Genomic DNA, 57,671 nt, shown 5'->3' with positions numbered 1-57,671 from the left:
CTTGAAATAAGATGACCAAGATGATTCACAACAACATAATAGTTAAATCTGAACCACGCTTCTTCTTCACTGTACAAAACAGGACTATCTTCAGCTAATAGCTCTGGAAGCCAACTGTAGGCTTCGGCCTTATTGCGTGAGATGCTGACACCTTCAAGATCGCGGACATAACATGTTTTAGGCCAACCTTCATCAAATTGTATCAACGAATTTTGAACATGTGCTTCCAGACTTACTCCAGTTTCAGCAAACAGCTTTAACATCGGCTTTAATGTAATGGATAGATACTGCTTCAACCACTCTTCATCATTGTAATTATGCTTTTTTATCAATTTTGCCAGTTCACTCTCTCTCCATCCCGAGAGCTCTTCCAGAAGTGACGCAGTTACATAAATTTCATCATCTCTCTCCTTCTTGAGCACATCAATTCCTTCACGAAAAAGTACAGCTGTATTTTGAATCAGTCGTTCATTCACCTCTTCTGAACTCTCTGGAATCGATAATGCACGGTAACCTAGTTCAACTAAAATCCGAAAAGAATCTGTTTCATAGCTTTCACGAATATGTGCTATAACTTTTGCAGCATCCATCGTCCGTTTCACCTGTTCTAAAGGATTCGTACGAATAAAGTTCGTGATTCGCACATGTAACGGCAATTTATAAAATGTATTCTGCGTTTTATTCCATACTGTACGAATCGAAGAAGTCGGATATGCAGGTTGACCGAGTTTCCCCAGGTTAATAACCATTCCGTTTGCAATAGCTATCTGCACCTCTTCAAACCCTAACAAATAACGTGCCTGCCATGGATGAAGGGGAAGAAGCTTATACTCTTCATATTGCTCTCCCAATCTCTGCTTCACTTCAAGCAGTTCATGTTTTGAAAGCGCGCCTTGAAAATGAAAATTATCTTCCAGTACAACGTCTTCAAGTAAGCATTTACTTGAAATGGCGAAGTAATAAAGAGGAAAAGCAGCACCTAGCTCTGGTCCAAACTCCGCTAAATCATCTTCTGAAAAGCCTTCTGAACTTTTAGGTGTTGGATGAAACGGGTGTCCTAATAGCAAAGATTGCTCAGAGTTAAGATAGACAGAACGTTCTTTTTGGGGATTTGTAAGCGCATGTTTAAGGTACATCCCTGTTTTTGTCATACTGTTTTCAATGTTTCTTTGAAGCGACTCTACTTTTTTCACTCTAAGTTGTCTATCTTTCTCAAGATGCGAAATCTCTTCTATTATTGTCTCAATAACTTCTTGTGCTGTTATTTCCTCAAAACCGGATTCTTCGGTTACATATTTGTAGAATACTTCTTCAAATGTATGATGACCAATTGGTGACCAATAAATAAATGAACCAGAAATCTTCTTGCCGCTTTTTTTCATTGAAATTGTAAATTGTTCATTTGATGTTCTCGGATCAAAGATGCGATTCTCTCTCAAATAAGCATTTAACAATCGTTCTACCGCTGACCGTTCAGCGAGCTGCCTACATTGTGTTTTCTTTTCAAGAACCTTATGTTTCAATGAAACATCACTGCCTTCCTATCTTTTGTTTACACGAAATGACATCACATGGGAAATAGTAAAACCTTGAAACAGACATAATACACTTCCAATAAATACCACACCCATAATGAAAAATGAGATTTCGGGTCTGAATACCCCTGTAATCAATGCCCCTGTCAAAGAGCCAAAAACCTGCCCGCATACTAATAGGCTATTGGTTGCGCCAATGCGAACACCACGATTGCCATCGGTAGATGATTGAATAATAACGAACATTACAGATTGAATAAGTGCACTAAATGATAAGCCTTGTAAAATACGGAAGGCGAACAGCGCTGGCATACTGACAGCAAATGCTTGTAATATCACACTAATTCCACAAACAACAGTTGCAATCATATAATTTCGTTCTACTTTAAAACGGTCATTTTGTTTTCCCCACCATGGAGAGCTCAACAGTGTAGCTGTCCATAATGCCGCTTGCAAAAAACCGATCCACGTTGCTGCATGATCCGGCTTTTTTGCAACACTTTCCACTAACGGTGCAAGTGGTGTCACAAGACCGAACACCGCTAAATTTGCGGCAAAACCTGCTAAAATAAACCCTCTTGTTCTTGGATGAGAGAACATGGAGGCAAATACTTGTGGAACACTGCTATGCACTTTATCTGAACGGATTTCTTCATATCTACACCTATTTCTCTCTATCAATAGAAACCAAGCAGCGCATGCACCAATCCCTGTTAATGCTCCCATCACTATTAAGATTGGACGAAAACCGTATAAATCAGCGAATATCCCGCCTAAAAGCGGACCAGACAACGAGCCGGCCGCCACCGCGCTTTGAAGGCTTCCAAGCGCTTTTCCGCGCTGTTCCTCTGGTGCTTCAGAACCGGCAAATGCACTAGAAGCCTCTACAACACCGCCAAATGCGCCTTGAAGAAGGCGTACCAATAAGAACTGCAGAGGACTGGTGACAACTGCCATTAAGAAGAGACATGCACTTAAACCAAACAGGGCTCGCACCACCATTAACTTACGACCAAAGCAGTCACCAATTTTCCCCCAAAAGGGGGAAGCGATGGCAGATGTAACGGCAGGTGCAGCAAGGACAATTCCACTCCAAAGCTGTTTCGACTGCATTGTTTTTGCACCAAGCTCCTCCATATAAAAGGGCAGGAAAGGGATCAGCAATGTAAGCCCAGCAATCGCTAAAAATTTCCCACTCCAAAGAATGGCGAAGTTTCGCTTCCATTGAATAGCTTGATTCATCTCTTCATCTTTTCCAAAGGTTGAAACGGATTATTAATCTTCCCGATACTGGAAGGCATGCTTCCTCCTCCTGAACCCTTCCTTCTTAATAAAGGATCAAGCAAACGCTTAATTGGCCACGTTTCATTCACAAAAAGGATGTTATAGATCACTTCCCGTTGTTTCAATTCAAAATCATGATCATGGATTGCCCTCCAGATGCTTTCTTTGACCATTTTCCAAAGAATGTCTTCTTCGAGCTGATAAACCGAACACAAGCTGTCGATTATTGCATAAATGTTCACTTCAACAGCCAGCGTCTGAAAATAAGATAAAAACTCTTCGGGATTTTGATTGATTAACGTGTTAGGTGTATCTTTTCTAATGATATAATCGGGATCTTCAAGGTTTGCTTTTTCCATCCACTCAGGATAAATCCGAACTGTATCATGATCACGCAGTAAAAATCCTATTAAATCACCGCCCTTTATCACTGCAATAACGTTTTGTCCATGCAACTCCGGCATAATACCATATAGTAAAAAACGGCAAGCAAACGTAGTGAATTCACTGCATAAAACTTTAAAAAGATTTGCCACGTTTTCTTGTGTAACTTCTTTTCTCTGCATGCCCAACCACTGTGAAAAGAGATGATCCTCTTTTCCAACTGCTAATGCCGCCATAGAGACAAGTGTATAATCTTGATCACTGACAAAGTCACTCGGATAGCTTCGAATTTGACACGTTAAATGACCAGGCTTATCTGCAAATAGATCTTGATCCTTCCCCTGAAAAGCCCACCAGTTCCCTTCATCACATATAAAAAGGCGATTCTTCAAATATCGGTCCTTTTCTTTGGCTCGCTCTAAAAGCACTTGCCCTTTCTCACCATTCATTAAGTAACGTGTTGGCATTAGTCTTAACGCCCCTAATGAAGAAATACCGATCGGAAGTTTTAAATGATAGTCTCCACCATTTACCGGCGCTAATGAACGAAGCGATGATGTGGCTGTATACGACCCAATCTGAACATCAAGAGGTATACATATTTTCCGGATCATTTCTTCTTGATAAAGCTTTGCAATAACATTTGTCTTTTGCCACGGGTGAACAGGCATAGCAAAATATTCTTCCATGGAAATACCTTCTTTTTGAAACGCTTCAGTCAACTGATACTTCTCTTGTTCGGTTAAAAGACCATCAAGTAAGGCTTCATTTGCTACCTTCCCTGCGCGAATATAATCTCGGCGGACAGCTAACCAACTTAGCTTCATTGGCTGCTGAAATTCGGGGCTATACAAACGATACTCTTCTTCTGTCCATCCCTCCTTTGCTTTTGAAGTCGGATGAAACGGACGATCGCGAAAGGCCGCAAGCCGCTCTGTTTCAATAAACGATCCTAGTTGATTGTCCTGAAATATTTCAGCTGATTCATAGGTCAATGCAGTTTGTTTTAGTGCAAGTGTTAGCTCGTTTAAAAATTGATGTAGGTTATCCTCTGAGTAGCCGTTCGTTTTCCCATATGCATCAATTAACAATCTGGCTGTTTGAAGTGGTTTAAGTACTTGTAATCTCTTACTATCCTTTCGTAAAAGATAGACATTTTCCCCACTTAAACGATAGGATTGCAAAACTGAAAAACGAACTGGAAATACGATTGATAGCTTCTCCGAAAGCGGAACTTCATAAAGTGACTCTCCCTCTTCTAAGCGCAGGTAATCTTTCGGATCTTCTACAATTCTCCCATTTTCATTTATTAAAAAAAGATTTTCTAGAAGAAAAGCATCCATTAAGTCTTTAATAAGATGATGTTCTGCTTCTTGGTAAGTATTTAGTTTATGTATCGATAGATTCTTAACGGTCAGCCCCAATCAAATCACTCCTTTTAATATAGATTTAACGCTGTACCGACCTGTTTCTCTACCGCTCGTTTATAGACTGCATACGCACTAGCAACATCTTCGATTGCCATTCCCATTGGATTTAGAATAATGATTTCGTCATCATGTTCACGTCCTACTTTTTCACCCGACACAATTTCACCTAATTCGGCATAAAGGCATTCTTTCGAAAATTCCCCTTCAACCACTAATTGATTGAGGACTTTCTTTTCACGATTGGCTTGTTCCCAGTCATCGACTATGACTTTATCGGCTTGTAAAAAGACATCCTTTTTCACATCCATAATTGAAATATTGCAAACAAATGCTCCTTTTTGAAGCCAACTATACTCAATATACGGCTTATCTGTCACAGTGCACGGTACAATTACTTCACCTTGCTTTACAGCACTATCAGCTGTTTCATGGATAACGAAACGAACGGATGGATACTGTTCTTTCCACCCTTCTGCAAAACTGGTTGCCGTTTGGCGGCAAAGATCAAACAAATGAACTTCTTTTATTTGAGTAAACTGTTCCAGCAATGATTGTACTTGCTTAGTAGCAATTAGACCGCAGCCAATGATTGTGACTGATTTAAATGCTTTTTTAGCTAGATGTTTTGTCGCAACAACCGTCACTGCTGCTGTTCGCATGCTGCTAATTAAGCTTGCTTCCATTACTGCAATCGGAAAATTTGTATTAGGATCATTTATAATGATAAGTCCACTCGCCCGTTCTATTCCTCTTACTGTTGGATTATCGTGCTTACTACCAATCCACTTGATCCCGGAGACCGGATCGTCTCCACCAACATAAGCAGGCATTGCAATAATGCGGTCGGCTATATGTCCCTCTTTTCCATATGCACGCAAATAGGGTTTTAACGGCTGGACAAAATCTTTTTTTCCATGAAGCCTTAGAGCATCTGTCAGTGCCTCCACATAAAGATCAGATCGATTTCCCCCGACTTTTTTAATATCTTCTTTACATAAATAAAGTAGTGTGGGCACCTTAATTTGTTCTTCTGTTTTCGTTACGAATTTTGTCTCAGTCTTCATCATTTTTCTCCTCTCAATTTCTCTATTTGAGATGTTAATTTCCCAAGCCATTCATCGTCATAAACTAAATCAAGGTATCGATCACCACGATCAGGAAATATGGTAACGACTCGTGAACCGTCTGGAAGTGAAGGTAGTAATTTATGCAATGCGGCTATGATCGAGCCTGAGGATCCCCCCGCAAAAATCCCTTCTGTCTCAAGAAGCATTCTGCAGCCAAGTGCAGATTCATAATCATTTACATGAACGACATCATCAATTTCTTCCTTATTTAGTATTTCAGGTACTCTACTTGCCCCTATACCAGGTAATTCCCGATTTGCTGGAGGTGAATTAAAAATAATTGAACCAACTGCATCTACAGCTATGACCTTCATATCTGGAAAACGTTCTCGTAGTTTTCGGCCAATACCCATTATGCTTCCCGATGTGCTGACAGGTGCAAGAAAATAATCAATTTTGCCCGGGAGCTGCTCTACTAATTCACTACCAGTGCCATAATAATGCGACTTCCAATTGTTTTCATTCGCATACTGATTGATCCATAATGCATTTTGATCTTTATCTGTAAGCTCATTTACTCGCTTAATACGTGTTTTTAAGTAGCCACCATGTTCATCCGGCTCCGTTACCATATCGATGTTTGCACCTAAACACTTCAATATTTTTAAGTTTGTGGGTGAAATTTTTGGGTCCACTACGCACGTTAACTTCAAGTTAAATAATGTAGTGATCATCGCTAGCGCAATTCCTAAATTTCCTGAGGTACTTTCAATCAAGTGAGTATCTGGTGTAATGGTGCCTTCTTTTAAACCGTGCTCAATAATAAATCTTGCCGGTCGGTCTTTCATACTTCCACCTGGATTCATATATTCAAGCTTTGCAAATATATCCACATCTTTACCAGGAAACAACCTTTTCAATGACACAACTGGAGTATCTCCAATGCATTCAGCAACCGATTGTTTAATTGTTCGATCTCTTAACTCACTACTTATTAATGTACTCATACTTATCCTCCCTTTAAGTCAGCATAGATGATAATGAGAATCACTCTCACTTAAAATGATAATTGATAATGATTGTCATTATCAATTGAACGAAAGGCCTTCTTTTAATTAAAACTTCAAATAATCTAAATTGTTATCTGAATCTTTGATACTAGCCCCTAAACTTTTGTACCTACCTCCACAATTTACTTGAATTAAAAAACACCGACAGATATATTCCCGTCGGTGCATGTTTACTGCTAAATTTTTGATAACATTCAATGGCAAAAGCACAATGCCTACAGTTGCTAGATCGATTATTTATTAATCGTTTTCAAACCTATTCCCGAAAAACAAAAAAAGGCTATAAAAGTTGATTAAACAACATTTATAGCCTTTTTCTTAACTTATCACTCGTTCAACTTTTAACCCATAACGTCCCAGGAGGGATTCGAACCCCCGACCCACAGCTTAGAAGGCTGTTGCTCTATCCAGCTGAGCTACTGAGACAAGTGCTTGATTCGGTCGAATTACATTCTAATACCAAAACCACATTACATATTATTATAACACATTCAATTAGTTCTTTGAAGGCTTTATTAAATTTATATCTATTTATACTATTCTCAACAATATCGTAATAGAAACATAACATTTTTAGAAGAAGCTGGTTCAAAACAAAAAGCGCCTGAACATTGTAAAACCAATGTTCAAGCGCTTTTCTGACCAGTCAATATTTCTCATTTCAAACCTATACGTCCCAGGAGGGATTCGAACCCCCGACCCACAGCTTAGAAGGCTGTTGCTCTATCCAGCTGAGCTACTGAGACAAGTCTTAGCAACATTTGGTATTGTTGCGACAAGTTCTATTATAGGCAGGACAAAATGGAAAGTCAACACTAATTTTAAATCTTTTTTATTTCGACTGATTCAACTACTTGGTGACCCATATTTTTAAAGGTGACGACTGGAGTTTCATCCCATTCGATAACCGCGTATGTAGGCTCATTTCCGCCTCTTGGCAACATCGTGCTACCTGGATTTACAAATAATATTCCATCTTTCATTTCAGCGCCGTATAAATGAGAATGACCGAATAATACTATATCGGCATTTTTTTCTTTTGCACGGTAATATAATTCCATTAATGAACTTTTTACATTGTGTTTATGCCCATGCACCGCAAGAATAGTCTTCCCATTGATTGATTTGACAACTTCATCAGGATATTTCGAATATATATCGCAATTTCCGCCAACTCGAATCATCGATGCCAAAGTTTCATCTTCATATGGCAATTCACTATCTCCGCAGTGAAAATGCGCATCTGCTGGCAATGAAGAAACGGCTTTAACCGTTTCTTTGTCCCCATGATTATCACTCATTACTATTAATTTCATTTTTCAAACCAACTTTCTGTATTAATTGTGGCAATTTCACGCGCAGTTTTGCAAGAGCATCTCCTCTATGCGAGATTAACCCTTTTTCTTCCGGTGATAGTTCTGCCATAGAACGTTTTTTACTTGGAACATAAAAAATCGGATCATAACCAAAACCGTTAGTTCCTTGTCGCTCATTTAAAATAATTCCTTCGCAACTTCCGGAAAACGTTTCGGTTTCAATACTTGGTCCCGCGATTGCTAAAACGCAGCGGAATCTTGCAGTACGTTCAACCTCAGTCAATCCAGCAAGCTCGCGTAACGCTTTATCGATGTTATCATCGTCAGTACTGCCATTTCCAGCATAACGCGCTGAATAGACGCCAGGAGCCCCTCCGAGTGCATCGATTTCAAGGCCGCTGTCATCGGCAATAACAGTTTTCCCAAGAAGCTTAGAAACTGTCTCGGCTTTTAAAATTGCATTTTCTTCAAAGGTCTTACCGGTTTCTTCTACTTCAATTTTTTGTTCAATATCATTTAGCGTTAATACTTTTATTCCAAGCGGAGTAAATAATGCTTCAAAGTCTTTCCCTTTTCCTGCATTATTTGTCGCGATTATCACTTCATTCATTCCATTTCACCTTCCTTTTTACCAACCAACTCTGCAATTGGTCCGAGTGCCTCTTTCTGATAACCGATCAGTTCTGCAATCCCTTTTTCTGCAAGCGATACAAGACCATCCATCTCTCCTTTTGTAAACGTTGCTTCCTCGCCAGTCCCTTGTAATTCAACAAATGCGCCCGCTCCTGTCATGACGACGTTCATATCGACTGCAGCTGAAGAATCTTCTACATAATCCAAGTCTAAGATCAGCTCGTCCTCCTGCGATTTTCCGACACTTGTTGCGGCGAGGTATTGTGTAATCGGGAATTTGGCCAACTCTTTTTCTTCATGCAGTTTTGCTGCTGCAATTGCCATCGCTACGAATGCACCGGTAATCGATGCAGTTCTCGTTCCTCCATCGGCTTGGATAACGTCGCAGTCAATCCATATCGTGCGTTCGCCGATTACTTCTAGGTCGATAACAGAACGCATAGCTCGTCCAATAAGACGTTGGATCTCCATTGTCCGGCCGCCTAGCTTGCCGCGGGTAGCTTCACGCTGCGTCCGTTGCCCTGTAGCACGCGGCAACATGGAATACTCTGCCGTTACCCACCCTTTACCGCTTCCCCGCAGGAAATGCGGCACACGGCTTTCTATCGTAGCCGTGCAAATCACTTTCGTGTTTCCAACAGTGATAAGTACTGATCCTTCTGGATGAATTAAGTAATCTGTTTCTATCGTAACCGGTCTAAGTTCCCCATTATTTCTTCCGTCATGTCTTGTCATTCGATAGCCTCCGTAAATAAAATAGTCTCTGCTTTATCATAACCTAATTCATGAATTCAAAAACCCGGACGTCCATAACGGACATCTCGGGTCTATGTTAACGTCAAATGTCGTACATCAGGATTTTCTATGAACAACCAATCACAAACAATGTCATGAAAAGCTGTTCGTAAACCTGTCGTATAAAAAATTGGATCGACAGGTTGCTTCGTTTCATTTAAAATATTTCTCTCTTTCAGTTCTCGTTCTATATCATGCACGGTTTCAACCGCCGAAGAAATAACTTTCACGTTCGCTGGAAGACTCTTTTTAATATGATGCTCAAGAAGTGGATAATGCGTACAACCTAAAATGGCTGCATCAAAATCTTTTCCAGCTAAATTACTCAACGTTCGGTCGACAATAGTACTTGCATAGTCAGATTTATATTGGCCGCTTTCTACAAGAGGCACAAACTCCGGACATGCTAGCGGGAAAACCGTTGCTGATGGGGATTGACGTGCAATTTCCATACTATAAGCACCGCTCTTAATCGTTCCGATCGTTCCAAGAACGGCAATTTTCCCTGTTGTTGAAGTCGTTACTGCTGCACGAGCGCCTGGAACAATTACACCGATAACCGGAAAATTGAATAATTCGCGAATGTCATCCAGTGCGACTGCTGTTGCAGTATTGCAAGCAATAACGAGCATTTTAATACCCATATTTGATAGTGCAGATACCATTTCAATCGTAAACTGCCGTACTTCTTCGGCAGGTCGCGGTCCATAAGGACAACGTTTATCATCTCCAATGTAGATGATTGATTCATTAGGCAATCTGCTTCTTAATTCTTTGACGACGGTAAGTCCGCCGACACCCGAATCGATAACTCCGATTGGTCCTTCCACTTTGATCCCTCAATCCCACTTCATCTCTTTGTGCAGTTTTGTTAACAGGTTAGAGAATTGTTTAACTTCATCTTCTTCAAAATTGGATAACACCGAATTTAAGTAATCGCGTCTTTTATCAATAACTTCTTCAATAACACGTTTCCCTTCATCTAAAAGATGAATTCTGACAACGCGACGATCCTTATCGTCACGTACTCGTTTCACAAGATTATTTTTTTCCATTCGATCGACAAGATCTGTCGTCGTGCTGAAAGCAAGATACATCTTATTAGACAAGTCGCCTATTGTCATATCTCCGTGTTCGAAAAGCCATTGCAACGCAATAAATTGCGGTGGTGTAATTGTATAGTTTTTTAAAATTTTACGGCCGCTATGTTTTATAATCGCTGCGATATATCTAAGTTCTTTTTCCATATGCGCTACTTCACTTACATCATGTTTCATTGATGTCATCCGATCTGTCAAGTTAACCAACTCCCTGATAACAATTACTACTTCTATTGTCGCCTTTTTCCCCCGGTATGGCAACTTATTTTAGCGCAAATGCAATTCGCCAAGCCTTAATAGCTCGATAATCGCCTGCGCTCTACCCGAAACCCCAAGCTTCTGAATGGTGTTGGAAATGTGATTTCGAACAGTCTTTTCGCTAATACCGAGCCGTCCTGCGATATCTTTTGTCGTGAAATCGTTGATGAGCAAGTTGAAAATCTCTCGCTCTCTGCCCGTTAGTAACGAGCGGTGTTTTGGTTCATCTGTCAAGACGCGCCCCTCCTATCCACTTTCACTTTAAAATATGTCAGCAAGGACAATGTCGTGACGGCTCTAACCCATTAACCGACAAAAAGCGACTTTTCTTTTTCAGTCCACGGTGTTCCTTTTCCGCTTTGACGGCTAATTTGGACTAATGTTCCGCGACCAGTAAATACAATTTCGCCATTTTCGTTTTTCGCCATGTAATGTAAATCGACAGAAGAATTCTTTATTATATTTGATTTGACGTAAATTGCTAGTTTTTCATTATATGTAATCGGTTTTAAATAATCGCATTGGACATCAGCTACGACAGGAATTTTATCGCCCTCCGGACTCAACCAATCACTCATCAGTCCAATATGTTTAAAATATTCGATCCGCGCAAACTCCATATACGAAATCGTCACGGCATTATTAACAATCCCATACAAATCAATATCTGAAAAACGGACTGTTAAAGGTGCCGAAAACTTAAATCCACTTGTCCAAGTATCAAAATCCTCGATATAATTAGCGTTCATCCCATAAACCCCACTTCAAACGTAATCTATTCTTTATTATTTCATAATAACAAATGACAAGCAAAAAAAATCCTACTGCGCAATTGTTAGCGTAGTAGGATTTCAATATTTCAGTCTACCATATGGTCGCTTCCGAAGAAGTTTTTGAACATTTGAACGGATGTTGCACGGTTCATTGCCGCGATTGAAGTTGTAAGCGGAATTCCTTTAGGACATGAAACTACGCAGTTTTGCGAGTTCCCGCATTCTGCAATTCCGCCATCAGACATCAATGCCGCTAGACGCTCGTCTTTGTTCATCGCACCTGTAGGATGCGTATTAAATAAACGAACTTGTGAAATAAGTGCAGGACCGATGAAGTTCGTTTGATCGTTCACGTTTGGACATGCTTCCAGACAAACTCCGCATGTCATGCATTTTGAAAGTTCATAAGCCCATTGGCGCTTGCGCTCAGGCATACGAGGTCCTTCTCCAAGATCATACGTACCATCAATCGGAACCCATGCTTTAATCTTCTTCAATGAATCAAACATGACGTTTCGGTCAACGACAAGGTCGCGAACGACTGGGAACGTTTTCATAGGTTCAAGTTTGATCGGCTGTTCGAACTGATCAACTAAAGCTGTGCACGATTGACGTGGACGACCGTTGATGACCATTGAACAAGCTCCGCAGACTTCTTCAAGACAAACCATTTCCCAGCTGACAGGCGTAGTTTCTTTGCCGTCAGCATTAACCGGATTACGTTGGATTTCCATTAAACCGGAAATGACGTTCATGTTTGGTCTATATTCGATTTCAAAGCTTTCCCAATAAGGTTCTGATTCGGCTGTGTCTTGACGAAGAATTTCAAATCGAACAGTTTTTTGCGTTACCTGCTCAGTACGTTCTTGTACGGCAGTATTTTGTTCGCTCATTATGTCAATCTCCTTTCGCCGCAGAATAATCGCGTTTACGTGGCGGGATTAAGGATACGTCAATATCTTCATAGTGAATAATAGGTGCTGACTCTCCATCAAATTTCGCCATCGTCGTTTTCATGAAGTTCTTGTCGTCACGTTCAGGGAAATCCGGTTTATAGTGCGCACCGCGACTTTCATTACGTTGAAGTGCCCCGATTGTGATGACTCGTGCTAAGTATAGCATGTTTTTAAGCTGACGAGTAAATGTTGCACCTTGGTTTGACCAAAGTTGAGTATCCGTCATATTGATATTTTCATATCTTTCAAGTAGCTCGAGAATTTTAGCATCTGTTTCTTTTAAACGGTCATTGTAACGAACGACTGTTACGTTATTCGTCATCCACTCGCCAAGCTCTTTGTGGAGAACGTAAGCGTTTTCTGTACCGTCCATTTTAAGTGTGTCGTCCCACTTTTGTTGCTCTTCTTTAACAGCCAAATCAAATACTGACGAAGGAATTTCTTCAGCAGTTTTCTTGAGGCCTTTCATATATTTCACAGCATTAGGTCCCGCAACCATTCCACCGTAAATAGCGGATAGAAGTGAGTTTGCACCTAGACGGTTTGCACCGTGTTGCGAATAGTCACATTCGCCGGCAGCGAATAATCCTGGAATATTCGTATGCTGATCATAGTCAACCCATAGTCCGCCCATTGAATAGTGGACAGCCGGGAATATTTTCATAGGAACTTTGCGTGGATCGTCACCCGTAAATTTCTCATAGATTTCAATGATTCCACCAAGCTTTATGTCGAGCTCTTTCGGATCTTTATGCGAAAGATCTAGGTAAACCATGTTCTCTCCATTAATTCCTAGTTTTTGATTGACGCACACATCAAAGATTTCACGTGTTGCGACATCACGAGGTACAAGGTTACCGTACGCTGGGTATTTCTCTTCCAAGAAGTACCAAGGTTTGCCGTCTTTGTATGTCCAAACACGTCCGCCTTCTCCGCGCGCGGATTCACTCATTAAACGAAGCTTGTCGTCTCCAGGAATCGCTGTAGGGTGAATTTGAATAAACTCGCCGTTTGCGTAATATGCGCCTTGTTGATAAACAATAGATGCCGCTGAACCTGTATTAATAACGGAGTTCGTTGATTTTCCGAAGATAATCCCCGGTCCGCCAGTTGCCATAATTACAGAATCGCCTTTAAATGCATGGATTTCCATCGTGTGCATATTTTGTGCTTTAATCCCGCGACATACGCCTTCATCGTCAAGAATTACACCGAGGAATTCCCAGTTTTCATACTTTTGTACAAGTCCTTCGACTTCGAAACGTCGAACTTGTTCATCTAATGCATATAAAAGTTGTTGTCCAGTTGTTGCGCCTGCGAAAGCAGTACGGTGATGAAGTGTTCCTCCGAAACGTCTGAAATCTAGTAATCCTTCAGAAGTACGGTTGAACATTACGCCCATCCGGTCCATTAAGTGAATAATTCCCGGTGCTGCGTCTGTCATCGCCTTTACAGGTGGTTGGTTAGCTAAAAAGTCTCCCCCGTACACAGTGTCGTCGAAATGGATTGCAGGTGAATCACCTTCCCCTTTCGTGTTAACCGCGCCGTTAATGCCGCCTTGAGCACATACGGAGTGGGAACGTTTAACCGGAACAAGTGAAAACAGGTCAACCGCAACGCCTTCTTCTGCTGCTTTGATGACTGCCATCAAGCCTGCAAGACCTCCGCCGACAACAATCATTCTGCCTTTTGCCATTAATGTTTCACTCCTCAAAATAATCTCTTAAAATCTTTAATAAACTTTTAAATTAAATGAATGCGAGCAGTGCTTGTACACCGATTACAGAAAGGATTAAGAACACTCCAATTGTAATGTACCCCACAATTTGCTGCGATCGCGGTGATTGTGCAATTCCCCAAGTAACTAGGAAACCCCATAAACCGTTCGAAAGATGGAATGTCGCTGCGATTACACCTGCAATATAAAATGCAAGCATAAACGGACTAGATAAAATGTCATTCATCATATCGTAGTTTACCTCTGCGCCAAGTGCTTTCGCAATTCTAGTTTCCCAGATGTGCCATGCGATGAACACGACCAAGAAAACTCCCGTCACACGTTGCCAGAAGAACATCCAGTTACGGAATGTGCCATACTTCTTGACGTTGCTTTTAAATGTGAATGATATGTAGACACCGTAAAACGCATGAAGCATCAATGGGATATAAATGATGAACCATTCAAGAAAGAGCACAAATGGCAAATTCCCCATAAAATCTGAAGCCGCGTTAAACGCATCAGGGCCGCGAGTTGCAAAATGGTTAATAACCAAGTGTTGAACTAGAAAAAGTCCAACTGGAATAATTCCAAGCAACGAATGTAAACGGCGAATGTAAAAATCCGATTCTCTCAACAAATCTTTTACCCTCCCTTATTACTGAGGACTTCGGTTTGCGGTCGTCACTAAAAGTTCATGAAGAACCGTTGACCGAATTCCTCTTCATGTTACAATAATATGACATGTCTATTGTACTCCTCCAGTTTGAAGAGGTCAAGATGTGCCTTTAGTCACAATAATTCGCTTCTCTAGTTATCTACCATTTTTTGGAAGGATTGCATTTGAAAATGAAAACTAACCTTAGCGGTACACCGACTCGATTCGGCTATGAACTTATTCGGGATCATGTTTTGCCAAGCATTCTAGGTAATCATGAAGCTGAAATACTATATTGGGCAGGAAAAGAAATTGCGCGAAAGTTTCCGATATTTACCACCGAAGAACTCCCTTCCTTTTTTGTAGAAGCCGGATGGGGAACCTTAACGCTCGAAAAACTTTCAAAACACGAAGCCTTTTATAAACTAACAAACGACTCCTATTCATTGAAAATACAAGAACGGACATTTCATCTAGAATCTGGTTTTATTGCTGAACAGTATCAGAAAGTCAACGGAGTTCTCACCGAATGTTTCGCCGAACAAAACCATAAAGACGAATTCGTCCAATTTCACGTGAAGTGGGACTTGAAAACGAAAGTGTGAAAAAAGGAAGCATCTTTGATAGGATGCTTCCTTTTATTCATTCAGTATACTTTTGCAAGACTGAATCCTTCATGTAAAACAGCGACTGCTTTTTCCATGTCCGATCCAGGAATAACGACGGAAACTTTAATTTCGGATGTGCTGACCATTTTTATTGGAATTGAAGCATTTCGAAGAATATCGAACATCTTTGCCGCAACACCCGGATTGGATACCATTCCGCTTCCTACAATCGATACTTTCGCCAAACCGACTTCAAAATCAGCGCGGCGATAACCGAGTTCATTTTTGTTCATTTCCAATACATTTACTGCCTCTGCAAAATCTTCGTTTTTAATCGAAAAGGATACTGAAGGTTGCTCGCCTTCCATAATTGTTTGTACGATAATGTCGACATTAATATGATTTTCCGCAAGCTTCGTAAAGACATTTGCAAGCGATCCATTATACGGAATATCGTACATTACTGTAATGCGAACAATTTCTTTTTCAAAGGCGACACCACGCACGATAAGATTGTTTTCCAATTCGATTTCCTCCCTGATCAGAGTTCCAGCCCCGTCCATATGAGCTGGCCGTACTCGAAGTGTTAAATTATGATTTTTTGCGAACTCAATCGCCCTAGGATGAAGCACGCCTGCACCTAAATTTGCGAGTTCAAGCATTTCATCGTATGAAATTTCAAGAAGTTTTCGTGCATCGTCAATGACTCTTGGATCCGTCGTAAAGACCCCTTCAACATCTGTGTAAATATCACAACAAGATGCTTCGAGCGCAATTGCTACCGCTACCGCACTCGTGTCAGAGCCTCCCCGACCAAGCGTTGTCAATTCTCCTTGTTGGTCAATTCCTTGAAAGCCCGTTATGACAGCCACTCCGCCCGCTTCAAGTATTTTCAAGACTTTCTCTGGGTTTACATTTTCAATTCGCGCATTTCCATGAACAGACTCAGTTTGCATACCAGCTTGCCAACCGGTAAATGAGTTCGCAGGAATTCCTTTTGCTGAAATCGCCATTGCTAGCAAAGAGGCAGTCACTTGCTCGCCCGTCGATATCAACATATCGAGTTCACGGCGCTCTGCATTTGCGTTTATGCCATTCGCTAATGCTAGTAACTCATCCGTCGTTTTTCCCATTGCGGAAACGACCACCGCGACTTGTTTGCCTCGACGAACTTCATCAACAATCAACGAAGCCGCTCGCTCAATTCTTTCTTCATTTGCGACCGATGTTCCACCAAATTTCATAACTATACGTTCCAAAATTCCACCGACTTTCTCCTGTACGCAAAAACAGCCCCCATATGTATATGAGAGCTGGTCCGATTTGAGATTCGCTAAAGAAGCGTCTCCTTCGGGATAGCTCTCCAGGTAATAGTTCCTGACAAATTTCCGCTTCTTCAACGAAAATCCAGTAGGCGAATGCTGACAGGCAATCACTCACTTCGGCAAATACACCTTTCTACCCCACTCATCAGGCTGTCACCTTCATGGAATATACTCTTTGCATCCGCGCCTCTATCCTCACTAAGAGGGTTATTCATTTGTGAATAAACTTCAACTAGTGAAAAAAATTCAGTGCATTCACTTTATCACACTATTTATCACTTTGCAATTCTTCTTGAAAGTAGGTTTCAATTGATTCAGCTAAGTTCTTCGGCATCCCGGCTTCTCGAAGTTCTGCAGAAGAAGCTTCACGAATTTTCTTCACCGATCCAAAATGCTTAAGTAATTGCGTTTTTCTTTTTGGACCAATGCCAGGAATTTCATCGAGTACCGATGTAATTGAATTCGCGCCTCGTCGTTGCCGGTGAAAGGTAATAGCGAATCTATGCACTTCGTCTTGTATTCGCTGCAACAGATAAAATGCTTCGCTCGTACTTTTCAATGGGATGACTTCAATCGGATTTCCATATAGAAGTTGTGAAGTTTGGTGCTTATCGTCTTTTGCCAGTCCGGCAATAGGAATCGATAAATCAAGTTCATCCTCAAGTACGCCGCGCGCAGCCTCCATATGCCCTTTCCCGCCATCAATGACGATTAAATCCGGTAATGGCAATTCTTCTTTTAACACTCGAATATAGCGACGCCGAATGACTTCTCTCATCGCTGCATAATCATCATGCATCGCCGCAGTTTTTGTTTTATATTTCCGATAATCTTTTCTGTTCGGTTTCCCGTCCACAAATGAAACCATGGCAGAAACTGGATCTGCTCCGTATGTGTGCGAGTTGTCAAAAGCCTCGATTCGTAAAGGAACTGCAATGTTCATAGCTTCTCCGAGATCTTCACAGGCTCCGATTGTACGCGATTCTTGGCGCTCAATAAGTTGGAACTTTTCGGATAAAGATATTTTCGCATTTTTAGTCGCAAGATCAACCAGGCTTTTCTTCTTTCCTCGTTGTGGAATGTAGACATTAATGTCTAGTAATTGACGTACAATATCCGCATCAACCTTCGATGGAAGCAAGATTTCTCTCGGCTTTATATGATTCGATTTGGAATAAAACTGGCCAATAAATGTCAGCATTTCTTCCTCTGGATCTTGATAGATCGGGAAAATCGACACATCGCGCTCGATCAACTTTCCTTGTCGGACAAAGAAAACTTGAACACACATCCAACCTTTATCGACATGGTATCCAAAAATATCACGGTCTGTGAAATCGTTCATCGTCATCGTTTGTTTTTCCATGACCATTTCGATGTTCGTAATTTGATCTCGGTATTCTTTTGCTCGTTCAAATTCGAGTGATTCTGCCGCTGCATTCATTTTTACCGTTAATTCTTTTTTCACTTCTTTATATCCACCGTTTAAAAACCGGGTTATATTCAAAATCATTTCTTTATAGGTTTCTTCTTCAACTTCATTGATACAAGGGGCAAGGCATTGTCCGAGATGGTAGTACAAACATGCTCGATTCGGCAAAACTTCACATTTTCGATAAGGATAAATTCGATCGAGCAGTTTTTTTGTCTCGGTTGCCGCGAAAGCGTTCGGATACGGTCCAAAATACTTTCCTTTGCCTTTTTTAACGCGTCTTGTAATCACTAATTTTGGATGCCGTTCTGCCGTAATTTTCAAATACGGATATGATTTATCGTCTTTTAACATGACGTTATATTTAGGGTCATATTGCTTGATTAGATTTAATTCGAGAATAAGCGCTTCGATGTCTGATGATGTGATGATTGTTTCAAAATCGACAATTTCAGCGACAAGTCGTTGCGTTTTTCCATCGTGACTTCCTGTAAAGTAGCTTCGGACCCGTTGTTTCAATACTTTTGCTTTCCCAACATAAATAACTGTTCCTTGGCGATCTTTCATTAAATAACAGCCAGGGTGGTCAGGGAGAATCGCTAATTTTTCTTTTAAATAGTCTTTCATCTATATTTCACCTACTAAAAAACTGGGCACCTAAAGAGGAACCCAGTTTTGAATACTTTCTTGTTACGCGTGTTTTTCGATGAGTTGTGCAAGTGCTTCTTTTGGTTGGAAGCCGACAACTTTGTCAACAACTTCTCCGTCTTTGAATAAAAGAAGTGTCGGGATTGACATGATGCCATATTGACTTGCAGTCCCTTGGTTTTCATCTACGTCTACTTTTACAATCTTCGCTTTACCTTCAATTTCACCGTCAAGTTCTTCAAGAACTGGAGCAATCATTTTACATGGTCCGCACCAAGGTGCCCAGAAATCTACGAGTACTACGCCTTCTTCAATGTTTTGAGCGAAATCATTATCGCTTGCATTAATAATAGCCATTTAAAAAATTCCTCCTTTTATCTACAACTTCTCACTAATTGTAACATGCGACAAAATTAGACTCGACAGATATGCCTATAAGATAAAAAAACCGAGCACTTGAATAATGAATCCAAGCGCCCGGTCTAACTACAATAATTTAGTTAGCTAACTTTTTTCGCTTTTAACTTCTTTACTTCCTCAATCATCAACGGAATAACTTCGAATAGGTCTCCGACAATTCCGTAATCTGCAACTTTGAAGATTTCAGCTTCTGGATCTTTGTTGATCGCAACGATAATTTTGGAGTTGGACATACCAGCCATATGTTGGATGGCGCCTGAAATTCCTACACCGATGTAAAGGTCAGGCGTTATGACTTTACCTGTTTGACCAATTTGCAATGAATAGTCACAGTAATCCGCGTCGCATGCTCCGCGTGATGCACCAATTGCTCCGCCTAGTAAGTTTGCAAGTTCTTGAAGCGGTTCAAAACCTTCGGCGCTGCGCACGCCGCGGCCGCCCGCGACAACTACTTTAGCTTCGGACATATCTACGCCTTCAGTTGATTTACGAACGACTTCTGCAATAATTGTTCGCAAGTCTTTGATGTCTGCCTCTACAGAAGAAACATCGCCTGTGCGGCTTTCATCTTTTTCAAGCGTTGAAATGTTGTTTGGACGGATTGTCACGAATAACAAGCCTTCTTTAGATTTCACTTTTTCAAATGCTTTACCTGAATAGATCGGGCGGATAAAGACTGCATCGTCATCTTCGCCTTCTATAGCCGTAACATCTGAAATTAGTCCCGATGATAGTTTACTAGCGATTTTAGGAGAAAGATCTTTCCCTAATGCTGTATGACCAAAGACAATTGCCTCTGGACTTTCTTGCTCATAGACCGCCATAAAACCTTGGCTATACCCGTCTGATGTATATTGTTTCAAATTCGCATGTTCCACCGTCACAATTCGGTCTGCACCATATTGAATCATTTCCGACGCGAAGGATTGGACTGAATCGCCTAGCAATACACCGACGACTTCCCCTCCGCCAGAAATCTGTTTTGCAGCTGCAACCGCTTCCAAAGACACATTACGTAGAGCACCTTCGCGTGTTTCCCCTAGAACTAATACTTTTTTAGACATTTCCTTGTCCCTCCCAATTACGTTATCTCTATCCGATTAAATTACTTTAGCTTCATTTTTAAGCAAATCTACTAGTTCTTTCACTTGATCTGCAATTTCACCTTCCAGAACACGCCCTGCAGCTTTTGCAGCTGGCAAGAAGATTTCAATCGTTTCCGTTTTTGCTTCAACGTCATCTTCATCAAGGTCCAAATCATCAAGTTCAAGTTCTTCAAGCGGTTTTCTTTTCGCTTTCATAATGCCAGGAAGTGATGGGTAACGAGGTTCGTTCAACCCTTGCTGCGCGGTTACTAGGAGTGGCAGAGACGTTTCGATCATCTCCGAATCCCCTTCAACATCACGAACAATTTTCACGTCAGTTCCGTCAATTTCTAGTTTCGTAATCGTAGTTACATAGTTGATGTTCAACAATTCAGCAACGCGCGGTCCAATTTGTCCAGAACCACCGTCAATTGCGACATTTCCTGCGAGAATCAAATCTGGATCTTTATCCTTTAAGTATTCGCCAATGATTTTCGCAGCTGAAAATTCATCCATTTCATCTAAGTCATCTTCAGTGTTAATGAGAACTGCTTTGTCGGCGCCCATTGCCAATGCTGTACGAAGTTGTTTTTCAGCATCTTCATTTCCGATAGTCAATACCGTCACTTCGCCGCCGTGCTCATCGCGGACTGTAATGGCTTCTTCAATTGCGTACTCATCATATGGATTTATGATGAATTCCGCACCGTCGTCTGCAATTTCACCATTTTTGATTGTAATTCTTTCCTCAGTATCGAATGTGCGCTTAACTAATACATAAATGTTCATGTGTAACTACCCCCTCAGCTTTTTTCATCATTTCCCTGTAAAAACAGGTTCGCGTTTTTCCAAGAATGCTTGAATCCCTTCTTTGGCATCTTCAGTTACAAATACTTCACCAAATGATTCCGCTTCCGCTTTTACACCAGCATAGTACGACTCCGGTTTAGAAAACTGCAACATCTCCAATGCCGCTTTCACTGCGACCGGACTTTTCTTCGCAATTTTTCCTGCGAGCTCCATCGTCTTGGCTAGCAGTTCATCTTCCGGATAAGCCTGATTCGCTAAACCGAATTGAACGGCTTCTTTGCCCGTAATCGGCTCGCTCGTCAGCAGCATTTCCGCTGCTTTAGGCATGCCGACATATCGCGGCAAACGCTGTGATCCAGCAAACCCTGGAATCAGACCAAGTTGCAATTCCGGCAACCCGAGTTTTGCGGTTTCCGAGACAATTCGCATATGGCACCCCATCGCCAATTCCAGTCCTCCGCCTAATGCTGCGCCATGAATGGTTGCGATTACTGGTTTGTGGAAGCGCTCTAAACGCTCAAATACTGCTTGGCCGCTTGCGGCGAGTTTAGAGAATTCTTCACCAGAGGTAACTTCAGTAAATTCCTTAATATCCGCTCCGGCAGAGAAGAATCTTCCTTCCCCATGCAACACAATGACCCTCACCGAATCATCATCTTGCACCTGATCCAAAAGCGAATCCACTTCTAAAATCAAAGCGCGAGATAATGCATTTGCTGGCGGTCTATTAATTGTTGCAACAGCTACGCCATTTTCAACTTTTACCGATAGAAACTCCATTTCTCCCATTCCCCTTTACTAAATGATGATTTAAGCTTTCATCCCGTTTAAAAGAAGTCTATGTACTTCTGGGGATAGTTTCATTAAATCATACTTTTGATCATTCATCACCCAAGAAGTAATTGTTTCGTCAATTGTGCCAAATACCATTTGACGTCCCAGCCTTACATCAAGCGTACTGGACAACTCGCCATTTTTAATGCCTTCCAATAAAATGACATCTAACAAATCCAGGTAGTCCTTCAATACTTCACTAATTCGAAGACGAAGTTTCTTACCTGATTGTCTGAGTTCTAATTGCGTAACAATTGCCAGGTGGCGATCTTCGTGAAGAACGCGGAAATGGTTTGTGATCATTTTCAGCAAGCGTTCAGAAGTGTCCAAGTCTTTATCTAACACTTCTTGTAAATTCGTTGTAAAAATCGCCATTTTTTCTCTAAATACGGAAATCAAAATATCTTCTTTGTTTTTAAAGTAAAGATAAATCGTGCCGTCCGCAACGCCCGCTTCTTTTGCGATTTTTGAAACTTGCGCTTGATGGTAACCGTTTTCAGCTATTACAATAACAGCGGCATCAATAATTTGTTTATATTTTGGACGATCGCGTTTCACTATTTTTCATCACCACCAAAAAAAGAGAATATGAATGATGATTCATTCATATTCTCATATTAATATTTATTTTCTGTTTAGTCAAGCTTTACATCAGGAGCTAATCAACTCTTCACCCAATTTACTCTTTTCTTCTTCAATAAGTGTTCTTCTCAATATTTTACCAACCGCAGTTTTCGGCAACTCTTTACGGAATTCATAGGACCGCGGAACTTTGAATGCTGCAAGTTGTGAACGACAGTAATTGTCTAATTCCTCTTCGGTCACGGAAGCCCCTTCTTTCAACACAATATAGGCTTTTACGGTTTCTCCCCTATATGGATCAGGAATACCCGCGACGACACATTCCAATATCGCATCATGTTCATACAATATTTCTTCTATTTCTCTCGGATAAATATTAAAACCGCCTGCGATTATCATATCCTTTTTTCGGTCAACAATATAGAAATATCCTTCTTCATCCATATACCCTAAATCGCCCGTTAAAAACCATCCATCGCGGAACGTACTTTCCGTGTCTTCGGGTTTGTTCCAGTAACCTCTCATGACTTGAGGACCCTTTACCGCAATTTCCCCTATTTCACCCGGAGCTAATGGTTCATTAGACTCTGGCCCCAGTATACATGAGTCTGTGTCCGGCCACGGAACACCTACTGAACCCTTTATTCGTTCATCTTTCCCTGCCCACACGAAATTCGCATGCGATACCGGGGATGTTTCGGTTAGGCCATATCCTTCAACGAGTTTACCGCCTGTAACTTTTTCAAACTTGGCTTGCACATCAACCGGTAGTGCCGCCGATCCACTAATACAAGCTTTAATGGATGACAAATCATATTTTGCAATATCAGGATGGTTTAATAATCCAATATAAATCGTCGGAGCGCCCGGGAATAATGTTGGTTTTAGCTTGTCAATCGTTTTCAATGCCGAATCAATATCGAACTTTGGCAATAAGACCATTTTATTAGATAGCATAACGGTTAAAACCAACACTGTCGTCATGCCGTACACGTGGAAAAAAGGTAGAATTCCCATGACAGTTTCTTCGCCTTCTTCGGTATTATAAAGCCATGCTTGGCACATCGTCGCATTCGAGATTAAATTCTTATGCGTTAGCATGACTCCCTTCGGCGGGCCTGTTGTTCCGCCCGTGTATTGAAGAAGAGCGACATCTTCATTGAAATTAAATGTTGTTCGAATTGGATTCGGCTTCGCGATTTTCATGATTTCTGTATATAAGTGATTAATACCGCGATGTTCGACTTTCACTAAAAGCCCGTATTCCCTTTTTTGGATAAACGGATAAATCAGGTTTTTAGGGAATGGCAAATAGTCTTTTATCCCCGTTACGATTACATGTTCCAATGAAGTTTCTTTCACTATATTTGAAACTCTCGGATACAGAATATCTAATGCGATAATCGCCTTAGCGCCCGAGTCAACCATTTGGTATTTAAGTTCACGTTCCGTATAAAGCGGATTGGTCTGAACAATTACCCCTCCGCAATAAAGGATGCCGAAATAGGCGATTGCATTTTGCGGGCAGTTAGGCAACATGATTGCTACCCGATCTCCCTTTTCAATTCCGATAGAACGCAAATAATTAGCAAACTTTAAAGCAGAATCATAGAATTCTTTGTATGAAATGTCTTTACCTAAAAAATGAATTGCAGTTTTGTCTGGATTCTTCGTGCCTGCCCTAGTCAAAAACTCCTGAAGCGGAATCTTTTCATATTCTAGCGTTTTCGGTATTTCTGGAGGGTATAAATCCAACCAAGGCTTTGTCGACATTGTATGACCCCTTTCATTTTCTATTTTAGAATATTCCTACACTTTCCATTATAGACGTTAATGAAAGTGCTTACAAATACATTATTCACTGCATAGTAAAAAATGCCTTGACCTAAATTCATGGTCAAGGCATTATATTATTTAGCCAGCCAGTAAATCCCGACAATTACAAATAAAACACAAGCAACGATTAATATTTTTGATAGTTTTTCCATGTTTTCTTGGCTCCTATGAAATACTTGCTCCAATAACAAACGATAGTCCAACAGAAATTGTCAAGGATATGAATCCGACCGATCGATTATCAGCTTCAATTTCTTTATCTACATTGAACTTCGGTGTTAAGAATTCAAATAATATATATGCGAATACGAGTAATGTAAAACCGAAAAATCCCCAACCAATCATTTCAACAAGCGAGTTATGCCTTGAAATGGAGTAATGGAAAATATTGGCAACCCCGAAAATCTTTCCTCCGGTCGCAAGTGCGACCGCAATATTTCCTTTTTTTATTTGTTCCCAGTTATTATATTTAGTTACAAGTTCAAATAAAACCATCGTTACAATAATACAAAGAACGACAACACTGAAATACCCAGCCGTTTCAACGAGTGGATTGCTCCAGAACCCGGATTTTTGCATGAATTATGGCTCCTTTATAAATGCTTTCTCTCGTATACGGATACAGAGTGAAAAGGTTTCGTTTTTAATTTATTATTTTAATTCCACGACGGTAACACCGAAACCGCCTTCACCAGCTTCGCCGAATCGATAACTTTTAACGCGGGAATGCGTTTTTAAATATTGTTGAACCCCTTGCCTTAGAGCACCTGTTCCTTTACCGTGGATAATTGAAACTTGATGATAATTTGCTAATAATGCGTCGTCAATATATTTTTCAGTTTTATAAATGGCATCTTCATAACGCTCACCGCGCAAATCCAGTTCGAGTTTTACAGCACTTCGTCCTCGTATAGTTGAAGTAGCGACAGGTTGTTTTTCTTTTTTTGGTTTGACATATTCAAGACCTGATTCTTTAATATTCATTTTCAAAATACCGATTTGAACGATCCATTCCGTATTTGAAATTTTTTCAAGAAGCGTGCCTTTTTGACCGTATTGCAGGACTTGAACTTCATCTCCGACTTTAAGCGGCCTTTCCATTGTTTTCGGTTGGATTTTCACATTCTTTTCTTGTGATGGCGTTGCGTCTTCCAGTCGTTTTCGGGCATCGATAAATTCATGTTCTTTTATGCTAGCCTGTGCGTTCAATTGCATAGCGCGTAAATCAGAAATGACGGCCTCTGCTTCGCGTTTAGCGTCTTCAACCAATTTCCTGGCTTTTTCTTTCGCCTTTTCCTCGAGTTTTGCTTTCATTTGTTCAAAACTCGCTAACTCTTCTTCGAGTTCTTTTTTCAATCGTTCTGTTTCAAGTAAGATTTCATGCGTTTCATCTGCATCTTTTTCTGACCTGATACGGCTGTCTTCGAGAGAGGCTATCATGGATTCGACTTCACCACGGTTAGTTCCCGTAAATGATTTAGCTCGTTCAATTATATGTTCGCTTAATCCGAGCCGCTGGGATATTTCGAACGCGTTGCTTCGTCCTGGAACGCCTATTAAAAGCCGATATGTCGGACTTAATGTATCGATATCGAACTCCACACTTGCGTTAGCGATGCCGGGACGGTTATACCCATATGCTTTCAACTCGGGATAATGCGTTGTAGCCATCACGCGAGCGCCGCTGCCGTGAACTTCGTCTAATATAGAAATCGCTAGGGCGGCACCTTCTTGCGGATCTGTTCCGGAACCAAGCTCGTCAAATAAAATCAGTGAACGATCATCGTATTTCTTCAAAATATCGACGATGTTGACCATTCTTGAGGAGAAAGTACTCAGACTTTGTTCAATAGATTGTTCATCTCCGATATCTGCATACACGGAATCGAATACTGCCACTTCTGAGCCATCTAACGCTGGAATAGGCAACCCCGATTGCGCCATCAATGTGCATAAGCCCACGGTTTTTAATGTGACTGTTTTTCCACCCGTGTTTGGCCCTGTAATGACGATTGTCGTAATGTCCGTACCGAACTCGATATTATTCGCGACAGCTTCGTCAACCGGAATAAGTGGATGAGTGGCTAGCGCTAGTCGAATTCTTCCTTCGTTATTCACTTCAGGTTTTGTGTATTTATTGGCCGTACCGTACTTCGCTTTTGCTAGAATGACATCTATTTCGGACAGGATTGCGACGAGTAGAAATAAATCATGCGCAACTTCTTGTACGAGTTCTGATAACTCGGTTAAAATCTTTTCAATTTCTTCTTGTTCTTGCATCTTCAGGTTCCTGATTTCATTATTCGCCTGCACGACTGCATCCGGCTCTATAAAGAGTGTTTGTCCAGATGAAGACATGTCATGAATGACGCCGCCGTAATGCGAACGGTATTCAGATTTTACCGGAATCACGAAACGGTCATTACGAATGGTGACGATTGCATCCGAAAGCATTTTCGCTGCATTTTTTCCACGCGTATAGCTTTCAAGTCGCTCGCGAACCCGGCTTTCTTGAGTGCGTAGTCCTTGTCGAATGGATCGTAGCTTACTTGAGGCACTATCGATAACATGACCATTATCATCAATCGCATGGTTGATACTATGTTCCAACGACGTCACAATCGGCATCGCTTCTTTTTTCTCTAGAAAATGCGGAATGTCAATATCTTCATCCGCATCGACAGACTCTATGAATTGGCGAAGTATTCGACTTGCACGAATCGTGTTCGAGATTTCCATCAATTCATAGGCGCTCAGCATCCCGCCCATTTGCGCGCGTTTTGCATGAGGTCTTATGTCTTTAATGCCGCCCATCGGAACATTTCCGCGCACGCGTAAAATTGCCAGTCCTTCGTCAGTTTCTTCTAACAACTTAACTACTTCTTCGTAGTTGCTCACTGGTGTCAATTTTTCAATATTAGAACGTCCAGCAGCAGAGGTGCAGTGTTCAGCCACTAATGCCCGTATTTTATCGAACTCGAGTGTTTTTAAGACACGGCTTTCCAATGTCTTACACTTCCCTTCACTTTTCAATTATTTCAGAAATGAATTTCTCCAATGGCCAAGTATTTACTACTGTTTCTTTTTTCAGCCATGCTTTCTGTCCGTAATTAACGCCCGTTTCCATAAACCTTAGCGTATCTATCGCATGAGCGTCCGTGTTAATAGCAATTTTCACGCCGGTTTCTTGCGCTTGAATAAGATATTCGATAGCCAAATCAAGTCTGTGCGGATTTGCATTTAATTCCAAAATCTTATTATACTTTTTGGCCCATTTAATAAGTTGGGGAACGTCTGGATTATACCCGTCTCGTTGACCGATAATACGGCCGGTCGGGTGCGCAATCATATTGACGTGCGGATTTTTCATCGCCGCGTGAAGACGCTCCATGATTTGTTCTTGGGGTTGGTTGAAGCTTGAATGGATTGACGCTATCACAAAATCTAGTTCGCTTAATAATCCATCGTCAAAATCAAGCGTCGCATCCGGCAATATATCCATTTCAGTGCCGCAAAAGATTTCTATGTCGTCGTATTCTTCATTTAACGAGCGGATTTCATCGATTTGTTCTCGAACTCGTTCGGGAGTCAGGCCGTTTGCAACTCGTAAAAATTGAGTATGATCTGTAATAACGATGTGAGAATAGCCGATTGCACGACTCGCCTCGACCATTTCGCGTATGGAATGCGCACCGTCTGACCAAGTCGTATGCATATGCAAATCCGATCGAATATCTTCAATGTGAACGAGGCCCGGTATTTCATCCACTCGATCCAACTCTTTACCATTTTGTCTTAGCGTTGGCGGAATGAATGGCAAGCCGAAATGATTGAAGAATTGCTCCTCAGTTTCAAACGTGGCTACATTACCTTCTTCGTCTTCAACACCATATTCACTAATCTTAAGCCCTTTTGATTTAGCCAGTTGACGAAGGGCTACGTTATGGTCTTTAGACCCTGTGAAATGATGGATGGCCGTAGCGAATTGTTCATCTTTCATAAAACGAAAATCCGCATCTATCGGATCGTCCATATCTATAGTAACGGAAAGCTTGGCATCTCCTGCTGCAATCTTCTCTAGAATAGGCAAAGATGCTAGCAATTTTTCGCGAACAACAGAAGGCTCATCAGTCACAAGAATAAAATCGACATCGCTGCTTTCTTCTTCAGTTCTGCGATAACTGCCCGCAACAGAGAATCGTGTAATCTCTGGGATTTCTTTAATTCTCGCTTCTACGAGGTGAACGACTTTTTCCATTTTCCAATGCGGAAATTTACCTTGTCGCGTTCCAAAGGCTTCAATTGCAGCCAAGATATTTTCTTCAGTTTTTTTACCGAAACCTGGAACTTTTCGTACAGTACCTTCAAGACATGCCTCATGAAGTGATTCGATTGACTCAATCCCAATGGTTTCCCGTAATTTCGCGATTCTCTTCCCGCCAAGACCTGGAATTTTCAAAAGCGGGACAAGTCCTTTCGGAACGGTTTCTTCTAATTCATTTAAAAGATCAGATTCACCTTTTTCCATTAAATCAGTGATGACTGCCCCGGTTCCTTTCCCTATGCCTTTTAACTTTAATATATCGTCCATTTCGGATAAGCTTCGAGAGTCAAGTTCAAGCACATTGGCAGCTCGTCTAAAAGCGCCTACTTTAAAATGGTTTTCACCTAGTAATTCCATGTACATGGCAATTTTTTCAAATGTTTGTATGATTTTCTTTTTATTCACATGAATTCCTCCCGTTCCCGAAAAAACTTCCCTCCTATTTTGAAGGGGGAAGTTTTAACTTTTATAAATATACCACCATTTTTTCACGGTTTCTGAAAACCATGGCGTATGTTCAAACATCGCATCTGCAAGAATTGATTTATCAATAATAACTTGGACAAATTCAACTGGAATCATAATAGCTAAGTAAAGTACTAGGAAGATGAGTATATAAAACTCGATAAATCCTAATACTGCACCTGAAAGTCTTGCAATAAAACCAAGCACAGGCAGGAACTTTAAAAAGTCGAACATCGATGCTATGAGCTGCAAGCCGAATTTCACGACTATAAAAATGAGTACGAATGCAAGTAAGTTATAAAATGTTTCATCTAAATCAAGCTCGCCCACAACGAATGATAACTTTGAATCTGCAGTAACGCCTGGATACGGAATCCATAAAACAAACTTTTCGGCAAGTTGTTTATAATATAGAAATGCTATGACTAAGGCTGCGATAAAACCTGTCATATGTATTAATTGGACGATTAAGCCCCGACGGAATCCTGTAATAAGACCCGCTAAAAGGAGAAAAATAATTAGTAAATCTAGCATGTAGCAGTCAACCCTTCAACTTTTTCAATTGGATTTCCATTTGTTCAACTTGCTCTTTTAATTTAAGATAATCATGTACACTATTAACAGCAGCTAATACCGCAATCTTTGTACTATCAAGATTTGGATTATGCGAACTGATTTCCCTCATTTTATCATCAACGATTGAGGCGACTTGACGCATATGGAAACTTGTTTCCTTACCGACCATTTTGTAAGTTTGACCATAAATATCGACGTCAATCCGTGTTTTTTCTTTATCTGCCAAGGACTGGACACCCCCTGTGAAACTCTGTTTCTAATCATACCATGAAATGCATTTGTTTGTGAATTAAGTCGACGAAAGGAAGTAGAAAATATATGGGTAATCAAGTAATTCAAATTAGCAATGAAGAAATGAAAAATATCATGAATCATTATGCAACATCAAAGATTACTAGAAATGCACCAGGCGTTATCTTTGCGGCGAAAATATCTGATACAGCAATCACCGCCTATAAATCTGGGAAAGTATTATTTCAAGGCGCGGGTGCTGATCGAGAGGCGGCACGGTGGGGCCCCGTGAGCCCCGGGGGGCCCCTCCCCGCTACAAAAAAAACAACAGCATCGATTTCCAAGGGAGATAAGTTACCTGCTAATTTTGCCGAACTTTCTGTTCTCGGATCCGATGAAACAGGAACAGGCGATTTTTTCGGACCTGTTACAGTAGCCGCTTGCTTCGTTCGCGCTGACCAAATTGAACTCGTGCGTGAACTCGGTGTAAAAGATTCCAAACAACTGACTGATGACGCCATGCGAAGAATCGCTCCCGATTTACAAGCGACACTGATTCATAGCGTTCTTACCTTGGGCAATGTGAAATACAACGAGGTCCAACAACAAGGAAATTCGCAAGGGAAAATTAAAGCGCTCCTCCATAATCAGGCGCTAAAACATGTCCTCCGTAAAATGAATGGAGAAAAACCTGATTATATTCTAATCGACCAATTTGCCCAACGCGGCGTTTATTATAATCATTTGAAATTAGAACCTGAAATCATTCGTGAAAATGTGTTGTTGTCGACAAAAGCAGAAGGGCTTCACTTATCGGTCGCTGCTGCATCTATCATCGCGCGTGTTGCGTTTCTAGAGGAAATGGATCGACTGAGTGCGCTAGCGGGCATTACCTTGCCAAAAGGCGCCGGCCCGCGGGTTGATGAAGTGGCTGCTCGAATTTTATTGAAAAGCGGGACTGAAGCTTTGAAAAGCATGACAAAATGGCATTTTTCAAACGCAAGAAAAGCGCAACAAATTGCAAATAAGAAAAGATTGTAACTATATTTCTGTGTAGCCGAACTAATCAGAAAGGAGGTTTGATTAGTGAAAAACATAATTTATCTGGTTGCACTTGTTTTTGTATTAGTAGCATGCGGTACGAGCAACAACGGTAGTGGTTCGGCTATTAAGGATTCCCTGCCGCCGCCGGAAAATCAAGTTGAAGAAGGAGATTTTGTTTATCGTTTATTCACTGAGAAAGATGTTTATGATGAGTTTGGCGATTTAGCAATTTTTGCTGAATTAACGTATGTTGGCGATGAAGAATCTATCGACATTTTTCATGGCGGCTCTGCTTTCCACTTTCCGTTTGTAGAAAGAACTAGGGAATTTGATGTCGGTTATGCCATGAATGAACCACTTCTGACAACAACGCTCATAAAAGATGAGCCCTTACGTGAAAAATACGCTTTTGCGGGTGGATACAGTGATGAAGATACAGAAGAATTTCAGCAGTTTGTCGAAACGATCATTGAAAAAGGTTTCCCAGAGGGCGAGTATATCATGAATGGATCCGCCCAGTTTTATCTAAATGATCCAGCATTTACAACGAATGACAAGAAATATAATATGAATGCCTCGATTGGTTTTACAGTTGTGAAAGGTGTGAAATAATGAAATTCGCTTCGGGCATTTACCGAAGCGAATTTCATTTTCACTTATTTTCCTCTAACCAAACAGTAAGCACGTCTTCTTTAAAATTTTTAATGACAAACCATCTTTCTTCTTCCTCTGACATAATGCCGTAAGCTTTCCCGATTGTTCCTCCTTGCAGTTTCCAAATGGTGTTATGGTCTTTATCCACTCGACTAAAGTCCCCATCTTTCCATCTACTGACAATTGGCAGAAGTACGTCTTTTCGTGGATAGTCATTAGCATCAATAATTTCGTATATAATATCAATATGTTCTTGAATCATAGGAATGGCCCCCCATTTTTCACCGGCCTGGATTTTCTGGTGTGTCATTTGATGCATGACAGCCATGATTTCTGATTGAGTAGACGAATGAGTAATAAGCAATTCAGTTTGAGCACCAGAAATCTTTTTCGAATGAACCGAATTCCCTTTTGAAATATCCTCCTCACTTGCTACAACTTTTTCATCTTTGATATCTTTGTTGAAATACCAATTTCCCCCTAAACTTAATCCCCCGAGAATGAGTATAACTGCGAATGAAATTAAAAATTTTTTAATGGTTATCTTCCTCCAATAAAATATATAGCGCTTGTTATTTCAATCCAAGTATTGCCAATTATAAACTAATATATGAACATTTGAAATACTTTTCACACTCTCTATTCTTCACCAATACTCCATTTCCTTTAAATAAAGCTATATTATTGAATTAAATCTACTCAAACATCAAAAAAGCAGCCACGGCTATCTGGCAGCTTTTTTCACTTAAAATTACATTAAGAAAAAAATATAAATTCCGGCAAAATTTGCAAGGATATGGGTGGCACTAATCTTTTTCCATTACTCCTCAATACCATACCATCCCCCATATCGTATCTAAGTCTGTCTAAACGTTATTATGTTACAATCGAAAAATAACCATTATGAAAGAGGTGAACAAAATGTGCCGAAACATTAAGACATTGTATAACTTTGACCCGTCAGCTACCGATGATGAGATATACGCGGCATCCCTCCAATATGTGCGAAAGGTTTCGGGTTTCAACAAGCCATCGAAAGCAAATGAGGAAGCTTTTAATCAAGCCGTTGAGGATATCGCCTTTTCCACGCAACAATTACTAAAAAAATTGGTCACAAATGCCACCCCGCGTAATCGAGAAATTGAAGCCGAACGTGCTCGAGCTAGGAACGAAAAGAGATTTGGAGTAAAGTGAAATTCTGATTCACATCTAGGATATTCTTAAATAATCAAGTATGCCCATCGCGCTCACTTGCATATCTAATTCGATTAAACTATAACCCTCATGATCATCAGGCACATTTTTTTCTCTTAGATGATTTCGTACACTTTCCAATAATCGACCGGCAAGGATTTCATGATTATTGCTTTCTTCACTAATCGATTCGGCTTCTTCCATAAAAATATCGAGCCATTTAGCTACTTGGCGAAGGGACATGTTCGGGTTACTCGTCATGCCAAAGTGGCCAAAGTAAATATAATCGAGATCAAGCATAAGCATTCGTTCAATTTCCTGTTGCATTGCGTCAGGGTCAAATTGATTTGGCGAAGTCGAAGGTAAATACAAATCGACACCATCGCGAATCAATTGTTCGTAACGAATGCCGACAGTATCCCCGGTAAACATGCCATTGCTGACTGGATCATAAATACTGAAATGGTGTTTTGCATGGCCTGGCGTGTCCAAGAAACTCAGCGTACAAGCCGGGCCAATTTCCAATTTATCACCGTCATCTTTAATAAGTAGGCGCTCTTCAGGTATCGCAACAACTGGGTCGAATAATTCCGAAAACCTTTCCCCGTATACCATCTTTGCTCCAGCTACCAATCTAGCAGGATTCGCCAAGTGCCTCGCTCCCCTTGGATGGACAACAACTTTAGCATTCGGACATTGCTCAAGAAGCAAGCCTGCCCCGCCTGCGTGATCCAGATGGATATGCGTCACGATAATATATTTCACTTGATCCAACGAAAACCCAAGTTTTCCCAACCCCTTCTTCACATGCTTCACCGATGGGCTCGGGCCTGTATCCACAAGCGTCAACGCCTCTTCATCAATCACATAAGTTCCCGTCCGTTCAGGTACGCCTAAGTCAAAACCATCAATCAAAAAGATTCTTTCATTTAATCGAATTGGCTCTTTATTATTCATAAATAAAACCTCCCATGATAATTGCAACATTATTCCAAAGAGTTCCATTATATTGTAGCAGACTTTTCCAAAAACATCTTATAGAATTTCATATTCCGAGAAAATGGAAAAATAAAAAAGGGCTTTCCTTTTAATCGAATTTATTTTTAAAAGGAATACGAAGGTTTTATGTTGAAATGAATCTATAGATTGCGGAATGTTTTATTTAAACTAATTTATAGAATTATGTAGAACTTACCAAAAGATGGGTGGGAATTTATATGAATAGATGTATTCTGCTAATGCTATTTTGTTTTATCTTTATTTTATCTGCTTGTTCTCAAAATGAAGAAGATACACAGGAATATTCAGGGATCATTAGTGATGGAAAAGCTTTTGGTTATGAGTACACCATAACAAAAGATCAAAATAAATTTTCTTGGAAGGTTGGCTACAATGGAGATATATTTATTATCGAAGAGATAGCTGCCTCTGAAGACGATTTAGTATATTATATGAATGCTGTAAATGATAGCAATTTGGCATTAGCAAAACTAATTTTATCGCTATCATACTTTCTAATTGTTACACTAACAACGCTTTTTCTCTATAAGAAAAATAGAAAAATGCTTAAAGATGGGTCTGTAATTATAACTATAGTAGCAGGTATTGCAATATATATTGCCTTCAAAGCATCAATTGATTTAAGTAGTTCATTAAAAGTTGCAAAATACTACTATTTAACAATCACTAATTAAATTGATAGGTGCTTTAGTAAAGTATATATACGTCAAAAACGCTCAAAATGGTGGCGACCCCCAAAAGTTAGAGTTTTTATTATGCAGTATGTCACGTAAAGCAACCTGCGCAGACAACGCTTCGATGGAGAATTTCTTTGGCATTTTAAAGCAAGAAATGTATTATGGGGAAAAACTAGTAAACTCATTAACTTTATACACTTTAATCCTAGCTCACGCATCAAGCGATACACTTTTTTATGATTAATACAATATCCCAGTTTCTGTAACTCCTTCGTTATCCGTTTATAGCCATAGCGTTCATGAAATGCCTGAAATAGGTGGGTAATGCGTTCTTTTAAATCGATATCTGGATCTATTTTCCCGAAGTTTTTGACATGATAGTGATAGGTTGCTTCAGGGATTCCCACAACCAAGAAAATATCCTTCAATCGGAATCCTTCTTCTTTAAGATCGAATGCCAATTTTGTTTGTGCTTTTCGTGGAAGACATTCGGATTTTCCCGAAAAGCTTTCAGCTTTTTTAGGTACGTATTTTCTAGCCTTAGTAGTTCATTCTCGCGTTCCAGCTCTTCTTCACGTGTTAACTTTTTTTCTTCCTTTATCTTTTGTTTATTGGGTTTTTTAGACATAGAAGGTCGCCCCTTTTGTTTTGGATTCAGGCCTTCTACTCCTTTTTCATGAAATTCCTTCTTCCAGCGTGTGATTAAGGAAGGGTTGTTCAAATTATATTGAACAGCAGTTTCTAAATAAGAAGCACCTGTGTTTAACATAAATTGTATCGTACTTAGTTTAAATTGAACAGAATACTTCTTGATCGTCTTTCTTCGTTTTAACCCATCCATTCCTTGAGACTCATAGGCTTTTACCCATGCACGTATAGATGTTTGGCTGCCCATATTATATTTCTTTGCCAATGATTGATATCCAATATTGCCATCTAAATACTCAGTGACCAGCTTTATTTTAAATTCCTCATTATATTTGGCCATAAAAAATACCCCCGAAAGTTAGATTCATTACTCTAACTTTCGGGGGTCGGTACCAATTCTGAGCGTTTTTATTTGCCATTTATATTGTTAATTAGCTGTTGAAAAATATGGAACTATATCTTTGGTGTCTTTTTCCAAAAATATTTATCCTTGATAGCTATTTTTACCCGTTTCGACTAATTCCTTCAATCCCATGAACATCAAATTCCAACCATGTTCAGATCCATCGTGAGATTCCTTAAGCGCTTTTTCGATATCAGCTTTTGTCCAATTTTCCTCATGCGGAACGATGATTTCTTGTGTGAATATCATTTCGCAACCCTGTGGAAGTTCGTTCAGATTAATCGTAATCGTGTCTACTGTTTCGCTAAACTGAGGCATTTCAAACGTGAACACCAACTTTTTCGAAGGATTAATTTCAAGGTACTCCCCAATGGCCCGGTAGTCTTTTCCATCGCGGCGGTCAACAATTTCCCATGTTCCGCCTACTTCAGGATTGTTTTTTGCTACCTGGTTGGTTCCTTCTAATGTAAATAACCACTTTTTCATCATTTCAGGGTTCAGCCAGGCATCGAAAACTTTTTCTGATGCTACATCGACATTTCTTGTCATTCTTAGAGTGGTTTTTGAATAATTGCTCATAAAATCTCTCCCCGTATTTTAATGGACTTGATTTTTTAAAAATAAACCGATAATCAACTCATTCTGTCAAATAGAGCTCCTTATCCCTCTTCCCGTGCAAGACATAATAAAGAGGAATCACAAGTACAATGAGGGCAACCATCGACAAATACAAACCTCCATATCCAATTAAGGGAACAAAAAATCCGAGAATGAAAGGACCTAATCCGAGTCCCAGTTCAAGGAAAATGAAGTAGGTTGAGTTTGCCAATCCCATTCTATGCGGCGGTGTCAGTTTTATCGCAATTGCTTGCGTACTTGATTGAAAATTGCCGTACCCTAACCCAATAATCGCAGCAGCAGCTAAAAAGGTAATACTCGATTGGGCTTGACTTAGCACTAACATTCCTATTGCGAATAATATAAGTCCGGGGTAAACAACGCTATTTCCCCCTTTTAAATCCATCAACCTACCTGTAAATGGTCGAGAAATTAATATGATTATCGCGTAAACAAAGAAATAAAAGCCGCCAGCTTGCACTAGATTTATTTCCTTAGCATAGGCGGCAATAAACGAAAGAATCCCAGAATAAGCAAATGCCCCGGCCAACATGACAACCGCAATCGGTATAGCTTTCGGTTCGAAGTAATTGGAAAGCTTAAATCCTTTGTTATCCGAACTTGTTTTATACTTGATTTTTGGCGCTTTGATAGGAAGCCCTATGACAAAACTAACAATACCCATTGCTAATGTAAAAACAAAAATACTTGAATAACCAACATAGTTGATCAATGCAATCCCGATTAATGGCCCCACAGCTGTTGACAATACAGCACTTAAACTAAAATAACCGATTCCCTCACCGCTTCTGGTAGACGGAATTACGTGAGCCGCAATTGTTCCGGTTGCCGTTGTTGCAAACCCGATTCCTATCCCGTGAAGAAAACGAATAGCAATTAAACCGTAAACGTTGGTAGGAAGGAAATAAAATAATGTCACAATGATAAATAATAAGGTGCCGCCCAATAATATTTTTCGGCTTCCCAGTTTCTCCATTTGTTTACCGGCAAAAAATCGCCCTGTTAATGCACCTAATATAAAAATACTTGCAACTAGGCCTGCCATGCTTGAAGATGCATTGAATTCTTCCGTCGCATATGTAGCCATTGTGACTAATAATAAATACATAGACAACATCAAAAAGAAGTTCACAACTGATATTGATATAAATTCTTTTGTCCATAATTTTTCTTTATTCATGCGTCCCATCCTCGTTAGTATTGATTCTGTCCGAGATTTTCCTTAATACGTCAGCGACCAATACTTGATCGGCTTCCGGTATCTCTTCCAGTAGATAGCTTTGATACGCGCTTAACTTCTCCTGTACTTGCTCACAAACAGTTTGTCCGTTTTCAGATAATCGGATAAACCTAGTGCGTTTATCTATTCCAGGCTGCGCTTCAACATAATCAAGCTCCGTTAATCTTTGAACCATTTTGGTAATTGTTGGTCTCTCGACATTGATGTATGTGGAAATATCACTAATTGTTTGCGCTCCATTGCGTAAAATAAAATGCATGATCGCCCACTGAGAACTCGTGAGACTGAATGGTGCTAGCTGTGCATTTATTTGATTTAAGTACGGTCGATACAATGCTGAATATGCGTAAAAAAGTTGCTTATGCGGTTTCATGAAATTGCCTGCCTTCATTTAATTAGTTTGTGAAACTAATTAATAGTATACCTTTATTTTTATTCAAAAACAAAAAAAGGAACCCGAAGGTCCCTAAATTAAATTGTGGTTATGCAACTTCTTTTTCCTGCTTAATAATTGTATAAACAATTCCGCCAAAGATGAGAAGAATTCCAATAGCTTGTAAATTAGTAGGTTTAAAATCCAAAATAATCGTATCAAGAAGAATCGCAACAACAGGATCCACAAACACCAAAGCCGATATGACAACCGTAGATAATTTACGCAAGCTATTGAAAAATAAATAATAAACAAACCCAGTATGTATCAAACCTGTCCCAATAATGTATAACCAATTTGAATCAGTCAACCCAATAAAAACACTGAAGTTCATAAACGGGAATAACATGAGAATTCCGATTGATGTTTGCACAAACGTCATTGCGTATGCACTAAGCCGCGTAACCCCTTTTCCAAGCAACATCGTCATTGCAAAGCATATTGCAGAAAGTATTGCCCAACCGAAACCCGAACTAACGAAATCGGTTAACGAATTGAAGTTTTGGATGCCGATTATTAACACGCTTCCCAAGAAACAAGTTACTATCGCCAATATTGATGTCACTGTCATCTTCTCTTTTAAAAACAAACCGCCAATAATGATTACAAAGATCGGCGCTAAATTATAGAGAGTAATCGTTATTGTAATCGACATTACTTCAAATGCTTTAAACAAAAACACCCAATTCAAAACTAAAAAGACTCCGCAAACAATCGTTTGCACGACTTCCCGCTTTTGCCAAACTTCGACCTTATGCAGACCGGAGATTAGCCAAAAGCCGCCTAAAAAGACAGTGGCACAAATGCAGCGAATAAACACTAATTCTACTGCTGGAATCCCTGTTTTGATTGTAAAAAAACCGATTGAACCAAAAATCGCCATCGCTAATGTCATTTGCAACATTGGAATTCTATTCACGTATATCACTTCCCTTGCTATACTTTCTAATTTTAAATTGGGAAATTAATAAAAACACCAACATCTACTACAATAATCGAATTGTATAGATGTCGATGCTTTAAAACGTTTATTTATTAATGAAACACGATCGTTTTGTTGTTTTTAACGATAATTCGATTCTCAAGATGCCATTTTACAGCTTTCACAAGAACGCGTCGCTCGATTTGACGCCCTATCTTTTTCAAGTCGCTCACATGGTCACGATGATCCACCCGCTCTACATCCTGCTCAATAATCGGTCCCTCATCAAGATCGTTTGTAACATAATGAGACGTGGCGCCAATCAGTTTTACACCTCGATCATATGCACGTTCATATGGCCCTGCCCCGATAAATGCTGGAAGGAATGAATGGTGAATATTAATAATTCGATTCTCAAAACGACTGACAAAATCAGGCGTCAAAATTTGCATATAACGCGCAAGAATTAGTAAATCAACGTTATATACTTCCATTAACCGGATTTGCTCGGCTTCGACTTCTTTTCGAATCTCTTTGTTCGCCGGAATATAATGAAATGGAATTCCTAACGCCTCCACCATGTCTCTTGCTTCTTCATGATTACTAATGACAACGACAATATCCGTATCCAAGTCGCCATTTTGCCATTCCCACAAAAGTTCTACTAAACAATGCGGTTCCTTTGAGACAAATATAGCTGAACGTTGACGTTCAATCGCATAGTTAAATTGAAAATCCATTGAATGGTTGTTAGCAATCAATTCAAAGTCCTTCTCGATCTGTGCCGCTTTATCCAATAGATTCTCGCAATGAAACTCAATTCGAATGAAAAAGGTTCCATTCTCTGGATCACTAGAATACTGGCTGGATTCAACAATATTTGCATTATGATTATGTAAAAACGTCGACAAAACCGAAACAATTCCTGGTTTGTCCGGACATTTCACTACTAGCCGCCCTAGATTTTCAAGTTGATTATTTTGTTTCTCCGATTTTTTATTCACTTTTGTACTAATAGACATTGCAAGTACCCTCTATTCCTATAGATAATAACTTCCTATTATGCAACATTTCGGGTTACTTCTCAAACAATAACCCTGTTAATATTAAGCTTTCGATTCAATTGCCGATTGAATTAAAGCTTTAAATTTTTCTGATTGGATCTCGTCTAATTTTTTGATTCGAATATGACGCATTTGCTTCCCTGTTCCTTCCAATAGATTGTCTTCATCTATAAGGCTTGCGCCAAAATAGAATCCTAGATTAACGTGATTTTTGGATGGTTGCAGGTAACAAATATTTTTTTGTATGCTGTAAGAAGGCATGCCCCACTTAATGTCCTCTGTGAAGTCTTCGGATGTTTCTAAGATAACGTTACGCAGGCAAGTTGTTATCTCTTGGATATTCTCTGGTAAAGCATCAATGAACTGATCAACTTTTTCGCTTTTCTTAGGTTTCATTTCAATACACCTCTTATATTTTTTATATGAGTTAACATCTAACCTACAATCTTCAGAAGGTCTGCCAGCTCATGGATTTCATATGTTGGCTCAATTTCCGAATTGTTTTCCTTATGATTCGGATTAAACCAGCAAGTATCAATCCCGTAATTCATTCCCCCACGAATGTCAGAAGTCAATGAATCACCTACAATCAATACTTTTCCTTTATCTTTAATTTGTAGCTTAGAAAACGCATAATCGAAAATTTCTTTTTCGGGCTTCTGGAATCCAACCTCTTCAGAAATAATAATATGCTCAAACATATTACTTAGGGGAGAACCTTCAATTCTTGACTTCTGCACATCTGTGAATCCATTTGTTATAATCGCCATCCGGTAACACGAAAGCTTGCCACATAATTCTACGGCTCCTTTAACGAGATGTGTTTTTTTACCCAAATATTCAAGATAAGCACAGCTGAATGCTTCTGCATTAATTTCAAGTTCATGCAAAAAGAATAATCTCCTAAATCTCTCTATCCCCAAATCAGTAATCGAGATATGTCCCTGTTCCAAATCTCCCCATAAAACTTTGCTAATTTCTTGGTAATCGGCTTCAAAATTAGCCAATCCCGTCGGCAACCCAAACTCTGCAAATGCTTTGTGTAAGGCCAGTTTTTCCGACTTAACGAAGTCAAACAACGTGTCATCAACATCAAATAATATAATTTCGTATTTCATAGCTGTCACCAACAATTATTTGAAACTCTTTTTTATTTTCGAAATCACATCAGAATCAATCGGATGCATGAAACTTTGATTGACGCGAATCCCGGAGCCAAAATGAATCTCTTCAACGCCTGTTGTTGCAATCAATGAAGATACCGAGTCAGCAGTCATGCCGTGCCCAGCCATGATTTTTACCGTCATATCTTTAGATTTTTCAACCAGCTTTTTAAGTTGTTCGACTGATTGAGGAGCAGGCGCGAGCCCACCAGAGGTTAACACCCTTCCGATTTGCGAGAAACTAGCGATAGTCTCCAACTCTTCCATCTGGTTTTCTACTCTATCGAAAGCGCGATGAAACGTCACGTCCATATCTTCAGCTATATCTAATAAACGTGACATCGCTTCCGTATCTACATTCCCATTCTTCGTTAATGCACCAATAACGATGCCGGCAACCCCGGCGCGTTTAATATGGAGAATATCGGCCGCCATAACAGCTAAATCACTTTCCTCATAATGAAAACTGCGGCTATGTGGCCGAATAATTACGTTTACTGGAATATCAACACCTGCAACAACCGCTTCTACTAATCCCAAACTTGGGGTTAATCCACCTTCAGACAAAGCAGCACAAAGTTCCAGTCGATCAGCACCCCCTCGCTCAGCAGCTACAGCATCTTCCAAACTTGTTGCGATCACTTCCAATATCATGTGCATCACCTTCCCTTAATATAAAACGCTTCTCACTTAAGAATGGATTATAACACATGTTTTGAAATGAGGATCCTCACAAATAAAAAACTAACCGTCCCCATTAAAAATTAATGGACCGGTTAGTAAGTTTATCAATATTATCCGCGAAGCTGTGCCCCAGCTTCACTTGTCAATGCTGCCAATACTTTCTCATGCGCTTTGACGACTTCTTCGTCTGTTAGTGTTCTTTCTGGGTCTTGATATTTCAAGGAGAATGCGACTGATTTCTTGCCGCTTTCTACGTTATCTCCTTCGTATAGATCAAATAGCTTAACACCAGTTAATAATTCGCCTCCAGCGCGTCGGATAACGTCTTCAAGTGCCCCAGCTGACGTATCACTCGAAACAACTAGTGCAATGTCTCGCGAGATTGACGGGTGACGCGGAACAGGTACGTAGAGCAACTCTTCCGTTTCGATGGAAAGGATTTTATCAAGATTCATTTCCATGACATATGTCTCTTTCAAGTCACGCTTATTTTGTTCCGTCGGATGAATTTGACCGATGAAACCAATGCGTTTATTGCCGTGATAAATATTTGCAGTTCTTCCCGGGTGCATTCCCTCTAGAACTGCCTGTTCGAATGTTAATTCATCGACAAGACCGAGACTATCCATCAGCCCTTCGACAATTCCTTTCAATACGAAGAAATCAACTTTTTTCGTATCTGCTTGCCACGCATGATCCACCCAATTTCCGGTGATGACTGAGGCAACATGAGCCGTTTCTTTTGGAAGACCATCTTCCTCTTCATCAAGGAATACGGAACTTATTTCATAAAACCCTACAGATTCATTTCTGCGGGCTACGTTATACGTAGCTACTTCTAGTAAATGAGGGATAATACTTTGACGGAGCGTGCTTCTTTCTTCACTAATCGGCATTAACAAGTTCGTAACCGGTGCTGTTTCAAGCGCATAGGTTTGAGCTTCTTTCGCTGATGTTAATGAATACGTTAACGTTTCGTATAATCCCGCGCCTTCTAAAAACGCCTTTACAGTTCTGCGTTTTTTCTGGTAAGGCGTGAGTCCGCCCGGGTTTGATTCGGTAATTGGAAGCGTCATCGGGATATTGTCATACCCATACATTCTAGCAATTTCTTCAATGATATCTTCTTTAATCCGGATATCTTGCCTGCGAGTTGGTGCATCAATAACTAATTGTCCATTAATCGCTTCAGTAGGAAACTTCAATCTCTCCAAAATCGAGAGCATATCTTCCAATGAAATTTTCATCCCGAGCCGGCTGTTAATGTAATCTGGTGAAATCGTAATTTGCACTGGCGTTTTGTCGAGTTCATCAATCATGACTGAACCTGCGAGCACTTCCCCATCCGCAAGTTCCGCGATGAGTTGTGCCGCCCGTTCAGCAGCTGCGACAACACGCTCCGGGTCCACGCCTTTTTCAAAACGCGTGCTCGCATCGCTGTGTAGCCCATGCTCTTTAGAGGTTCTACGTACAGTTGCCGGTGTGAAGTATGCAGATTCAATGACAACTGTCGTCGTTCCGTCGTGCACTTCCGAATTTGCTCCGCCCATCACACCTGCGATAGCAACCGGTTCAGCGCCATTTGTGATAACTAGTTGATGAGACTTCAATGTGCGTTCAGCTTCATCAAGCGTCGTGATTTTCTCGCCTTCTTCTGCAAGTCGCACTACAATTTCACCTGTCACAAGTCGATCGTAATCGAATGCATGAAGCGGCTGACCGTATTCGAGCAAAATGAAGTTCGTGATGTCAACGACGTTATTATGCGGACGAATGCCAGAAGCCATCAAGCGATTTTGAAGCCATAATGGAGATTCGGCAATTTTAACGTTTTTCACAACTTTTGCTACGTACATCGGATTTTCATCTTTCGCGTCAATGCGAAGCTTTAGCACGTCTTCTGCTTTTTCAGCAGATTCTTCATATGCAATTTCCGGCAGTTTCACTTCTTGAGATAAAATCGCGCCAACTTCATAGGCAACACCTAACATGCTTAAAGCATCCGAGCGATTCGGCGTCAAATCGAATTCGAGGACTGTGTCGTCCAACTCAAGAATTTTAAGCGCATTTGAACCTACAACCGCATCTTCAGGAAGAACGTAAATTCCTTCTGCATATTCTTTCGGAACAAGTCTGCCTTCGATTCCGAGTTCTTGCAGCGAACAAATCATTCCGTTTGATTCTACACCGCGGAGTTTCGCTTGTTTAATCTCAAATCCGCCCGGAAGAACTGCTCCGGATTTAGCAACGATCACTTTTTGCCCTTTGGAAACGTTCGGCGCTCCGCAGACGATTTGTGACGTTTCTGCTCCGATGTCAACTTGACAAACGTTTAGTTTATCGGCATCTGGATGTTGTACGCATTCGAGTACGTGCCCCACAACAACATTCGTCATGCCTTGTGAACGATTAATAATCGCGTCCACTTCGATTCCTGAACGTGTAATACTTTCCGCCAATTCAGGAGCGGGAATTCCATCTATATTTACATAATCTTTTAGCCATTCTGTAGAAACTAACATGTATTTTCCTCCTTATGCTTCTGTCCGGTGAAATTGCGATACAAAACGAACGTCATTCGTATAGAAATGACGAATATCTTCCACACCGTATTTCAACATTGCAATTCGCTCAGGTCCCATTCCAAATGCAAAACCTGTTACGACAGATGGATCATAGCCTGCCATTTCCAATACATTCGGATGCACCATGCCGGCACCTAGAATTTCAATCCATCCCGTCTTTTTACAAACGTTACAACCGTCGCCGCCGCATTTGAAGCAAGAAATATCCATTTCAACGGACGGTTCCGTGAACGGGAAGAAACTCGGACGCAAACGGATTTCACGATCATCTCCGAACATTTTCTTAGCGAATAAAGAAAGCGTGCCTTTTAAGTCGCTCATGCGAATATCATCGCCAATGACGAGTCCTTCAATTTGTGTAAACTGGTGAGAGTGCGTTGCATCATCGCTGTCACGACGGTATACTTTCCCCGGGCAAATGATTTTTATCGGCGCGCCGCCTTTTGCTTCCATCGTGCGAGCTTGAACAGGTGATGTATGCGTTCGAAGTAGAATATCTTCTGAAATATAAAACGAATCTTGCATATCACGCGCTGGATGCCCTTTCGGCAAATTAAGTGCTTCGAAGTTATAATAATCTTTCTCAACTTCAGGACCTTCGGCAACTTCGTAACCCATGCTGATGAAGAAATCCTCGATCTCCTCGACCACACGAGTCAACGGATGGTGATTTCCAGTGCGTGCAGGTCTACCCGGTAATGTAACATCGATAGATTCCTTTTCGAGTTGCTCGTTAATTGCGTCCTCTTCAAGCTTCGCCATGCGTTCTTCAAGTACTTCAGTAACAGTAGCACGAATGACGTTGACTAACGCGCCCATTTTAGGACGTTCCTCAGCCGGTAATTTCCCCATGCCTTTTAAAGCATCTGTAATCGGTCCTTTTCTTCCTAAATAAGCGACACGGACCTCGTTCAATTCTTTCACATTCGTCGCTTCTTGAATTTTCGCTAACGCTTGTTCTTTTAATTCATTCAACTGTTGTTCCATTTGGTCATGCTCCTTTCAAAATAAAAAGCCCCCGCCCCTATAAAAGGGACGAGGACGTAATTTCGCGGTACCACCCTGATTACCATACGTTAAATATAAACCGTATGATCTCTCAAATCGGATAACGGTCCGGTGCCGGCACGCCTTTATAGATTTCTCTAGTCCCGGCGGCAGCTCATGGGGTGAACATAAACAAACAAAACCGATTTGCGCTTTCAGTCAAGGCGCAAACTCCCTTTTGGTTCATCCTATTGTTTACTTTTCCCACTCAATGCTTTTTCACTTCAATTATTTTAAGTATACCTGATTGACAAAGGTTATTCAACAACATACCCTCTTGATTAGGCTTTGCGGTGAATAATTCACTTTGATTGGATTGTAGGGCGGCGACTCCAGCGGGAATAATGAATTTTCAAGCACACGCAATCAGTTACCACTTACTTCGCAGTATATGCATACAAAAGTATCCCCGTAGCGACAGCAACATTCAACGATTCAGCTTTTCCATACAAAGGAATTTTTACAACATCATCAGTTAATGCTAATAAGTCAGGATTTACCCCGCTTCCTTCATTCCCGACGATAATTGCGAACTTGGAGTCGATCTCGACATCTGAATAATTCGATGCATTATTAAGTCCAGTTCCGATGACTCGAATACCTTCAGCTTTCAAATTCTGAACCCACTGGACAAGGTCACCTCTTACGACCGGAATATTGAAATTCGAGCCTTGCGCAGCACGGACAGTTTTTGGATTATATGGATCCGCAGTTCCCTGCCCTAGAATGACCGCATCCATTCCCGCGGCATCAGCTGTCCGAATCATCGTTCCGACATTCCCCGGGTCCTGCACGGAATCAATTAATAATAATTTTGTCCAAGAGGAGTACATGCTTTCATCATATTCTGGTTGACGGCAATAGGCGAAAACACCTTGCGACTGTTCAGTTTCCGCAATCTCTTTTGCAACTGCATGATTGACTTCAACCATTTGCACGTTTTCCATATTCCAATTGGCCGGAAGTTCAACGCCTTCACGGACAATCAATGAAAGGACCGCTTCTTCCGATTTTAATGCTTCTTCAACAAGATGAAACCCTTCGACTAGAAATTCTTTCGAGTTATCTCGCTCTTTCCTTGTTAACACAAGTTTTTTCCAATGTTTCACGAGTGAGTTTTGGATTGATTCAATGCGCTTCATAAATAGATTTCCACCTTTTTCTTTTCAGTGTATCAAATAGCCGTATAATTGGCGATAAATGTGTACAAAATGATAGCGGGAGGCTGATGCTATGGATTTTCAAATTAGAGATGCAATCACAGCGAACATGACAAACAACTCGGCAGAAGATATTCGCGGAGTTGTCGAAGATGCCATCAAGCGAGGCGAAGAGCATTTATTACCAGGACTTGGAGTCTTTTTTGAAAAACTTTGGAATAGTTCAGGTGAACAAGAAAAGTCGAAAATGACGAACGATCTCGCAAAAGCATTTCAAGCTGGCTAAGAAAACAAAAGTCCATTTCATCAATTGAAAGTAAATTGATGAAATGGACTTTTTCTAATTCTGTGTTCTCCGTGCAAAATCAACAAATTGAAATTTATCGGGACGATGGCGCGACTCAGTATATTGAAATAAAGTTGTATCATCTAAATATACTACACTTTTAATAATGACAATATTTGAGTGTCCGTCTAAATCTAATAATTCCCGGTCCTCGTTAGTTGGCTCTTCTACTGTAATTTCTTTACGAGCATAACTGATTTTCAAGTTCAACTTGTTTTCCAAGTATTCATAAATGGAATCTTCACAGGCTTTCTTTGTCAATACAGGAACGATGCTTTTATTAAAATAATCTTTGTCTAAAATTACTTTTTCCCCGGATATTTCTCTGGTGCGCACTACTTTCCAGACTGTTTCTCCTGGTTCTACATCCAATTTATATTGCAGTTTTTCATCAGCCTCAATTAGTGATAACTCATTCACAATCGTCCTTGTTGGCATTTTTAAATTTGTTGCCAGCTCTTTGAAACTAACAATACCAGAAACAGGAAAGTCGAATTTATTTACATTGAGAATGACAGATCCTTTACCGCGCACTTTTTGAATATAGCCATTTTGCGCAAGCAAATCGAGTGCTTTTCGTATGGTTTCCCTAGACACATCATACTCCAATGTTAAACTATTTTCAGAAGGAAGCATTTCTGCTTCCCCCCAATAGTTATTTTTCGTTTTATCGACCAAGTCATGATAAATCGCTAAATATTTTTTCATTTGCGCAACCCCATTATTTTACGTAATACACAACTGATTCATAAGGTCTTAAAGTCAATTCATTCAGTGTACGTTCGGAATCCCGGTAATTCGAAATCAGAATTTCCACATTTTCATTATCACCAATATCGAAACCGACTGTTACTTCCTCACCGTAAAAATTGTTAACAACAAGGATTGTTTCATTCTCCCAATTTCTAGTATAAGCAAACACACTTCGATGATCTTCTAAAAGCATGTTAAAGTCGCCGTGTACAATTATAGGATACTTCTTTCTTAGCGCAATTAGCTGTTTATAGTGGTTAAATATCGAGTCTGGTTCCGATAATGCTTTTTCTGCATTTATCTCAGGATAGTTATGCGCAACTGAAATCCATGGTGTTTCAGTCGTAAACCCAGCATTTTTCTCAGCCGACCACTGCATTGGCGTTCTCGCATTATCACGTGATTTTTGCTGCAATATTCCGATGATTTCTTGATCTGATTTGCCATCGTTTTTCATAATTTGGTAAGCATTCAATGATTCAACATCACGATAATCACTAATATCGGTAAAATTAGGGTTCGTCATGCCGATTTCTTCACCTTGGTAAATATAAGGTGTTCCATTCATCATATGGACTGTTGTTGCAAGCATTTTTGCCGATTCAGCATGATAGTTCTGGTCATCACCTAATCTCGACACAATACGAGGTTGGTCATGGTTGCACCAAAACAGCGCATTCCAGCCTTTTCCTTCATGCATTCCAACTTGCCAGTGCGCAAGAATCTCTTTTAGTTGAATAAAATCAAACGGCGCTTTCGTCCATTTTTCCCCTTCAGGATAATCCACTTTCAAATGATGGAATTGGAATGTCATGTCTAATTCTTTTCGTTCTTCTTGAGTATACAGAATACAACTCTCAAGTGTCGTTGAAGACATCTCGCCTACCGTCATTAGCTGATTCGGTGAAAGGACTGCTTGATTCATTTCATGTAAATACTCGTGAATTTTAGGTCCGTCAGTATAGAATCTGCGGCCGTCCCCAATATCATCATTCGGGAAATCTTGATTTTTGGAAATCAAATTGATGACATCTAACCGGAATCCATCGATTCCTTTATCCGCCCAGAATTGAATCATTTCATAAAGCTTTTTGCGAACCGTTTCATTTTCCCAATTTAAATCGGCCTGCGTTTTATCAAACAGATGTAAATAATACTGACCGGTATTTTCATCATAACCCCATGCAGATCCGCCGAATTTAGACTGCCAATTATTCGGCTCTTTGCCGTCAACCGGATCTTTCCAAATATAAAAGTCACGGTATTCATTGTCCTTGGAGCTAGCGGACTTTTTAAACCACTCATGTTCAGTGGAAGTATGATTAATCACAAGATCCATAATTAGTTTCATGCCGCGTTTATGGGTTTCTTCTAGCAATTCTTCAAAATCTTCCATCGTGCCGAATGACTCATCGATTGAATAATAATCACTGATATCATACCCATTATCATTTTGCGGTGACTGATAGACAGGCGTTAACCAGAGAACATCTACACCTAATTCTTTCAGATAATCTAATTTTCTTGTGATTCCTTTTATATCGCCTGTTCCGCTTCCCGTTGTATCCATAAAACTTTTCGGATAAATTTGATAAACGACGGCATCTTTCCACCAAGCATTACTCATTTAACAAACACCTCAATAATCTAGTTGTATATTAGTCTTTCTTCCGTTTTGCAATCAAAAATGTTATGACAAATGGAACTACGATAACGATGACCATTCCGATGATAAATGAAACCCAGCCACTTGGAATTATCGAGAATATTCCAGGGACCCCGCCAACACCAATTGAAGTTGCGAGTACTTTTTGGAACGTAATAAATGCGGCTGCAATTGCTGAACCGATTATGGCCGCTATAAATGGATATCTGAAACGTAAGTTCACTCCGAACATCGCCGGTTCCGTAATACCCAACCATGCGGAAATTCCAGATGTCCCGGAGAGACCGCGCAGTCTTTCATCTCTCGTTGCAAGCATCATCGCAAACGCAGCAGATCCTTGTGCGATATTTGATAAAGCCAGTATTGGCCATAAGAAAGTCGTTCCCGTACTCCCGATTAACTGTAAATCTACTGCTAGGAACGTATGGTGCATGCCCGTAATGACTAAAGGTGCGTAAATTGCTCCATACACTAATCCGCCAATTAGCGCATACGAATCAAAGATAGCTACTAAGCCATCCGTAATAACATTACCAATGACAAATGTGATTGGACCGATAATAATAAAAGTTAAAACACCTGTCACTAGTAATGCGATTGGTGCTACGACTAGTAATTGCAATGAATCAATAACTCGTTTTCTAAGTCCGATTTCCAGTTTTGCTAATATCCAAGATGCAAATAATACAGGTAATACTTGACCTTGATAACCAATTTTATTAATTTCTAAACCGAATAGATTCCATGTTGGAATACTGCCCTCAGCTAGTGCTGATCCATAAGCCCATGCATTCAGTAAATCAGGGTGGACTAAAATTAATCCCAGTACTACCCCTAATATTTCACTTCCGCCAAATCGTTTGACGGCCGACCAACCGATTAAGGCAGGTAAAAAGACGAAGGCAGTATTCGCGATGATATTAATCATATCCGCTACGCCGACCCATTGCACATGGACATCAATAATTGATTGTGTTTTATAGAAAATTCCTTTATTCGTGAGAATGTTGTTTATTCCCATTAATAATCCAGCCGTAACGATTGCTGGTAGAATTGGTATGAATATATCTGCTAACGTTTTGATTGCACGTTGCAGAGGATTTTGTTTTTTGGCAGCAGCGTCTTTCACTTCTTCTTTAGTAGCTTCGCCTATACCGCTCTCTTTATTCATAGCAGCATATACTTTATCGACCGTTCCTTGACCGATGACCACTTGATATTGGCCATTTGCAGAAAACGTTCCTTTGACAATTTGTAAATCGCTCAACGCTTCTGAATCCACTTTTGACTCATCATTTAATGCAAAACGCAGCCGGGTGACACAATGTGTAACAGCAGCAATATTATCTTTACCACCAACAGCTTCGACTATCTGCTTGGCTTCTTTCGAAAATTCCATTCTTATTCCCCCAAATTTTTATTTTAAGTGTACTGTTAATAATTTTGTTTCGCCGGCAACAACAGATGATTCTTCAGTAACCGTAAACGACTCGACGACATCGCCGTTAGTTAACGTGATCGGAGTTACGAGACTGTTTGCATTCTCCTTAACAAAATCCATATCAAACTTGACGAGTTTATCGCCTGCTGAAACTTTATCACCTTGTTTGACAAATGCTTCAAACCCTTCTCCGTTTAACGCGACTGTTTCCAAACCGATATGAACTAAGACTTCAAGTCCGGACTTCCCGCGTAAACCGATTGCGTGTTTAGTAGGGAATAATTGAACGATTTCTCCATCAAATGGAGCCACTACGATTCCATCGGTAGGCATGATTGCAATACCGTCTCCTAACATCTTTTGAGAAAAAACAGGATCTGGAACCTCCTCAAGCTGTACGACTGAACCTGTAAGCGAAGCCATAATTGTTTCTTCTTTTACAACTTCTTTTTTCCCGAATAATTTTTTCAACATTTACATCTCTCCTCTACTTGTCTATACATGTATTGCTTTTATTATAACTTGTATATACATGTTGTGCAACCGCTTCCACCTATATTCCAGAATTTACATTTCTCTTTCTATTTCCTTATTTCTGTTTTCATAAACAATTAGTGAATTGGTCAGGATTATTCATGAAGCCAGCGTATGCCGGGACGGGAAGGACCCAGGCAGGCAATAAAAAAAAGCAAACCATTTTTCAACGGTTTGCTTTTTCGCTATTTCGGTATGACTGGAAGTACGACATGGGAAGGATATTCAGCCCCATGGTATATCGTTTGTTTTGCGGGAATCATTTCTACTGTATCCAGCGTTGTGTCACCCGTACCTGGATTCACATCAAATCGCGGGAAATTACTTGATGCGATTTCGATTCGGATGCAATGTCCAGGTAAAAATACATTGCTCGTTGCCCACAAATCAATTTCGTATTGGACGATTTCGCCTTTGAGGCTCGTTTCTTCTGAATCCCCATTGCGGTACTTTGCACGTACAATCCCATCAGTGAGGTTATAAGCACGACCATCGGGTAAAACATCAACTAATTTTGCTGTAAAGTCCGTATCGGCAGCATCAGAAGACGCCCATAGATTGACTTTCACCCAGCCCGTCACTTCTAGCGGTTCTGTTAAAGGTTCTGATGTGTAAACTACGACGTCTTCCCTTTTTTCAATCTCTCTTTGATCTCGAGGACCATTATTTCTTCCTTTGAAAAATAATGTGCCGCCTCCGAGACTAGGAACTGGATTATTCGGATTATGAATATAGTAATCTTTTTGTACTTCATCAGCAGGCTTTTCGAGTAATCGACCTGAATTCATATCTGTATTTGCGCGACCATCACTTTGAAAGTAAAAAGGCGTATATACTGTACGTTTCAACGGCCATTCTTTTTCCGATCGCCATTCGTTTATGCCCATTACAAATATTTTTACGGGGTCATCGTTTTCATTGAGACTCGTATTGTTTCCCTTTAGCCAATGGTCGAACCATTCAATATGGAGAGTCGTAATATCAGCTTCCCCTTCTATCGAATTTCCTGAGCTATTCACTCCATAGAAGCGTTCTCCAATGTCCGAGTCGAATTGGCCATGCGCCCACGGTCCAATGATCAATTTTTGATTGTTTTTCGAACTTTGCATTTCCTCATAATTCGTTAATGTAGGTGCCAAGTGGCTGTCATACCATCCCGCCAAATGATAGGCTGGTATTTCAATTTTCCTGCGTTTTTCATTCTCTGCAACTTTTTCTGCAAGAAGTTTATTCCCTAGTTCTTGATTTAAATACTTATTAACGAGCTTCGCCAATTCTGGGTGTTTGTTAATTGGCGGCCACTTTTTAAATGGTTTATGTTTATACCACTCATCAATATTATTTAAATCATGACTGATTTCCTGCATTGTTTCTTCGAAATTGCCGCTTCCCACTCTTTTTAAATAATCGGGTGCAATCGAATCGAGCATCCATGTTTCAATGAACGCCAACTCATAAACACCATTTCTATAAAACAAATCATTTCGCGACAAGCTTCTAGTCTGTGCGGGAAATATTGCCTTGAGTGAAGGCGGTCGTTCAAGTGCTGCATACAATTGCGTAAAACCGTAATAAGACAAGCCGAACATCCCGACATCGCCAGTCGAATAAGGCAGTTTCGCTGCCCATTCAACTGTATCGTAGCCATCCTCTAGTTCTTGTATATAAGGTTCAAATACTCCTTCTGAAGCAAATCGTCCCCGAACGTCTTGAATAATGACGACATACCCATTCATCGCAATTCGTATCGGGTCGATGTATCGATGGGAAAACTCTGGAAGGTTTTTATTATAAGGTAGTCTAGATAATAAAACAGGAAATTGGCCATCGCCTTGGGGTCGATAGATATTCGCATATAATGTGACCCCATCCCTGACTGTGCAAGGAACTTCCCTTTCAACAATTATTTCTCTGTACTCACTCATGAAAACACTCCTATTATTTACCGATCATTTCATTCACTTTATCCTGATTGTTATCAATCCACTCGCGCGCAACATCTTCCGGCTCTGCACCGTCTTCAATCGCTACGATCATTGCTTCAAGATCATCAATGTCGATGCTCCAATTGCTTAAAAATTCATATGCTTCAGGTGCTTCTTCTTTCAGACCCGCATTCGTGATGACGTGGATATCTGGAATACTGAAGTAACCTTTAGGATCTTCGATTACTTTGATGTCCATTTTATTAAACATCGTATGAGGCCGCCATCCGTAGAATACAACTGGCTTTTTCTGTTCGATTTGACGTCTTCCTTGGGCAATCATACCGCCTTCAGAAGAATTTACTTGTTTCATATCCAAACCGTATCCTTCTATCAAGGAATCAATAATTTTAGCCGCGTTCCCGCCTGCTTCAACTCCATAAATTTCATTGTTAAACAAATCTTCCTTGCCTTTTAAATCTTCGATGGAATTAATATCTTCCATATATGTCGGTACAACTAAACCTGACGCGGCACCTGAAAAGCTAATTGCTGTATCTTCCACTTTTCCTTTATATTTTTCCAAGTGCACTTCGTGGCTCGGCATCCATGAGTCCATATAAACATTGATATCGCCGCGTGATAAACCGATGTAAATACTGCTGACATCAGCATTTGTTTCTTTTACCTTATACCCCATATCTTCTAAAATCAATCGTGCAATTTTTGTCGGAGGCACCGTACTTGTCCATGGTGTTACACCAAAAGTGATTGTTTGATCTTTTTTGGCCGATGACTTTTCATCATTTTTCTTATCTTCGGACGAACATGCAGCCAATACTACAACAAGTAAAACTGTCATTAAACCGAATAAAAACTTCCTCATCAAAATCTCTCCTTCAAATTATGATTTTTGACCTAACTTTTGCGTGATGCGATCTAAGATGATCGCTAACACAACTATTGCTAACCCGCCTGTTAACCCAAGTCCCACATTTACCGTTGAAATTCCAGTTAATACGGTAGTACCAAGACCTGGTGCCCCGATCATTGAAGCAACAACAGCCATGGATAAAGCTAACATGATGGATTGATTGACCCCTGCCATAATTGTAGGCAATGCCAATGGTACTTGTACTTTAAACAGCAATTGTTTTGAGGTCGTACCAAATGCTTTGGACGCTTCAATGACATCTTCCGGCACTTGTTTAATTCCCAATGTTGTCATTCGAACTGCGGGCGGTGCCGCAAAAATAAAGGTTGCAATTACTGCTGGCACATTTCCAAGACCGAATAATAAAATTGCTGGAATCAAGTAAACAAAACTGGGTAGCGTTTGCATAAAATCCAAAATTGGTCTAACAATATTATCTACCGTTTTGTTAAGCGCACTAAAAATCCCGACCGGAATCCCGACTAGAACGGAAATTATCGTTGAAACGATGACAATTGAAAAAGTTTGCATGGATTCTACCCATAAATCGACGGATCCGATGAAAAGCGAACCAATCAAGGTGAATAATGCCATTCCTTTTCCTGCTATTTTCCAAGACAAAAAAATAAGGACCAGCACTATGAGTTCTGCTGGTATCCAAATTAAAAGATTTGTCACACCATCGATCAATGAACTTAATACTTTACTTATTTGATCAAAGAAGCCGCTCAAGTAAGGCAGGAGCCAATTATCCACGAAATTATTGGTCCATTCTTCTAGTGGAAAATCAAAATAATTCATTTCGCTTCCACCCCATTTTCTTTACTCTCTTTACCTAGTACTAGTCCGGAAAGAATGGAAACACGCGAGATGATACCAAGCAATTTTCCATCTTCAACAACTGTCAGTGGATATTTTGTTTGTGCAGCAATCTCGATAAGATCGCTTAATGGAGTATCTGGAGCTGCCTTGTACAAATCTTCGATTAATAGCTTTTCCACCAAAATATCCTCTTTGTATGCTTTAATCGCATCATCGACAGTTAAAAGACCCTGGAGTTTATTTTCCTCATCAACTACAAAGATGCTGGATGCGCCAATTTCCTCCATTTTACGTACTGCCACTCGCGGACCGTCTTTCTGTGTCATAAGAACTTCTGGCTTTTTCATAACATTAGATGCTTTTAATACTTTAGAGCGGTCTACATCTCGCACAAATTTTGACACATATTCATTGGCCGGATTTTCTAAAATTTCTTCTGATGTACCAATTTGGACAATCTGGCCTTCTTTCATGATAGCGATGCGGTCGCCAAGCTTTAGTGCCTCATCTAGGTCATGCGTGATAAATAAAATCGTTTTGCCAAGTTTGCTTTGCAGATTCATCAGCTCATCTTGCATTTCTTTACGGATAATCGGGTCTAGCGCACTAAAGGCTTCATCCATTAATAAAATATCAGAATCATTCGCAAGAGCGCGCGCAATTCCGACACGTTGTTGCATTCCACCACTTAATTCACTCGGATAGCTGTCTTCATAGCCTTTTAAACCAACATCCGCGATTACTTTCAACGCTTTCGCTTCACGTTCTTCTTTATTGACATCTTGAATTTCCAAGCCATAAGCGACATTACTTAAAACAGTCCGATGAGGAAGCAATCCGAAGTTCTGGAACACCATTCCTAACTTTTTCCGTCTCGTTTCAATGAGTGATTTGGAATCCATTTTCGTTAGGTTTTCCCCGTCAATGAGAACTTCACCACTTGTCGGCTCGATCAAACGATTTACAAGTCGAATTAATGTTGATTTTCCACTTCCGGACAATCCCATGATTACGAACACTTCACCTTCCCGTACCGAGAATGTTGCCCGGTCAACTCCAACAGTCATGCCGGTCTTTTTAAGGATTTCATCTTTTTGTTCTCCGTTCTCCAACAGTTGCAAGCCATGCAGCGGCTGAGAACCAAATACTTTTGTTAAATTTCTAATTTCAATCTTCATCCATAAATCTTCTCCTATCTAAGTGTTCAACCACGAGCGTTCATCGGCGAATGCCAATTGTTCTACCTACTTGTTTCGGGATTGTTACCTGTTTATCTGATTGTGATAACTTTTCAATGGTTGTGGATATCGGAGAAGGAAATGATGCAGCTTTTCCTTCCTTCGTATCGATTCCCATTAACATTTGTTCACTCGTAGCAATGATATCGCCACTATTATTTTTCATCGTGAAAAAGATATGTATCCGTTTGTCATCAACATCTAGTAATTGAGCAAACACTTGAAGTTCTTCCCCTTCATTTGCTTCTTGCAAATAGCATAGGTGGGTTTCCAACGTGAAAATCGTATAAGCATGCTTTTCCCGCGCATCTTCATCCAACCCTATAAAATCCATAAACGCATCCACTGCTAAACTAAACGCTTTCGCATAAGCAGCATCGTTCATATGACCGTTATAATCGACCCATTGTGATTGTACAGTACTTTGAAAGACAAAAGAATTATGTTCCATTTAAAACACCTCATTCCAATTATTAGACAGTCACTTTATTTGGCTCATGCCAATACTCTTCTACTAGATTAAGCAATTTCACGAGAAACTCATTTCGTCTCTCTTCTAGATCAGCTATTGACACTTCCCCTGCATGGGTTTCACAACCTTCAATAACCTTTTCCTTTAAGTCCTCTGTTAATTCTGGCGCTTCTAATTTAGTCCACGGAAGCTTAAGTGCTGGACCAAATTGTTCAAGCATATGACGCATCCCTTTATCTCCGCCAGCTAAATGGAAAGTCAGAAATGGCCCCATTTGCGCCCAACGGAGTCCTGCTCCGTAAATAATCGATGCATCAATCTCTTCAGTTGTTGCAATTCCATCATTCACCAAATGTAGCGATTCACGCCATAGCGCTTCCATTAACCGGTCCGCCACATGTCCTTCGATTTCTTTTTTGATAATGAGCGGCTTCATTTCGACTGCCTTATAGAATAATTTTGCTCGTTCCATAATTGAAGGAGATGTTGCATGCCCCGCCACCAATTCGACTAACGGTAAAATATAAACAGGATTAAATGGATGCGCCACGATTAAACGCTCCGGGTGGTGAAGCCCTTCTTGCAAAACGCTTGGCATTATTCCTGATGTACTAGAAGCGATAATTGCTTCAGGTTTCGCAAATCTATCAATCGCTTGCAAAACGCTTTTTTTCAGTTCTTCTCTTTCCGGAACATTTTCTTGGATTAAATCAGCATCCATTACAGCCTCTTCAATTGTCGAAGCAAAGATAACCCGATCGGCAGATGCATTTGATGCTAACCCCATTTGTACTAAAGAAGGCCATGCCCG

General features: G+C 40.3%; 58 protein-coding genes, 2 tRNA genes, 1 pseudogene, 1 riboswitch and 1 other annotated feature (2 of these 63 cut by a window edge). Of the genes and pseudogenes, 6 read left to right on the top strand and 55 right to left on the bottom strand.

Features of this window, described 5'->3' with window-relative positions:
* From G8782_RS00585 to G8782_RS00505, 17 genes are all read right to left on the bottom strand, one after another.
* Window positions 1-1,523 carry the 5' portion of an IucA/IucC family protein gene (locus G8782_RS00585; protein ID WP_172368977.1) on the bottom strand. It extends 235 nt beyond the left edge of the window, so the window shows 1,523 of its 1,758 coding nt (coding positions 1-1,523); its start codon is at window positions 1,521-1,523; its stop codon lies off the left edge, out of view.
* An 18-nt stretch (window positions 1,524-1,541) separates the two neighbouring features.
* Window positions 1,542-2,777: an MFS transporter gene (locus tag G8782_RS00580; protein WP_246231510.1), complete on the bottom strand. Its 1,236-nt coding sequence runs from the start codon at window positions 2,775-2,777 to the stop codon at window positions 1,542-1,544.
* On the bottom strand, window positions 2,774-4,627 hold the full coding sequence (locus G8782_RS00575; protein WP_172368975.1) for an IucA/IucC family protein: 1,854 nt from the start codon (window positions 4,625-4,627) through the stop codon (window positions 2,774-2,776). The genes G8782_RS00580 and G8782_RS00575 overlap by 4 nt, the downstream gene beginning before the upstream one ends.
* A 14-nt stretch (window positions 4,628-4,641) precedes the next feature.
* Window positions 4,642-5,700 carry a 2,3-diaminopropionate biosynthesis protein SbnB gene (gene sbnB, locus G8782_RS00570; protein WP_425505464.1) on the bottom strand — a complete coding sequence of 353 codons (1,059 nt, stop codon included), beginning with the start codon at window positions 5,698-5,700 and terminating at the stop codon, window positions 4,642-4,644.
* Window positions 5,697-6,707 (bottom strand): 2,3-diaminopropionate biosynthesis protein SbnA, encoded by a 1,011-nt coding sequence (gene sbnA / locus G8782_RS00565; RefSeq protein WP_172368973.1) that lies wholly within the window; start codon window positions 6,705-6,707, stop codon window positions 5,697-5,699. The genes sbnB and sbnA overlap by 4 nt, the downstream gene beginning before the upstream one ends.
* A gap of 415 nt (window positions 6,708-7,122) precedes the next feature.
* Window positions 7,123-7,196 (bottom strand) — tRNA-Arg (locus tag G8782_RS00560).
* A 246-nt stretch (window positions 7,197-7,442) separates the two neighbouring features.
* A tRNA-Arg gene (locus G8782_RS00555) sits at window positions 7,443-7,516 on the bottom strand.
* A 75-nt stretch (window positions 7,517-7,591) separates the two neighbouring features.
* Window positions 7,592-8,086: a metallophosphoesterase gene (locus G8782_RS00550; protein ID WP_172368972.1), complete on the bottom strand. Its 495-nt coding sequence runs from the start codon at window positions 8,084-8,086 to the stop codon at window positions 7,592-7,594.
* The gene (locus G8782_RS00545) at window positions 8,064-8,696 is read right to left on the bottom strand and encodes an XTP/dITP diphosphatase (RefSeq protein WP_172368971.1); all 633 of its coding nucleotides are present in this window, start codon (window positions 8,694-8,696) and stop codon (window positions 8,064-8,066) included. Before G8782_RS00545 ends, G8782_RS00550 begins: the two co-directional genes overlap by 23 nt.
* The gene (gene rph, locus G8782_RS00540; RefSeq protein ID WP_172368970.1) at window positions 8,693-9,454 is read right to left on the bottom strand and encodes a ribonuclease PH; all 762 of its coding nucleotides are present in this window, start codon (window positions 9,452-9,454) and stop codon (window positions 8,693-8,695) included. Before rph ends, G8782_RS00545 begins: the two co-directional genes overlap by 4 nt.
* 92 nt (window positions 9,455-9,546) lie before the next feature.
* Window positions 9,547-10,344 carry a glutamate racemase gene (gene racE / locus G8782_RS00535; RefSeq protein ID WP_172368969.1) on the bottom strand — a complete coding sequence of 266 codons (798 nt, stop codon included), beginning with the start codon at window positions 10,342-10,344 and terminating at the stop codon, window positions 9,547-9,549.
* A 9-nt stretch (window positions 10,345-10,353) separates the two neighbouring features.
* Window positions 10,354-10,800, bottom strand: coding sequence for a MarR family winged helix-turn-helix transcriptional regulator (locus tag G8782_RS00530; protein ID WP_172370164.1), 447 nt, complete (start codon window positions 10,798-10,800; stop codon window positions 10,354-10,356).
* An 81-nt stretch (window positions 10,801-10,881) separates the two neighbouring features.
* The gene (locus tag G8782_RS00525; protein WP_172368968.1) at window positions 10,882-11,106 is read right to left on the bottom strand and encodes a helix-turn-helix domain-containing protein; all 225 of its coding nucleotides are present in this window, start codon (window positions 11,104-11,106) and stop codon (window positions 10,882-10,884) included.
* Window positions 11,107-11,177: 71 nt separating this feature from the next.
* On the bottom strand, window positions 11,178-11,621 hold the full coding sequence (locus tag G8782_RS00520; RefSeq protein ID WP_172368967.1) for an acyl-CoA thioesterase: 444 nt from the start codon (window positions 11,619-11,621) through the stop codon (window positions 11,178-11,180).
* 110 nt (window positions 11,622-11,731) lie between these two features.
* Window positions 11,732-12,538: a succinate dehydrogenase iron-sulfur subunit gene (gene sdhB, locus G8782_RS00515; RefSeq protein WP_172368966.1), complete on the bottom strand. Its 807-nt coding sequence runs from the start codon at window positions 12,536-12,538 to the stop codon at window positions 11,732-11,734.
* Between the two features lie 4 nt (window positions 12,539-12,542).
* Entirely contained in the window at window positions 12,543-14,297 is a 1,755-nt protein-coding gene (gene sdhA / locus G8782_RS00510; protein WP_172368965.1) for a succinate dehydrogenase flavoprotein subunit, read from the bottom strand.
* Window positions 14,298-14,349: 52 nt separating this feature from the next.
* A complete protein-coding gene (locus G8782_RS00505) occupies window positions 14,350-14,958 on the bottom strand; it encodes a succinate dehydrogenase cytochrome b558 subunit (protein WP_281357858.1) in 609 nt (202 codons plus the stop codon).
* A gap of 209 nt (window positions 14,959-15,167) precedes the next feature.
* Here G8782_RS00505 and G8782_RS00500 point away from each other — a divergent pair, with 209 nt between their 5' ends.
* Window positions 15,168-15,581, top strand: a complete 414-nt coding sequence (locus G8782_RS00500) for a YslB family protein (protein ID WP_172370162.1) — start codon at window positions 15,168-15,170, stop codon at window positions 15,579-15,581.
* Window positions 15,582-15,622: 41 nt separating this feature from the next.
* On the opposite strand, the gene G8782_RS00495 is transcribed toward G8782_RS00500, so the two are convergent.
* The 13 genes from G8782_RS00495 to zapA form a co-directional block, all read right to left on the bottom strand.
* The gene (locus G8782_RS00495; RefSeq protein ID WP_172368964.1) at window positions 15,623-16,843 is read right to left on the bottom strand and encodes an aspartate kinase; all 1,221 of its coding nucleotides are present in this window, start codon (window positions 16,841-16,843) and stop codon (window positions 15,623-15,625) included.
* A gap of 89 nt (window positions 16,844-16,932) precedes the next feature.
* Window positions 16,933-17,109, bottom strand: a riboswitch (Lysine riboswitch).
* 68 nt (window positions 17,110-17,177) lie between these two features.
* The gene (gene uvrC / locus G8782_RS00490; RefSeq protein ID WP_172368963.1) at window positions 17,178-18,968 is read right to left on the bottom strand and encodes an excinuclease ABC subunit UvrC; all 1,791 of its coding nucleotides are present in this window, start codon (window positions 18,966-18,968) and stop codon (window positions 17,178-17,180) included.
* 63 nt (window positions 18,969-19,031) lie between these two features.
* Window positions 19,032-19,346 carry a thioredoxin gene (gene trxA, locus G8782_RS00485; protein ID WP_172368962.1) on the bottom strand — a complete coding sequence of 105 codons (315 nt, stop codon included), beginning with the start codon at window positions 19,344-19,346 and terminating at the stop codon, window positions 19,032-19,034.
* A gap of 143 nt (window positions 19,347-19,489) precedes the next feature.
* Complete coding sequence (locus tag G8782_RS00480) at window positions 19,490-20,473, bottom strand: electron transfer flavoprotein subunit alpha/FixB family protein (RefSeq protein WP_172368961.1); 984 nt, start codon at window positions 20,471-20,473, stop codon at window positions 19,490-19,492.
* A 36-nt stretch (window positions 20,474-20,509) separates the two neighbouring features.
* Window positions 20,510-21,283 carry an electron transfer flavoprotein subunit beta/FixA family protein gene (locus G8782_RS00475; RefSeq protein WP_172368960.1) on the bottom strand — a complete coding sequence of 258 codons (774 nt, stop codon included), beginning with the start codon at window positions 21,281-21,283 and terminating at the stop codon, window positions 20,510-20,512.
* Window positions 21,284-21,310: 27 nt separating this feature from the next.
* The gene (locus G8782_RS00470) at window positions 21,311-22,084 is read right to left on the bottom strand and encodes an enoyl-CoA hydratase (protein ID WP_172368959.1); all 774 of its coding nucleotides are present in this window, start codon (window positions 22,082-22,084) and stop codon (window positions 21,311-21,313) included.
* A 30-nt stretch (window positions 22,085-22,114) separates the two neighbouring features.
* Window positions 22,115-22,696, bottom strand: a complete 582-nt coding sequence (gene fadR, locus G8782_RS00465; protein WP_172368958.1) for a fatty acid metabolism transcriptional regulator FadR — start codon at window positions 22,694-22,696, stop codon at window positions 22,115-22,117.
* Window positions 22,697-22,789: 93 nt separating this feature from the next.
* Entirely contained in the window at window positions 22,790-24,493 is a 1,704-nt protein-coding gene (locus tag G8782_RS00460; RefSeq protein WP_172368957.1) for a long-chain-fatty-acid--CoA ligase, read from the bottom strand.
* Between the two features lie 228 nt (window positions 24,494-24,721).
* Window positions 24,722-25,135: a DUF350 domain-containing protein gene (locus G8782_RS00455; RefSeq protein ID WP_172368956.1), complete on the bottom strand. Its 414-nt coding sequence runs from the start codon at window positions 25,133-25,135 to the stop codon at window positions 24,722-24,724.
* A gap of 72 nt (window positions 25,136-25,207) precedes the next feature.
* Entirely contained in the window at window positions 25,208-27,562 is a 2,355-nt protein-coding gene (locus tag G8782_RS00450) for an endonuclease MutS2 (RefSeq protein WP_172368955.1), read from the bottom strand.
* A gap of 16 nt (window positions 27,563-27,578) precedes the next feature.
* Window positions 27,579-29,285, bottom strand: a complete 1,707-nt coding sequence (gene polX / locus G8782_RS00445; RefSeq protein ID WP_172368954.1) for a DNA polymerase/3'-5' exonuclease PolX — start codon at window positions 29,283-29,285, stop codon at window positions 27,579-27,581.
* A gap of 54 nt (window positions 29,286-29,339) precedes the next feature.
* Window positions 29,340-29,879, bottom strand: a complete 540-nt coding sequence (locus tag G8782_RS00440) for a CvpA family protein (RefSeq protein ID WP_172368953.1) — start codon at window positions 29,877-29,879, stop codon at window positions 29,340-29,342.
* Between the two features lie 7 nt (window positions 29,880-29,886).
* The gene (gene zapA / locus G8782_RS00435) at window positions 29,887-30,147 is read right to left on the bottom strand and encodes a cell division protein ZapA (protein ID WP_172368952.1); all 261 of its coding nucleotides are present in this window, start codon (window positions 30,145-30,147) and stop codon (window positions 29,887-29,889) included.
* 92 nt (window positions 30,148-30,239) lie between these two features.
* Between zapA and rnhC the strand changes: the two genes are divergently transcribed.
* Window positions 30,240-31,193, top strand: a complete 954-nt coding sequence (gene rnhC / locus G8782_RS00430; protein WP_172368951.1) for a ribonuclease HIII — start codon at window positions 30,240-30,242, stop codon at window positions 31,191-31,193.
* Between the two features lie 45 nt (window positions 31,194-31,238).
* Window positions 31,239-31,808 (top strand): hypothetical protein, encoded by a 570-nt coding sequence (locus G8782_RS00425; RefSeq protein WP_172368950.1) that lies wholly within the window; start codon window positions 31,239-31,241, stop codon window positions 31,806-31,808.
* A gap of 40 nt (window positions 31,809-31,848) precedes the next feature.
* Here G8782_RS00425 and G8782_RS00420 read toward each other — a convergent pair whose 3' ends face one another.
* Complete coding sequence (locus tag G8782_RS00420) at window positions 31,849-32,160, bottom strand: DUF6241 domain-containing protein (RefSeq protein WP_281357898.1); 312 nt, start codon at window positions 32,158-32,160, stop codon at window positions 31,849-31,851.
* 611 nt (window positions 32,161-32,771) lie between these two features.
* On the opposite strand from G8782_RS00420, the gene G8782_RS00415 reads away from it, so the two are divergent.
* Entirely contained in the window at window positions 32,772-33,044 is a 273-nt protein-coding gene (locus G8782_RS00415; protein WP_172368948.1) for a DUF2277 domain-containing protein, read from the top strand.
* A gap of 15 nt (window positions 33,045-33,059) precedes the next feature.
* Here G8782_RS00415 and G8782_RS00410 read toward each other — a convergent pair whose 3' ends face one another.
* Window positions 33,060-34,001, bottom strand: coding sequence for an MBL fold metallo-hydrolase (locus G8782_RS00410; protein WP_172368947.1), 942 nt, complete (start codon window positions 33,999-34,001; stop codon window positions 33,060-33,062).
* A 260-nt stretch (window positions 34,002-34,261) separates the two neighbouring features.
* Here G8782_RS00410 and G8782_RS00405 point away from each other — a divergent pair, with 260 nt between their 5' ends.
* A complete protein-coding gene (locus G8782_RS00405) occupies window positions 34,262-34,738 on the top strand; it encodes a hypothetical protein (RefSeq protein WP_172368946.1) in 477 nt (158 codons plus the stop codon).
* A 254-nt stretch (window positions 34,739-34,992) separates the two neighbouring features.
* On the opposite strand, the pseudogene G8782_RS18745 reads toward G8782_RS00405, so the two are convergent.
* The 13 genes and pseudogenes from G8782_RS18745 to G8782_RS00340 form a co-directional block, all read right to left on the bottom strand.
* Window positions 34,993-35,148 (bottom strand): annotated as a pseudogene (locus G8782_RS18745) (IS3 family transposase); the annotation flags it as partial.
* A gap of 17 nt (window positions 35,149-35,165) precedes the next feature.
* Window positions 35,166-35,729: a helix-turn-helix domain-containing protein gene (locus tag G8782_RS00395; protein WP_172368944.1), complete on the bottom strand. Its 564-nt coding sequence runs from the start codon at window positions 35,727-35,729 to the stop codon at window positions 35,166-35,168.
* A gap of 144 nt (window positions 35,730-35,873) precedes the next feature.
* A complete protein-coding gene (locus G8782_RS00390) occupies window positions 35,874-36,371 on the bottom strand; it encodes an SRPBCC family protein (protein ID WP_172368943.1) in 498 nt (165 codons plus the stop codon).
* Between the two features lie 58 nt (window positions 36,372-36,429).
* Window positions 36,430-37,611, bottom strand: a complete 1,182-nt coding sequence (locus tag G8782_RS00385) for an MFS transporter (protein ID WP_172368942.1) — start codon at window positions 37,609-37,611, stop codon at window positions 36,430-36,432.
* Entirely contained in the window at window positions 37,604-38,044 is a 441-nt protein-coding gene (locus G8782_RS00380) for a MarR family winged helix-turn-helix transcriptional regulator (RefSeq protein WP_172368941.1), read from the bottom strand. The genes G8782_RS00385 and G8782_RS00380 overlap by 8 nt, the downstream gene beginning before the upstream one ends.
* Window positions 38,045-38,153: 109 nt before the next feature.
* Complete coding sequence (locus tag G8782_RS00375) at window positions 38,154-39,008, bottom strand: DMT family transporter (RefSeq protein ID WP_172370161.1); 855 nt, start codon at window positions 39,006-39,008, stop codon at window positions 38,154-38,156.
* A gap of 131 nt (window positions 39,009-39,139) precedes the next feature.
* Window positions 39,140-40,048, bottom strand: coding sequence for a formyltetrahydrofolate deformylase (purU, locus tag G8782_RS00370; RefSeq protein ID WP_172368940.1), 909 nt, complete (start codon window positions 40,046-40,048; stop codon window positions 39,140-39,142).
* Between the two features lie 84 nt (window positions 40,049-40,132).
* Window positions 40,133-40,486 carry a DUF1801 domain-containing protein gene (locus G8782_RS00365; RefSeq protein WP_172368939.1) on the bottom strand — a complete coding sequence of 118 codons (354 nt, stop codon included), beginning with the start codon at window positions 40,484-40,486 and terminating at the stop codon, window positions 40,133-40,135.
* 38 nt (window positions 40,487-40,524) lie between these two features.
* Window positions 40,525-41,208, bottom strand: coding sequence for a YjjG family noncanonical pyrimidine nucleotidase (locus tag G8782_RS00360; protein ID WP_172368938.1), 684 nt, complete (start codon window positions 41,206-41,208; stop codon window positions 40,525-40,527).
* 15 nt (window positions 41,209-41,223) lie between these two features.
* Window positions 41,224-41,913, bottom strand: coding sequence for a copper homeostasis protein CutC (locus G8782_RS00355; protein ID WP_343034894.1), 690 nt, complete (start codon window positions 41,911-41,913; stop codon window positions 41,224-41,226).
* Window positions 41,914-42,047: 134 nt separating this feature from the next.
* Window positions 42,048-44,459: a phenylalanine--tRNA ligase subunit beta gene (pheT, locus tag G8782_RS00350; RefSeq protein ID WP_172368937.1), complete on the bottom strand. Its 2,412-nt coding sequence runs from the start codon at window positions 44,457-44,459 to the stop codon at window positions 42,048-42,050.
* 12 nt (window positions 44,460-44,471) lie between these two features.
* Window positions 44,472-45,509, bottom strand: coding sequence for a phenylalanine--tRNA ligase subunit alpha (pheS, locus tag G8782_RS00345; protein ID WP_172368936.1), 1,038 nt, complete (start codon window positions 45,507-45,509; stop codon window positions 44,472-44,474).
* A gap of 41 nt (window positions 45,510-45,550) precedes the next feature.
* Window positions 45,551-45,790, bottom strand: a binding site (T-box leader).
* 156 nt (window positions 45,791-45,946) lie between these two features.
* On the bottom strand, window positions 45,947-46,711 hold the full coding sequence (locus tag G8782_RS00340; protein WP_172368935.1) for a TrmH family RNA methyltransferase: 765 nt from the start codon (window positions 46,709-46,711) through the stop codon (window positions 45,947-45,949).
* Between the two features lie 91 nt (window positions 46,712-46,802).
* Here G8782_RS00340 and sspI point away from each other — a divergent pair, with 91 nt between their 5' ends.
* Window positions 46,803-47,015, top strand: coding sequence for a small acid-soluble spore protein SspI (gene sspI, locus G8782_RS00335; protein ID WP_172368934.1), 213 nt, complete (start codon window positions 46,803-46,805; stop codon window positions 47,013-47,015).
* A gap of 54 nt (window positions 47,016-47,069) precedes the next feature.
* Here the strand turns inward: sspI and treR are convergent, their stop codons facing one another.
* The 10 genes from treR to G8782_RS00285 all read right to left on the bottom strand — a co-directional run.
* On the bottom strand, window positions 47,070-47,783 hold the full coding sequence (treR, locus tag G8782_RS00330) for a trehalose operon repressor (RefSeq protein WP_172368933.1): 714 nt from the start codon (window positions 47,781-47,783) through the stop codon (window positions 47,070-47,072).
* A 13-nt stretch (window positions 47,784-47,796) separates the two neighbouring features.
* Window positions 47,797-49,455, bottom strand: coding sequence for an alpha,alpha-phosphotrehalase (treC, locus tag G8782_RS00325; protein ID WP_172368932.1), 1,659 nt, complete (start codon window positions 49,453-49,455; stop codon window positions 47,797-47,799).
* A gap of 31 nt (window positions 49,456-49,486) precedes the next feature.
* Window positions 49,487-50,893 carry a PTS system trehalose-specific EIIBC component gene (gene treP, locus G8782_RS00320; RefSeq protein ID WP_172368931.1) on the bottom strand — a complete coding sequence of 469 codons (1,407 nt, stop codon included), beginning with the start codon at window positions 50,891-50,893 and terminating at the stop codon, window positions 49,487-49,489.
* Between the two features lie 18 nt (window positions 50,894-50,911).
* Window positions 50,912-51,409 carry a PTS sugar transporter subunit IIA gene (locus tag G8782_RS00315; protein WP_172368930.1) on the bottom strand — a complete coding sequence of 166 codons (498 nt, stop codon included), beginning with the start codon at window positions 51,407-51,409 and terminating at the stop codon, window positions 50,912-50,914.
* Between the two features lie 245 nt (window positions 51,410-51,654).
* Window positions 51,655-53,394, bottom strand: a complete 1,740-nt coding sequence (locus G8782_RS00310) for a CocE/NonD family hydrolase (RefSeq protein WP_172368929.1) — start codon at window positions 53,392-53,394, stop codon at window positions 51,655-51,657.
* A 13-nt stretch (window positions 53,395-53,407) separates the two neighbouring features.
* On the bottom strand, window positions 53,408-54,280 hold the full coding sequence (locus G8782_RS00305; RefSeq protein WP_172368928.1) for a glycine betaine ABC transporter substrate-binding protein: 873 nt from the start codon (window positions 54,278-54,280) through the stop codon (window positions 53,408-53,410).
* Between the two features lie 18 nt (window positions 54,281-54,298).
* Window positions 54,299-55,129, bottom strand: a complete 831-nt coding sequence (locus G8782_RS00300) for an ABC transporter permease (protein WP_172368927.1) — start codon at window positions 55,127-55,129, stop codon at window positions 54,299-54,301.
* Window positions 55,126-56,328 (bottom strand): quaternary amine ABC transporter ATP-binding protein, encoded by a 1,203-nt coding sequence (locus tag G8782_RS00295; RefSeq protein WP_172368926.1) that lies wholly within the window; start codon window positions 56,326-56,328, stop codon window positions 55,126-55,128. The genes G8782_RS00300 and G8782_RS00295 overlap by 4 nt, the downstream gene beginning before the upstream one ends.
* Before the next feature lie 40 nt (window positions 56,329-56,368).
* Window positions 56,369-56,839, bottom strand: coding sequence for a thioesterase family protein (locus tag G8782_RS00290; RefSeq protein ID WP_172368925.1), 471 nt, complete (start codon window positions 56,837-56,839; stop codon window positions 56,369-56,371).
* Window positions 56,840-56,861: 22 nt separating this feature from the next.
* Window positions 56,862-57,671 carry the 3' portion of a 3-hydroxyacyl-CoA dehydrogenase NAD-binding domain-containing protein gene (locus tag G8782_RS00285; protein ID WP_172368924.1) on the bottom strand. The gene runs 156 nt beyond the window's last position, so 810 of the gene's 966 nt are visible here — the last part of the coding sequence; its start codon lies beyond the right edge, outside the window; its stop codon occupies window positions 56,862-56,864.

Source organism: Sporosarcina jiandibaonis, assembly GCF_013184495.1.
In the GTDB taxonomy this organism is placed as follows: domain Bacteria; phylum Bacillota; class Bacilli; order Bacillales_A; family Planococcaceae; genus Sporosarcina; species Sporosarcina jiandibaonis.
The sequence above is the reverse complement of the archived record's forward strand: the minus strand, read 5'-3'. Positions and strand labels throughout refer to the sequence as shown.

Bases quoted from the DNA above. Each gene is read 5' to 3' on its own strand.
- G8782_RS00580 (WP_246231510.1), bottom strand. From the start codon at position 2,777: ATGAATCAAGCTATTCAATGGAAGCGAAACTTCGCCATTCTTTGGAGT.
- sbnB (WP_425505464.1), bottom strand. From the start codon at position 5,700: ATGATGAAGACTGAGACAAAATTCGTAACGAAAACAGAAGAACAAATT.
- sbnA (WP_172368973.1), bottom strand. From the start codon at position 6,707: ATGAGTACATTAATAAGTAGTGAGTTAAGAGATCGAACAATTAAACAA.
- G8782_RS00550 (WP_172368972.1), bottom strand. From the start codon at position 8,086: ATGAAATTAATAGTAATGAGTGATAATCATGGGGACAAAGAAACGGTT.
- G8782_RS00545 (WP_172368971.1), bottom strand. From the start codon at position 8,696: ATGAATGAAGTGATAATCGCGACAAATAATGCAGGAAAAGGGAAAGAC.
- rph (WP_172368970.1), bottom strand. From the start codon at position 9,454: ATGACAAGACATGACGGAAGAAATAATGGGGAACTTAGACCGGTTACG.
- G8782_RS00530 (WP_172370164.1), bottom strand. From the start codon at position 10,800: ATGACATCAATGAAACATGATGTAAGTGAAGTAGCGCATATGGAAAAA.
- G8782_RS00520 (WP_172368967.1), bottom strand. From the start codon at position 11,621: ATGAACGCTAATTATATCGAGGATTTTGATACTTGGACAAGTGGATTT.
- sdhB (WP_172368966.1), bottom strand. From the start codon at position 12,538: ATGAGCGAACAAAATACTGCCGTACAAGAACGTACTGAGCAGGTAACG.
- sdhA (WP_172368965.1), bottom strand. From the start codon at position 14,297: ATGGCAAAAGGCAGAATGATTGTTGTCGGCGGAGGTCTTGCAGGCTTG.
- G8782_RS00500 (WP_172370162.1), top strand. From the start codon at position 15,168: ATGAAAACTAACCTTAGCGGTACACCGACTCGATTCGGCTATGAACTT.
- uvrC (WP_172368963.1), bottom strand. From the start codon at position 18,968: ATGAAAGACTATTTAAAAGAAAAATTAGCGATTCTCCCTGACCACCCT.
- trxA (WP_172368962.1), bottom strand. From the start codon at position 19,346: ATGGCTATTATTAATGCAAGCGATAATGATTTCGCTCAAAACATTGAA.
- G8782_RS00480 (WP_172368961.1), bottom strand. From the start codon at position 20,473: ATGTCTAAAAAAGTATTAGTTCTAGGGGAAACACGCGAAGGTGCTCTA.
- G8782_RS00475 (WP_172368960.1), bottom strand. From the start codon at position 21,283: ATGAACATTTATGTATTAGTTAAGCGCACATTCGATACTGAGGAAAGA.
- G8782_RS00470 (WP_172368959.1), bottom strand. From the start codon at position 22,084: ATGGAGTTTCTATCGGTAAAAGTTGAAAATGGCGTAGCTGTTGCAACA.
- G8782_RS00460 (WP_172368957.1), bottom strand. From the start codon at position 24,493: ATGTCGACAAAGCCTTGGTTGGATTTATACCCTCCAGAAATACCGAAA.
- G8782_RS00455 (WP_172368956.1), bottom strand. From the start codon at position 25,135: ATGCAAAAATCCGGGTTCTGGAGCAATCCACTCGTTGAAACGGCTGGG.
- G8782_RS00440 (WP_172368953.1), bottom strand. From the start codon at position 29,879: ATGCTAGATTTACTAATTATTTTTCTCCTTTTAGCGGGTCTTATTACA.
- rnhC (WP_172368951.1), top strand. From the start codon at position 30,240: ATGGGTAATCAAGTAATTCAAATTAGCAATGAAGAAATGAAAAATATC.
- G8782_RS00420 (WP_281357898.1), bottom strand. From the start codon at position 32,160: ATGACACACCAGAAAATCCAGGCCGGTGAAAAATGGGGGGCCATTCCT.
- G8782_RS00415 (WP_172368948.1), top strand. From the start codon at position 32,772: ATGTGCCGAAACATTAAGACATTGTATAACTTTGACCCGTCAGCTACC.
- G8782_RS00410 (WP_172368947.1), bottom strand. From the start codon at position 34,001: ATGAATAATAAAGAGCCAATTCGATTAAATGAAAGAATCTTTTTGATT.
- G8782_RS00405 (WP_172368946.1), top strand. From the start codon at position 34,262: ATGAATAGATGTATTCTGCTAATGCTATTTTGTTTTATCTTTATTTTA.
- G8782_RS00395 (WP_172368944.1), bottom strand. From the start codon at position 35,729: ATGGCCAAATATAATGAGGAATTTAAAATAAAGCTGGTCACTGAGTAT.
- G8782_RS00390 (WP_172368943.1), bottom strand. From the start codon at position 36,371: ATGAGCAATTATTCAAAAACCACTCTAAGAATGACAAGAAATGTCGAT.
- G8782_RS00385 (WP_172368942.1), bottom strand. From the start codon at position 37,611: ATGAATAAAGAAAAATTATGGACAAAAGAATTTATATCAATATCAGTT.
- G8782_RS00380 (WP_172368941.1), bottom strand. From the start codon at position 38,044: ATGAAACCGCATAAGCAACTTTTTTACGCATATTCAGCATTGTATCGA.
- G8782_RS00375 (WP_172370161.1), bottom strand. From the start codon at position 39,008: ATGTTGCAAATGACATTAGCGATGGCGATTTTTGGTTCAATCGGTTTT.
- purU (WP_172368940.1), bottom strand. From the start codon at position 40,048: ATGTCTATTAGTACAAAAGTGAATAAAAAATCGGAGAAACAAAATAAT.
- G8782_RS00365 (WP_172368939.1), bottom strand. From the start codon at position 40,486: ATGAAACCTAAGAAAAGCGAAAAAGTTGATCAGTTCATTGATGCTTTA.
- G8782_RS00360 (WP_172368938.1), bottom strand. From the start codon at position 41,208: ATGAAATACGAAATTATATTATTTGATGTTGATGACACGTTGTTTGAC.
- G8782_RS00355 (WP_343034894.1), bottom strand. From the start codon at position 41,913: ATGCACATGATATTGGAAGTGATCGCAACAAGTTTGGAAGATGCTGTA.
- pheT (WP_172368937.1), bottom strand. From the start codon at position 44,459: ATGTTAGTTTCTACAGAATGGCTAAAAGATTATGTAAATATAGATGGA.
- pheS (WP_172368936.1), bottom strand. From the start codon at position 45,509: ATGGAACAACAGTTGAATGAATTAAAAGAACAAGCGTTAGCGAAAATT.
- G8782_RS00340 (WP_172368935.1), bottom strand. From the start codon at position 46,711: ATGAAGCGCATTGAATCAATCCAAAACTCACTCGTGAAACATTGGAAA.
- sspI (WP_172368934.1), top strand. From the start codon at position 46,803: ATGGATTTTCAAATTAGAGATGCAATCACAGCGAACATGACAAACAAC.
- treR (WP_172368933.1), bottom strand. From the start codon at position 47,783: ATGAAAAAATATTTAGCGATTTATCATGACTTGGTCGATAAAACGAAA.
- treC (WP_172368932.1), bottom strand. From the start codon at position 49,455: ATGAGTAATGCTTGGTGGAAAGATGCCGTCGTTTATCAAATTTATCCG.
- treP (WP_172368931.1), bottom strand. From the start codon at position 50,893: ATGGAATTTTCGAAAGAAGCCAAGCAGATAGTCGAAGCTGTTGGTGGT.
- G8782_RS00315 (WP_172368930.1), bottom strand. From the start codon at position 51,409: ATGTTGAAAAAATTATTCGGGAAAAAAGAAGTTGTAAAAGAAGAAACA.
- G8782_RS00310 (WP_172368929.1), bottom strand. From the start codon at position 53,394: ATGAGTGAGTACAGAGAAATAATTGTTGAAAGGGAAGTTCCTTGCACA.
- G8782_RS00305 (WP_172368928.1), bottom strand. From the start codon at position 54,280: ATGAGGAAGTTTTTATTCGGTTTAATGACAGTTTTACTTGTTGTAGTA.
- G8782_RS00300 (WP_172368927.1), bottom strand. From the start codon at position 55,129: ATGAATTATTTTGATTTTCCACTAGAAGAATGGACCAATAATTTCGTG.
- G8782_RS00295 (WP_172368926.1), bottom strand. From the start codon at position 56,328: ATGAAGATTGAAATTAGAAATTTAACAAAAGTATTTGGTTCTCAGCCG.
- G8782_RS00290 (WP_172368925.1), bottom strand. From the start codon at position 56,839: ATGGAACATAATTCTTTTGTCTTTCAAAGTACTGTACAATCACAATGG.